At 69.9% G+C, this 57671-nt stretch carries 46 protein-coding genes and 10 pseudogenes (2 of these 56 running past the window's edge); 27 read left to right on the top strand and 29 right to left on the bottom strand.

Annotated features, from left to right (window positions below; all coding sequences use genetic code 11):
- Window positions 1–953 carry the final stretch of a hypothetical protein gene (locus OG509_RS37905; RefSeq protein ID WP_406187116.1) on the top strand. The gene continues 2110 nt to the left of window position 1, outside the view, so 953 of the gene's 3063 nt are visible here — the last part of the coding sequence; its start codon lies beyond the left edge, outside the window; it ends in the stop codon at window positions 951–953.
- A gap of 175 nt (window positions 954–1128) precedes the next feature.
- Window positions 1129–1938: an IS5 family transposase gene (locus OG509_RS37910; RefSeq protein WP_406187117.1), complete on the top strand. Its 810-nt coding sequence runs from the start codon at window positions 1129–1131 to the stop codon at window positions 1936–1938.
- An 11-nt stretch (window positions 1939–1949) separates the two neighbouring features.
- Here the strand turns inward: OG509_RS37910 and OG509_RS37915 are convergent.
- Both OG509_RS37915 and OG509_RS37920 read right to left on the bottom strand, forming a co-directional pair.
- Window positions 1950–2881: pseudogene (locus tag OG509_RS37915) on the bottom strand (transposase); the annotation flags it as partial.
- A 507-nt stretch (window positions 2882–3388) separates the two neighbouring features.
- Window positions 3389–3763: a hypothetical protein gene (locus OG509_RS37920; protein WP_406187118.1), complete on the bottom strand. Its 375-nt coding sequence runs from the start codon at window positions 3761–3763 to the stop codon at window positions 3389–3391.
- A 652-nt stretch (window positions 3764–4415) separates the two neighbouring features.
- On the opposite strand from OG509_RS37920, the gene OG509_RS37925 reads away from it, so the two are divergent.
- Window positions 4416–5150 carry an alpha/beta hydrolase gene (locus OG509_RS37925; protein WP_406187119.1) on the top strand — a complete coding sequence of 245 codons (735 nt, stop codon included), beginning with the start codon at window positions 4416–4418 and terminating at the stop codon, window positions 5148–5150.
- Window positions 5151–5387: 237 nt separating this feature from the next.
- Here OG509_RS37925 and OG509_RS37930 read toward each other — a convergent pair.
- Window positions 5388–5886: pseudogene (locus OG509_RS37930) on the bottom strand (SMI1/KNR4 family protein).
- A 963-nt stretch (window positions 5887–6849) separates the two neighbouring features.
- On the opposite strand from OG509_RS37930, the gene OG509_RS37935 reads away from it, so the two are divergent.
- Window positions 6850–7584, top strand: a complete 735-nt coding sequence (locus tag OG509_RS37935) for a DUF1775 domain-containing protein (protein ID WP_406187120.1) — start codon at window positions 6850–6852, stop codon at window positions 7582–7584.
- A 414-nt stretch (window positions 7585–7998) separates the two neighbouring features.
- Entirely contained in the window at window positions 7999–9909 is a 1911-nt protein-coding gene (locus tag OG509_RS37940) for a copper resistance CopC/CopD family protein (RefSeq protein ID WP_406187121.1), read from the top strand.
- A 440-nt stretch (window positions 9910–10349) separates the two neighbouring features.
- On the opposite strand, the gene OG509_RS37945 is transcribed toward OG509_RS37940, so the two are convergent.
- From OG509_RS37945 to OG509_RS37960, 4 genes and pseudogenes are all read right to left on the bottom strand, one after another.
- Window positions 10350–11780: a DUF2252 domain-containing protein gene (locus tag OG509_RS37945; RefSeq protein ID WP_406187122.1), complete on the bottom strand. Its 1431-nt coding sequence runs from the start codon at window positions 11778–11780 to the stop codon at window positions 10350–10352.
- 432 nt (window positions 11781–12212) lie between these two features.
- Window positions 12213–13496 carry a cation:proton antiporter gene (locus tag OG509_RS37950; RefSeq protein ID WP_406187123.1) on the bottom strand — a complete coding sequence of 428 codons (1284 nt, stop codon included), beginning with the start codon at window positions 13494–13496 and terminating at the stop codon, window positions 12213–12215.
- A 511-nt stretch (window positions 13497–14007) separates the two neighbouring features.
- Entirely contained in the window at window positions 14008–14379 is a 372-nt protein-coding gene (locus tag OG509_RS37955; RefSeq protein WP_406187863.1) for a hypothetical protein, read from the bottom strand.
- Between the two features lie 94 nt (window positions 14380–14473).
- Window positions 14474–14527: pseudogene (locus tag OG509_RS37960) on the bottom strand (hypothetical protein); the annotation flags it as partial.
- 9 nt (window positions 14528–14536) lie between these two features.
- On the opposite strand from OG509_RS37960, the gene OG509_RS37965 reads away from it, so the two are divergent.
- Window positions 14537–14668, top strand: a complete 132-nt coding sequence (locus OG509_RS37965; protein ID WP_406187865.1) for a hypothetical protein — start codon at window positions 14537–14539, stop codon at window positions 14666–14668.
- Window positions 14669–14743: 75 nt separating this feature from the next.
- Entirely contained in the window at window positions 14744–15379 is a 636-nt protein-coding gene (locus tag OG509_RS37970) for a VOC family protein (protein ID WP_243339124.1), read from the top strand.
- 235 nt (window positions 15380–15614) lie between these two features.
- Here OG509_RS37970 and OG509_RS37975 read toward each other — a convergent pair.
- Window positions 15615–16990, bottom strand: a pseudogene (locus tag OG509_RS37975) (S41 family peptidase).
- 129 nt (window positions 16991–17119) lie between these two features.
- On the opposite strand from OG509_RS37975, the gene OG509_RS37980 reads away from it, so the two are divergent.
- Window positions 17120–17293 (top strand): hypothetical protein, encoded by a 174-nt coding sequence (locus OG509_RS37980; protein ID WP_406187124.1) that lies wholly within the window; start codon window positions 17120–17122, stop codon window positions 17291–17293.
- 245 nt (window positions 17294–17538) lie between these two features.
- A complete protein-coding gene (locus OG509_RS37985) occupies window positions 17539–18789 on the top strand; it encodes a YhgE/Pip domain-containing protein (RefSeq protein ID WP_406187125.1) in 1251 nt (416 codons plus the stop codon).
- A 9-nt stretch (window positions 18790–18798) separates the two neighbouring features.
- Here OG509_RS37985 and OG509_RS37990 read toward each other — a convergent pair.
- Window positions 18799–19368: pseudogene (locus OG509_RS37990) on the bottom strand (FAD-dependent monooxygenase); the annotation flags it as partial.
- Window positions 19287–19922, bottom strand: a complete 636-nt coding sequence (locus tag OG509_RS37995) for a Tn3 family transposase (protein ID WP_406187126.1) — start codon at window positions 19920–19922, stop codon at window positions 19287–19289. The pseudogene OG509_RS37990 and the gene OG509_RS37995, both read right to left, overlap by 82 nt.
- A gap of 441 nt (window positions 19923–20363) precedes the next feature.
- On the opposite strand from OG509_RS37995, the gene OG509_RS38000 reads away from it, so the two are divergent.
- The 3 genes from OG509_RS38000 (at window position 20364) to OG509_RS38010 (ending at window position 23832) form a co-directional block, all read left to right on the top strand.
- Window positions 20364–21764, top strand: coding sequence for a hypothetical protein (locus OG509_RS38000; RefSeq protein WP_406187127.1), 1401 nt, complete (start codon window positions 20364–20366; stop codon window positions 21762–21764).
- Between the two features lie 735 nt (window positions 21765–22499).
- Complete coding sequence (locus OG509_RS38005) at window positions 22500–22949, top strand: papain-like cysteine protease family protein (RefSeq protein ID WP_406187128.1); 450 nt, start codon at window positions 22500–22502, stop codon at window positions 22947–22949.
- A 10-nt stretch (window positions 22950–22959) separates the two neighbouring features.
- Window positions 22960–23832 (top strand): hypothetical protein, encoded by an 873-nt coding sequence (locus OG509_RS38010; RefSeq protein WP_406187129.1) that lies wholly within the window; start codon window positions 22960–22962, stop codon window positions 23830–23832.
- 146 nt (window positions 23833–23978) lie between these two features.
- Here the strand turns inward: OG509_RS38010 and OG509_RS38015 are convergent, their stop codons facing one another.
- Entirely contained in the window at window positions 23979–24332 is a 354-nt protein-coding gene (locus OG509_RS38015; RefSeq protein WP_406187130.1) for a ribosomal protein L7/L12, read from the bottom strand.
- 72 nt (window positions 24333–24404) lie between these two features.
- Window positions 24405–24530 (bottom strand): annotated as a pseudogene (locus OG509_RS38020) (IS5/IS1182 family transposase); the annotation flags it as partial.
- A gap of 1138 nt (window positions 24531–25668) precedes the next feature.
- Between OG509_RS38020 and OG509_RS38025 the strand changes: the two are divergent.
- Window positions 25669–26313, top strand: coding sequence for a LysE family translocator (locus tag OG509_RS38025; RefSeq protein ID WP_406187131.1), 645 nt, complete (start codon window positions 25669–25671; stop codon window positions 26311–26313).
- A gap of 511 nt (window positions 26314–26824) precedes the next feature.
- Window positions 26825–26929: pseudogene (locus OG509_RS38030) on the top strand (helix-turn-helix domain-containing protein); the annotation flags it as partial.
- A 77-nt stretch (window positions 26930–27006) separates the two neighbouring features.
- Here the strand turns inward: OG509_RS38030 and OG509_RS38035 are convergent.
- The 5 genes and pseudogenes from OG509_RS38035 to OG509_RS38055 form a co-directional block, all read right to left on the bottom strand.
- Entirely contained in the window at window positions 27007–28071 is a 1065-nt protein-coding gene (locus OG509_RS38035) for an NAD-dependent epimerase/dehydratase family protein (protein WP_406187132.1), read from the bottom strand.
- A gap of 126 nt (window positions 28072–28197) precedes the next feature.
- A complete protein-coding gene (locus tag OG509_RS38040; protein ID WP_406187133.1) occupies window positions 28198–28608 on the bottom strand; it encodes a nuclear transport factor 2 family protein in 411 nt (136 codons plus the stop codon).
- A 5-nt stretch (window positions 28609–28613) separates the two neighbouring features.
- Entirely contained in the window at window positions 28614–29024 is a 411-nt protein-coding gene (locus OG509_RS38045; protein WP_406187134.1) for a pyridoxamine 5'-phosphate oxidase family protein, read from the bottom strand.
- Between the two features lie 36 nt (window positions 29025–29060).
- Window positions 29061–29318, bottom strand: a complete 258-nt coding sequence (locus OG509_RS38050; RefSeq protein ID WP_406187135.1) for a hypothetical protein — start codon at window positions 29316–29318, stop codon at window positions 29061–29063.
- Window positions 29285–30230 (bottom strand): annotated as a pseudogene (locus tag OG509_RS38055) (NAD-binding protein); the annotation flags it as partial. The pseudogene OG509_RS38055 and the gene OG509_RS38050, both read right to left, overlap by 34 nt.
- Window positions 30231–30376: 146 nt before the next feature.
- Between OG509_RS38055 and OG509_RS38060 the strand changes: the two are divergent.
- Window positions 30377–30823 (top strand): SAM-dependent methyltransferase, encoded by a 447-nt coding sequence (locus OG509_RS38060; protein ID WP_406187136.1) that lies wholly within the window; start codon window positions 30377–30379, stop codon window positions 30821–30823.
- Here OG509_RS38060 and OG509_RS38065 read toward each other — a convergent pair.
- From OG509_RS38065 to OG509_RS38085, 5 genes are all read right to left on the bottom strand, one after another.
- Complete coding sequence (locus OG509_RS38065; RefSeq protein WP_406187137.1) at window positions 30793–31290, bottom strand: hypothetical protein; 498 nt, start codon at window positions 31288–31290, stop codon at window positions 30793–30795. The genes OG509_RS38060 and OG509_RS38065 overlap by 31 nt on opposite strands.
- On the bottom strand, window positions 31287–32540 hold the full coding sequence (locus OG509_RS38070; protein WP_406187823.1) for a molybdopterin-dependent oxidoreductase: 1254 nt from the start codon (window positions 32538–32540) through the stop codon (window positions 31287–31289). The genes OG509_RS38065 and OG509_RS38070 overlap by 4 nt, the downstream gene beginning before the upstream one ends.
- Before the next feature lie 1314 nt (window positions 32541–33854).
- Entirely contained in the window at window positions 33855–34811 is a 957-nt protein-coding gene (locus tag OG509_RS38075; protein ID WP_406187138.1) for a tetratricopeptide repeat protein, read from the bottom strand.
- Window positions 34811–35869, bottom strand: a complete 1059-nt coding sequence (locus OG509_RS38080; protein ID WP_406187139.1) for a tetratricopeptide repeat protein — start codon at window positions 35867–35869, stop codon at window positions 34811–34813. Before OG509_RS38080 ends, OG509_RS38075 begins: the two co-directional genes overlap by 1 nt.
- Window positions 35866–37134 (bottom strand): AAA family ATPase, encoded by a 1269-nt coding sequence (locus tag OG509_RS38085; RefSeq protein WP_406187140.1) that lies wholly within the window; start codon window positions 37132–37134, stop codon window positions 35866–35868. Before OG509_RS38085 ends, OG509_RS38080 begins: the two co-directional genes overlap by 4 nt.
- Before the next feature lie 567 nt (window positions 37135–37701).
- On the opposite strand from OG509_RS38085, the pseudogene OG509_RS38090 reads away from it, so the two are divergent.
- Both OG509_RS38090 and OG509_RS38095 read left to right on the top strand, forming a co-directional pair.
- Window positions 37702–37767, top strand: a pseudogene (locus OG509_RS38090) (transcriptional regulator); the annotation flags it as partial.
- 31 nt (window positions 37768–37798) lie between these two features.
- Window positions 37799–38266: pseudogene (locus OG509_RS38095) on the top strand (cation transporter); the annotation flags it as partial.
- A gap of 474 nt (window positions 38267–38740) precedes the next feature.
- Here OG509_RS38095 and OG509_RS38100 read toward each other — a convergent pair.
- Together OG509_RS38100 and OG509_RS38105 are read right to left on the bottom strand one after the other, a co-directional pair.
- Window positions 38741–40006, bottom strand: a complete 1266-nt coding sequence (locus tag OG509_RS38100) for a hypothetical protein (RefSeq protein ID WP_406187141.1) — start codon at window positions 40004–40006, stop codon at window positions 38741–38743.
- Between the two features lie 210 nt (window positions 40007–40216).
- A complete protein-coding gene (locus OG509_RS38105) occupies window positions 40217–41125 on the bottom strand; it encodes a LysR family transcriptional regulator (RefSeq protein ID WP_053788610.1) in 909 nt (302 codons plus the stop codon).
- A gap of 260 nt (window positions 41126–41385) precedes the next feature.
- On the opposite strand from OG509_RS38105, the gene OG509_RS38110 reads away from it, so the two are divergent.
- From OG509_RS38110 to aspA, 5 genes are all read left to right on the top strand, one after another.
- Window positions 41386–42177 carry a gamma-glutamyl-gamma-aminobutyrate hydrolase family protein gene (locus tag OG509_RS38110; RefSeq protein WP_406187142.1) on the top strand — a complete coding sequence of 264 codons (792 nt, stop codon included), beginning with the start codon at window positions 41386–41388 and terminating at the stop codon, window positions 42175–42177.
- Between the two features lie 32 nt (window positions 42178–42209).
- The gene (locus OG509_RS38115; RefSeq protein ID WP_361752038.1) at window positions 42210–42938 is read left to right on the top strand and encodes a FadR/GntR family transcriptional regulator; all 729 of its coding nucleotides are present in this window, start codon (window positions 42210–42212) and stop codon (window positions 42936–42938) included.
- A complete protein-coding gene (locus OG509_RS38120) occupies window positions 42935–44374 on the top strand; it encodes an amino acid permease (protein WP_229343528.1) in 1440 nt (479 codons plus the stop codon). Before OG509_RS38115 ends, OG509_RS38120 begins: the two co-directional genes overlap by 4 nt.
- An 89-nt stretch (window positions 44375–44463) precedes the next feature.
- Complete coding sequence (locus tag OG509_RS38125) at window positions 44464–45480, top strand: asparaginase (protein ID WP_406187144.1); 1017 nt, start codon at window positions 44464–44466, stop codon at window positions 45478–45480.
- A gap of 56 nt (window positions 45481–45536) precedes the next feature.
- The gene (gene aspA, locus OG509_RS38130; RefSeq protein ID WP_406187145.1) at window positions 45537–46946 is read left to right on the top strand and encodes an aspartate ammonia-lyase; all 1410 of its coding nucleotides are present in this window, start codon (window positions 45537–45539) and stop codon (window positions 46944–46946) included.
- A 191-nt stretch (window positions 46947–47137) separates the two neighbouring features.
- Here aspA and xerC read toward each other — a convergent pair whose 3' ends face one another.
- The 3 genes from xerC to OG509_RS38145 all read right to left on the bottom strand — a co-directional run bounded on the left by xerC (window position 47138) and on the right by OG509_RS38145 (window position 49325).
- Window positions 47138–48115 (bottom strand): tyrosine recombinase XerC, encoded by a 978-nt coding sequence (gene xerC, locus OG509_RS38135; RefSeq protein WP_406187146.1) that lies wholly within the window; start codon window positions 48113–48115, stop codon window positions 47138–47140.
- Window positions 48116–48121: 6 nt separating this feature from the next.
- Complete coding sequence (locus OG509_RS38140) at window positions 48122–48343, bottom strand: hypothetical protein (RefSeq protein WP_406187147.1); 222 nt, start codon at window positions 48341–48343, stop codon at window positions 48122–48124.
- 157 nt (window positions 48344–48500) lie between these two features.
- Window positions 48501–49325: an MBL fold metallo-hydrolase gene (locus tag OG509_RS38145; RefSeq protein ID WP_406187149.1), complete on the bottom strand. Its 825-nt coding sequence runs from the start codon at window positions 49323–49325 to the stop codon at window positions 48501–48503.
- A 60-nt stretch (window positions 49326–49385) separates the two neighbouring features.
- On the opposite strand from OG509_RS38145, the gene OG509_RS38150 reads away from it, so the two are divergent.
- Window positions 49386–49781, top strand: coding sequence for a winged helix-turn-helix transcriptional regulator (locus OG509_RS38150; RefSeq protein WP_406187150.1), 396 nt, complete (start codon window positions 49386–49388; stop codon window positions 49779–49781).
- 388 nt (window positions 49782–50169) lie between these two features.
- Here OG509_RS38150 and OG509_RS38155 read toward each other — a convergent pair whose 3' ends face one another.
- On the bottom strand, window positions 50170–50742 hold the full coding sequence (locus OG509_RS38155; protein WP_406187151.1) for a TetR/AcrR family transcriptional regulator: 573 nt from the start codon (window positions 50740–50742) through the stop codon (window positions 50170–50172).
- 103 nt (window positions 50743–50845) lie between these two features.
- Between OG509_RS38155 and OG509_RS38160 the strand changes: the two genes are divergently transcribed.
- The 4 genes from OG509_RS38160 (at window position 50846) to OG509_RS38175 (ending at window position 55857) form a co-directional block, all read left to right on the top strand.
- A complete protein-coding gene (locus tag OG509_RS38160) occupies window positions 50846–51154 on the top strand; it encodes a hypothetical protein (protein ID WP_266661825.1) in 309 nt (102 codons plus the stop codon).
- An 85-nt stretch (window positions 51155–51239) separates the two neighbouring features.
- Window positions 51240–51962 (top strand): VOC family protein, encoded by a 723-nt coding sequence (locus OG509_RS38165; RefSeq protein WP_406187152.1) that lies wholly within the window; start codon window positions 51240–51242, stop codon window positions 51960–51962.
- A gap of 721 nt (window positions 51963–52683) precedes the next feature.
- Complete coding sequence (locus OG509_RS38170) at window positions 52684–54204, top strand: APC family permease (protein ID WP_406187153.1); 1521 nt, start codon at window positions 52684–52686, stop codon at window positions 54202–54204.
- A 15-nt stretch (window positions 54205–54219) separates the two neighbouring features.
- Complete coding sequence (locus OG509_RS38175) at window positions 54220–55857, top strand: flavin monoamine oxidase family protein (protein ID WP_406187154.1); 1638 nt, start codon at window positions 54220–54222, stop codon at window positions 55855–55857.
- 686 nt (window positions 55858–56543) lie between these two features.
- On the opposite strand, the gene OG509_RS38180 is transcribed toward OG509_RS38175, so the two are convergent.
- A protein-coding gene (locus OG509_RS38180) for a carboxylesterase/lipase family protein (protein WP_406187155.1) crosses the window boundary here: on the bottom strand, window positions 56544–57671 show its 3' portion. 510 nt of this gene lie beyond the right edge of the window; the window shows 1128 of its 1638 coding nt (coding positions 511–1638); its start codon lies off the right edge, out of view — the gene reads right to left on this strand; it ends in the stop codon at window positions 56544–56546.

Below are 57671 nucleotides of genomic sequence, written 5' to 3' on the forward strand. Positions count from 1 at the left end.
CGGCCATCTGCGGACTGTTCGGTGCGACGGTGAAGTCCGGCACCCGCACCTACCTCGCCTCGCTCGGATTCCACGTGCGCGGCGGGAACGTTCCCCAGGCGGTCCTGGACCACCTCAACGACAACCGCCGCCACTACAGCCAGGCCGTGTGGGCCAACGCCGACGAGCTGACGCTCAGCCGCATCCTCGCCAACTACTCCTATACCCCGGCGGGCTCGAACGCCGCGCCCGTCCTGCTCGGCACGCTGCTGGACCCCAAGCCGATCGCCGCCACCGGCAACTACCTCGGCTTCCGGTGGAACTTCAACAGCGAGCAGGAACGGGAGGCGTGGACCAAGTCCCGCCAACCGGCCGACAACACGTTCGGGGCGCAGGTCACCAACACGATCGCCATCGCCACCAAGGGCGTCTTCGCCGAGGCCGTGCTCGGCCGGGCCAACTCGGCCGAGAAGATCGACCTCACCCGCTTCTGGAACTGGAAGGACTCGCCCATCCAGATCACACCGGCCGACATCGCGCCGGTGTCCATGGGAGGGCGGGCGAAGGACCTCGATGTCACGGCGGCCGGCATGGGTGCCTCCCAGGCGAAGTTCACGCCGCTCCCGGCGATGCCCGACCCGGTCGGCCTGCAAACGGTGCAGGCCATCGCCACCGCGAACCTCTTCCGCGACATGAGCGGTCTCAACACCATGGGTCAGGTCCTCACCAAGGGCATCGAAGCCGCCGCCGGCAACGACAAGGCCGCCGGCGAACGCGCCCAGGAAGCCATGAAGACCGCCACCGAGCACCTGCAGAAGATGGCCCAGATCGCAGTCGACGCCGCCGCCAAGGCGGCACCCCTCGTGACCGGAGGCGTCGGCGGCGCCGGCAACCTCAGCGCCCTCGGCGGCATGCTGAACCAGGGCGGCAAGGCCGGCTCGGACACCAAGGCCGCTCCGGACGCCAAGCCCTAGCGTCTAACGGCTGGCCCGGGCCACCGCCCGGGCCAGCCCCGCCCCGCCTGAACAGCAACACCCATCACGTGGGTATGCCGGAGATCCACGGCTCACACGTCCTCTACCAGGTCAATCCCGAATGAGTCGAGCTGCGGGCCTTGCGCTCGGCGATCTTGGTCAGCAGGGTGGCCGGGTGCGTACCGATCTTGTTGCGGACCACCTGTGGAAGTGGGTGGCTCCGCTACTGCCACCCACTCCCGCGCGACGCCACCGCCATCCCGGGCGACCTCGCGTTCCGGACAGGGCGGCTCTCGCCGCCATCATGTACGTGCTGCGGACCGGCGTTGCCTGGCGCGACGTCCCCGCCGAGACCGTGGGCTGCTCCGGAGTCACGGCCTGGCGCCGGCTTCGGGACTGGACCGAGGCCGGAGTCTGGCCGCGCCTGCACGCCGCCCTGCTGACCGAACTGCGTCGCGCGGGCTCCCTGAACCTGGACGACTGCGCTGTGGACGGCTCGCATGTCCGGGCTCTCAAAGGGGGAGACCATGTCGGCCCCTCGCCGGTCGACCGCGCCCGCCCCGGCTCCAAGCACCATCTGATCGTCGACCACCATGGCACCCCGCCCGCCGTCACGCTCACCGGCGGCAACCGCCACGACGTCACCCAACTTCTCCCGTTGTTGGATGCCGTCCCGCCGATCCGGGGCCTGCGCGGCCGCCCCCGCCGCAAGCCCCGGCGCCTGTACGCCGACCGCGGTTACGACTTCGACAAGTACCGCCGTCTTCTGTGGAGGCGCGGCATCAAACCACTGATCGCCCGGCGCGGCGTCGCCCACGGTTCCGGGCTGGGCAAGGTCAGGTGGGTGGTAGAGCGCGCGTTCGCATGGCTTCACCAGTTCAAGCGACTCCGCACCCGCTACGAACAACGCGCCGACCGCCACCAGGGCCTGCTCGAACTCGCCTGCAGCATCATCTGCTTCCGACGGCTCCGAACGGCATTCTGAAACGATCAGTTAAGGCCGCGGGCGTCGGCGAACCTGTCGCGGTCGTCGCCCAGCTCGGCCAACACGCGGGCTCCGAGCTGAGGTCCCAGCCCGGGGAAGCTCAGGATGATCTCCGCGTCCTCGTGTTGGAGGAAGGCTTCTTCCACGGCCTGGGCGAGGTCGTTCACGGCGGTGCAGGCGGCTTCGAGCTGGACGAGCAGCGCGAGCATCTGCTGGCCCAGGGCCCTCTCTACGAGAGTCGGATGGTGGGCCCATTCGGCTCGGAAGATCTCCCGGAGTCGTTCGGTCTCGGCCTCGATTCCACGCTGGCGGCCGGCACGCCGGCACGCCGGAGCGCTGCGGCGATCTGGGGGCGGGGCAGGCGGGCGGCGTCGGTGGGGGTCGGAGCTACCTTGAGCAGGGCGAGGGCTTCGGGCCGGCAGAGGCCGTTCTTCCAGTGCGCGACGGCGGTCAGGGCCGCGGGGTAGTACTCGCGGAGCAGGGAGCGGAGCTGGTTGCCGACCTGCTGGCGGTTCCAAGTGGCGTCCTGTTGGGCTCGGGCGAGGACGGCGACGGCGCGTGCCTGGTCGGAGTCGTTGGGCAGAGGCCGGTGAGCATGCCGGTCCGTGCGGAGGATGTTCGCCAGGACCAGGGCGTCCCCGAGGTCGGACTTCTTCCGGGAGACGGAGTGGCGGTCCCGATAGCGGGCGGCGGCCAGCGGATTGATCGCGTAGACCTGCCGTGGACCTGCCCGGAGGAGCGCGACGAGTAGACCGCGGTTGGTCTCGATCGCGACCGGGATGGGTTCGTCCTGGATGTTCTCGTGCTCAGCAAGCAGCTCCAGCAGCACCTGGTAGCCGACTGCGTCGTCGGTGATTCGCCGCTTGGCCAGCAGTTGGCCGGCCTCGTCGACCAGTACGACGTCATGATGCTTCTCGGCCCAGTCGATTCCGCAGTAGATCAAGTGGTCCCTCCCCGGAAGGCTCGACGTTTGCGCTGGTCACGAGCGCATGCGGGCCACGCAGCGTTCTAATTCCAGGCCTCGGCCACGAGGGCCGGACCGCCACCTCACTAGCTGTTCGTGACACCAGCGCACCGCGCGGGCCTCGGTCTACTGCGGGAGCTCAACCGGCTCGGACAGATGAAGAGGTCACCGTGCGACGGGCTCGCACCACAAACTCCAACGAGTGAACGAGAGCTGAGTGGTGACGGCCGACCAGTTCAACGTGACCCGGTCTCCGGTAAGGCCTCCAGGACCCGAAACGGCATAGGTCTCCGCCCGAATCCGGACAGCCGTCACCACGCCATGTGCCGGAGCATCCTCACCTTCGGCACTGGAACAACACTCCGGCCAGCTGAGCGGACCGCTGCTGCTAGATACGAATTAGAAGCGGCACTCCAGAGCGCCGAACACAGCGGCGCGCCGGCACCGGAGCAGGTCCGTGTGCCGCCGGGCATGGGTGGGGCGGAGTCAGGGGCGGAGGTAGCTCCCGAGGTAGATGCGTGCTGCGGTCTCGCTCGTGCCCAGCGCGACGGCCACCTCCTCGATCGGTACATCGCCCGCGGCGAGCTCGTGCACCGCGTCCTGGCCCGACCGGGCGATGACGTACCGCAGATCGGCCAAGGCCTTCAACGCGACCAGCGGCTCGTCGACGGCCAAGCCGTCGAGCCGGCGGACGAGTTCGGTGAGCAGTTCGGCGAGTTCCGCAGGAAGTTGGACGGCCGCGTCCCGGATGACCGACAGGTGCGCGTCGTAGTCCGCGATCGGCCCGGACAGATCGACGTCCGCCTCGTCCAGCGGCTTGTCCTTCCGGAGCTCGGTCCAGTCGAGCGGATACTCGGCCATCCCCCGCCAGCCGCACGAGCAACTGCCCCGCAGGACCGCGGCCCGGGGCCGGCCGAACCGACCGTCGTAGATGTGCCACTCCCGCGACGACGGCACATACGAACCACTGCCCACGTCGAAATAGACCGGGCCCGGCTCACTGCCATCAGCCGGCAACACCCCCACCGAACCCTCGTGCGCCGCCCCCAACACCTTGAGCACCCTGTCCACGATGATCAAGCCCTCCCCGCAGCAAGCGATCGGGCCGGCCAGCCGGCCGGTCCACGACGCCCAGGGTGCCCCGACCGGACCGTCCACGCAGCCGGATCCACCGAAAGCGGCACGGGCGAAGTCCCCCGCCGTCAGCGCGAGGCGGTAGCCGTGCGTTGTGCCGCCGGGAGGAGGTGGCCACCGCCCGCGCGGAACTCCGAACCTGCGTCTGCGTTGGGAGGCGTCAGCGGTGCGTCGTGTTCGATGTTCGTGAGAAACGACAGCAAAACCCGTTTGGCGGACGAGACGACCACTGCTACGTTTCCTGAGGCCGTGCGAGATATCGAGGAGGTGGTACCCGTGAACGCAGTATCGACATGGGTGCTCCCCTCCGGGGTCACGGTCGGGCGATAGGCAGGTCGTCCGGGAGCGCCGTTCCAGTGCACTCCCGAAAGGCACGACCATGCATTTCACTTCCGAGCAGCGCCTCGACGAAGGCGTCCTCGAACGCGAATTCACCCTCGGTGAGATCCCCGGGATCCTGTGGACACCCGCATCCGCATCCGCGCCAGTACCGCTGATCCTGCTCGGCCACCCTCCCCTCGGGCTGCGCAAGATGTACCCCCGACTGGTGGCCCGGGCCCGGCACTCCGCGGCGGAGGGCTTCGCCACGGCCACCATCGAGCTCCCCGGGAGCGGCGACAGGCCCCGTTGGCCCGCCGTCGAGCAGGCCCGCGCCGACCTGCGCCGGGCGATGGAGGCCGGCGAGCCGGTCAGCGACGAGATCGTCGACGCCCTCGTCCTCCCGCTGGTCGACAAGGCGGTCCCGGAATGGCAGGCCGCCCTGGACGCCCTCCTCTCGCTGCCCGAGCTCGGCGGCCCGGTCGGGTACTCGGGGGGAGTGATCTCCATCGGCATCCGGCTGGCGGTGGTCGAGCCTCGTATCTCGGCCGCCGTTCTGTTCTCCGGGAGTTTCGTGCCCCGCGCCCTGTTCGAGGAGGCCCGGCAGGTCACCATTCCACTGCACGTCCTGCTGCAGTGGGACGACGAAGGGAACGACCGGCAGGCGGCCCTGGACCTGTTCGACGCCTTCGGCTCCAAGGAGAAGTCCCTGCACGCCCATCTCGGCGGGCACACCGGCGTCCCGCAGTACGCGGGGGACGCGGCGGCCCAGTTCCTCACCCGACATCTGAAGTGAGGCCGGGCCGCAGACGGTAGCTGATGTCGGCCGGCATCCCGCTCATCGAGGACAGGTCCCGGCCGTCCGTAGCTCTCTACGCAGCGGGCCCCTGCTGAACTCTCGGCAGGGGCCCGTCCCGGCTGAAATCATGAACCGTTCGATTCCTGCAGAGTGTCGAGTGGTGCCCAAAACTCGTGCACAGGTGTTGTCGGTTCAGGGGTTCTGGCTCACATTCCGTGTAGCTGTTACGGAGAGTTAGATCATCGGGGACATGCGATGGCGGTTTGGATGTGCACGAAGACGAGGTGAGGTGAGTTCCAGGGCCCGGTTGTCGCGTCCGGCGCTCATGTGGTTGAGCCAGCGTTCGTACCAGTCGACGAAGTCGGTGGCGGATGAGACGTTGGGGCCCCAAAACCCATCGCTGTCACCGACGAGGAAGCGGCCGGTGAGGGACCGGTCACCGCAATGACACATACGTCGGTGCAGCCCATCTCGATGAAGCGAAGGAAGAGGTCGCGTCCGTGGCCCCGGGTCCTGCGCTGTCGAAGCCGCGGGGTGCCCCCGGTTCTCCGTGCGGATTCATGACCATCAGGGAACACCGCTCCAGCGGCATGAGGCCGTAGAACGGCGCCGCGCTTGAGCCGCCGATGTGCGTAAGGAACTTGTGGTGCTCTTCCCCGAAGGAGTGGCTGCGCAGCGGTTGGAACGGGATCGCGGCCAGCTTGCGACGCAGTCGGGGTATGCGGGGATCCATGGTGCATCCGCAGGAGGGCGAAGCTGGCCCGGCCGGACCTCTGGCGCTTGAGCATCTTGATCCGGTTGACGTGTCCTTTGACCGGACGTACGAGGGCATTCGGGCGGGTCTCCTTCCCTTCCGGCTCGCCGGCCGATGGCTGCCCGGCCCAATGCCCACCACCACTGCGCTGGGCCCGATCTGGAAAGCTGCTCGTCAATTGATAGTTGGGGCCTGACGGCGGCGCGGGCCGTGGAAGATGGGCCCGACATGACCGGAGCCCAGGCAAGGATGCGCTCGTGTCCGCAGCCCGAGTGGCGGAGCGGACGGTGGCTGCGGGTTGCCGTGTTCACGCTGCTGAGCTCGGCGTTGGCCGTCGTAAGCCATCAACTGGCATCGGGGGACCCGATCGCCTGGCACCGGGTGGCGCGCGGGGTGGCGATCGCTTTCGTCCTGTCGTGGCTCGTGGCTCGGACATCCCGGCCTTGGTGGCTCGTGGTCACGGCCACCGGAGTCGCTCAACTCGTCCTGCACCGCAATCTGTCCGTGCACCAGCCGGCATGTCTCGGACCCGCCGAAGGTCACGGCGCGGTACCCCACATCGCGCGCGCCGCACACCAGAGCATGTGGGCGATGGCGGCAGCCCATTGTGTGGCCGCATGTGTCATGGCTCTCCTCATGTACCGCGCCGACCGGGCGCTCAGCCGTCTGCCGCAGACGATGAGCCGATGGGCCCAGAGGGCGGTGGCAGCCGCAGCCGCGGCCTTCGGCGCCCTCTGCCGGCCGGGGCTCAAGCCGCACTCACACACCGGGCCCGTGCGGCACGACGGACTTGCCCCAAGTCCGTCGGCGGCGGCGATGCTCTGCCACGCAGTGGTACGTCGGGGGCCTCCTGCCGGGTGTGCAGGAGACGTTCCCCTTGATCCCGGCGGGCAGCGCCCCTGCGGGATGAAGCCCGCCCCCGTACCGAGAGGCTCCTCCACCATGACCGGAACACACACCCGTCCTCGTCTTCGCACCCTGGCACTCGCGGGCCTCGGTGCCCTGGTGGCCGTCGGCGTGAGCGCCGGGCCGGCCGCCGCACACGCCGAGGTCACGGCCTCCGACCCGCGCGCCCTCGCCGAGAACGTCACCCTCTCCTTCACCTCCGAGGCGGAGTCGGACAGCGCGGGCATCGCGGAGCTGCGGGTCGTACTCCCGAAGGGCATCACCCCGGACGCCGTGACGCTGAAGGATGCCCCCAAGGAGTGGAAGCTCACGGCCACCCCCGACGGATACTCCGTCGGTGGCACTGCTCTGGCCACCGGTGTCGACGCCGCGTATAGCATCACGGTGCGCCAGCTGCCCGACGAGAAGTCGCTGGCCTTCAAGACCCTCGAAACCTACGGCGACGGAAAGATCTCCCGCTGGATCGAGGTCCCCACCGACGGGCAGAAGGTCGACAACCCGGCCCCCGTGCTCGAACTGAAGGCAGCGGCACCCGGGGCCAAGCCGATTGCCCCGAGTCCCTCGCAGACGCCGAGCGCCGTCCCGTCCGTGCAGTCGTCGGCGGCGGCTCCTTCTACGCCCGCCGCTGCCGCGAGCGCGGAGACGGCGAACGGCAAGGAGGCGGGCAGCAATACCGGAGCGGTGCTCGGCGTGGTGGCGGCCGTCGTGGCGCTGGCCGCCGCCGGCACCTTCTGGTGGCTGCGCCGCAGCCGCAGCCGCAGTCAGGCCTGACCGAAGTGGCAGGGGCGGGGCCTGGCCTGCATGGTGCACCCGCCCCTGCCGCCTGGTACGGCCCGGGAACCCGTGCGGCGACAGGAGGCAGGGGCGGGTGGCAGGCCGGAGGTCCGTGCCGGGGTGCCGGGCCGTACCAGGCGTACCGGGATGGGGAGTCCGGAACGGCGGGCGCAATGTACAAGGAGAACGCCCGATCCGAGACGCACGTACCCAGCTTTAGCGGAAGTTGCTTAACCGGCTCGGGTCTCCGTCCGGCAGCACTATGGTCCACATCTCGGCATCAGTCCCAGCCCTGCCGGAGTCAGCCGTGTCGCCTCCCGTGAGTCACACCGTCCGACTGCCGCTCCGCACGATCGAGTCCCGGGTGGCGACGGCCCCCGCTCACGACCGCCACCCCGGAGACCGCCCGTCATGCACACAGGATCACCTCCTGCCAGGAAGCTGCCGACCGTCCTGGTACTGGTCGGCGCCGTACTCGCCCTGATACTCGGCGGGGCCGGGCCCGCCCTCGCGCACACCGCTCTCAGCGGTTCCGATCCCGCGGACGGAACCGTCCTCGACGCACCGCCCCGCCAGGTCACGCTCACGTTCACCGAGTCGGTCAACTTTCCCGACGAAGCGCTCCGGGTGCTGTCCCCGGCCAACGAACGCGTGAACCCCGGCCCGGCGCGGCATGCCGACGGCAAGGGGAACACGGCCCGGGTGGAACTGTCCGACAAGCTGCCCCAAGGCACCTACACGGTGGCCTGGCGGGTCGTCTCCGCCGACAGCCACCCGATCTCCGGCGCGTTCACCTTCTCCGTCGGCAAGCCCTCCGAGACTGCCGCCGCGGTAGCGACCGGTTCACCGGACGACACGGCAGTCGGCCGCCTCTACGGCTTCTTCCGCTACGTCGCCTACAGCGGACTCGCCCTCCTCGTGGGCGCGGCCGCGTTCATCCTCCTGTGCTGGTCCGCGGCGGCTGCGCTCCGCCCGGTACGACGGCTGCTGGTTGCCGGGTGGGCAACCCTGGCAGCATCCACCGTGGTCCTCTTCCTCCTGCGCGGCCCGTACGAGACGGCGGACCCGCTGATGTCGGCGTTCGACCTGGCCCAGTTGGGCCGAACCGCCACCGGGAGGCCCGGGACCGCACTGATCGTACGGCTCGTGCTGCTGCTCGCGGCCGCCGCTGTGATGCGGTGGCGTCCGCCTGTGCGACTCGCCGACCAGGACGACGAATCGCAACCGCCGGACCTCGATCTCCGTAGCCGCCTGACCGGGGCAGGGTTCGCCTTGGGCCTGGCGTTCACCTGGACCGCCGCCGAACATGCCTCCGCCGGGCTCCAGGTGCCGCTCGCCGTTCCGGTCGCGGCGCTCCATCTCCTGGCCATGGGGGTCTGGTTGGGCGGCATGGTCACGCTGGTGATCGCCCTGCGAGCCCCAGGGGCCGACGGCCGCGGCGTCCCCGCGCCCGCGGTGGGCCGCTTCTCGGCGCTGGCGTTCACCGCGGTCGCCGTTCTGGTCGGCACCGGGGTGTACCAGTCCTGGCGGCAGGTCGGCTCATGGGAGGCGCTGACCACCACGTCGTACGGCAGGACCCTCATCGTGAAGGTCGCCGTCGTGGTCCTCGTGCTGTACGTGGCGTCGTACTCACGCCGCTGGACCGCCCGCCTCTGCCACGAACCGCCGTCGGCCGCCGAGGCATCGAGGACGCCCGACCACGATCAGGTACGAGTGGCAGAGATGGTGGGGGCGCCCGGTTCCCCGGGGGTGACGGGCTTCAGCAGCGGGTCCGACGCCCCCGCCGCAGGCCAGTCGGACGATGCCGCCGGGTCTCCGCCCGTCGACGGGGCCGACCGGTACCGGCGCAGCCTGCGCCGCACCGTTATGGCCGAAGCAGCACTCGGCGTGGTGGTCCTGGCGATCACCACCCTGCTCACCGGCACCCAACCCAGCCGCGCCGCGGCCGCCGAGTCGGCCTCGGTCGGCGTCGGGCAGGAGCCGCGGGTGAAGGTGGTCACGCTTCCGTTCGACATGGGGACGGCCAACCACCGCGGCAAGATCCAGATCACGCTGGCCCCAGGACGCGTAGGCGAGAACACGGTCGAGGCCGTCGTCTACACCGACGACGGCGGCATCGCCACCGTCCCCGAGCTCCGCCTCGCCCTCACCCAGCCCGACCTGGCGATCGGCCCGCTCGATGCCAAGCTGAAGAACCAGAAGGGTTACTGGGCCGCATACGACCTGCGGCTGCCCATGCCCGGCGAGTGGACCATCGATCTCACGGTGCGCACCTCCGACATCGACCAGATCACCGTGCACGGGACCGTGCGCATCACGTAGCCACCACGATGGCAGCGGCCCGTACGTCCGGATCCGCCGCCGTGCCGGCGCTGGGACGGCGGTGCCCATCACCCGGACGGCCCACCGTCGCACGCGGCGCCCGGGGACGGTGTTCCAGCATCGCAGTGACTGTTCCCCGCGCCATGACGGCGCTTCATATGACGGCCGAGGGAGACCATGGGTTGGAAAGGCACGGGGGAGAGCGGCACCGCCGAGCGAGAAGCCCCCACGGAATCCGCTGGACGCGGATCCGGTCACGGTGGCCGCGCCGGGTCAGGTGCCCACGCTCCGCCGGCGGATCCGGTGGTTCTCCCGCTCAAGGCGAGGAGCGCGGAGGGTTTGGTCCGGACGAAACCCATCTCATCGCCCGCGGGCGTACCACGAACATGGTGGAGCGGAAGGCTCGGCTGGTTCCGGGCGCCGACAAGGCCGTGCGACGGTCAGGCTGTGGGGAGTTCCTGCGCCGGTAGCCGGCCTGCGCGTATAGCGTCGACCAGGGCTTGATGGTCGCGTTCGTTCTGGTCGGCGTAGGCCTCGGCGAAGGTGACGAGCGCCCGGTCGAAGACGTCGCTGCGGCCCAGGTACGCGGCGATCGCGATCCGGTCGCCCGACCGCGCGTGCGCGCGGGCGAGGGTGATGCCGCACACGTCGCCGAAGGCCGCCAGCTGTCGGGGCGACATCGTCTCCGGCATGGCGATGCCCTTCCAGTCGCGTAGCTGACGGACGTAGAAGTCACGCTGCTTGCCGTCGATCCCGTCCACCCGGTGCCAGCCGAGGAAGATGTCGCTCGCTGCCTGCATCAACCGCTGTCCGGAGACCACGCGCTCGCCCTGGTTGCGGTACCGGCTCGCGCCGACGTGCTCGGCAAGCACGGAAGTGTCTGCTTCCTTGGCCTGGAGAAAGAGCGGGTCGCGGCCGTCGCGGCCGAGGAGCAGGAAGATCCAGCAGCGGGTGCCGACGCTGCCGACGCCGACCACTTTGCGGGCGACGTCCGCCAGCCGGTAGTCCTCCAGGAGGGCCCGCCGGTCGGTGCTCAGAGTACGGCCGTAGTGTTCGAGCAGGCTGCGGAACTGCCGCACGAGCGCGCTGCGCTCGCGGTCCGGCATGAGGTCTGCGATCGGCACCAGCAACGGGGGGTCCGCCGCGATCCTGGGCTGGCCATCGACCAGCTCCGTGAGTTTGTCGAAGACCTGCAGACTGTCGCGCGAGCGGGCCTTGGCTATGTTGCTGGCCAGCTGCTTCTGTCCGCGCTTGCGGAGCTGCTGTGTGGCGAGGGCCTCGAGGCGGTCTGCGTCGAGGCTCGCGTACCAGACGGCGAGGTTGCCCGTGTCGGCAAAGCCGGTCATCGCCTCGCGGTACGCACGGACGGCGGTGCTCACGATCTGTGCGCGCTCGGCGTCGTCGAAGCCGTTCGCCCGGGCGGCGATGACGAGACTCGTGGACAGTCGTTTGACGTCCCATTCCCAGGGGCCGGGCAGTGTTTCGTCGAAGTCGTTGATGTCGAACATCAGCCGCCGCTCCGGAGAGGCCAGCAGCCGGAAGTTCAGCAGGTGCGCGTCCCCGCAGAGCTGGGCGGTGATTCCCGAGCCGGGACTGCCGGCCAGGTCGGACGCCATGATCGCGGCGGCTCCCCGGTAGAATCGGAAGGGGGACTCCGACATCCTGCTGTAGCGGATCGGGACCAGCTCGGATACCCGCGCCGCGGACTGCGCCTCAAGGATCGCCAGTGGGTCCGGTCGGTCCGGAGGCGGCCGGTAGACGGCATGCGACGACCTTGGCGAGCGGCTCCGGGCCTCTTTGCCCTGGGCCGCGCGCTCCTGGGGCGTGCTGTGGGGCACCGCGCGCATCGCGGTGGCCGCGCTTTCGGACATCAATGCACTCCTGCCTGACGCTGCGGTCCTCACGATGGGAACGGCGCCCTGCTCTGGGCGCCGTGTCCAGTGGCGCCGTGGGTCGCCTGCGTCAGCCTCGGGCGTCGATCTCGGCCTCGGCGACTGCGATGGCGACCAGCACGTCCTGCAACTGCTCGGCGGTCAGACCACCGGTGTCTCCTTCCTCCAACCCTAGAACCCCTCCCGATCCGGCGCACGGGGTAGCCGTGGTCAGCATGTGAGGCAGCGCTCAGGGAGGCCGAGCCTCGGCCTCCCTGAGACGGCTGTTGGTCTCCTTGACGCGGGTCCAACCGTCCCCACCTCGGTTCTCGTATGGCTACGACCAACGGGCATGTGTAGCACTGGGTGACGTTGGGGGCTGCGGTGGCCGCGAGGACCGGCCGTGCAGCGGATCGCGGTATCGGTCTCCCTTCAGCGCGGCGCGTCCTCGCGGGCGAGTGCGTTCTCGCGCAGGTTCGGTTCCAAGCGGAGTGTCCTGGTGAACCATTCGCCGTAGCGGTTTCCCAGGAAGGGAGCTGAAGCCCCGTGCAGGATGATGCTCAGGCCCACGGTCACACCGATGACCTCGCTCAGCAAGGTCCCCCCGGGCAGGTGCTCCTCCAGGGCGAGCAAGCCGAACACCAAGGAAGCGAGCCCACGCGGACCGAACCAACCGATGTAGGCCACGGAGGCGGCGCGCAGCCCGGTGCCGGCCAGCGCGAGAGTGACGGGCAGCATCCGCAGGATGGTCAGGCTGATCAGCGCGTAGACGATCGTCCGCCACGTCAGGTGCTGGAGCGTTGGTCCCAGGATGACCGCGCCGAAGACGAGGAAACTCAGTGAGGCGAGCAGGAGGCCGAGTCGTTCAGTGAATCTCGTGCTCTGAGCTGGATGCCCATCCTGGGTACGGATGCCTTGGTCGGGGGGCGTCCGGCGCAGGTGGATGCCGAACGCGAGGCCGGCGACCCAAGCGCCGATGAAGCCGCTGCCTTCGGTCGTGACACACAGCGCGTAGGCGATCACTGGAACGGCGAACACCAGGAACTGGCGCCAGTCGGGGCGGCTCCATCCATGGGAGAGCGACCAGCGCAGCAGGCTTGCCCCGGTCCAGCCGGCGGCGAGTCCGATCGCGCCGCTCAGCAGCAGCGCGCGCAGGAACGTCTCGGCGATGCTCGGATGGCCGTGGCCCTCACCGGCGGCAGCCAGTGCCAGGACGAAGAAGGGAAGCGCCAGACCGTCGTTCAGACCGGATTCGACGGACAGGCCGCCGCGGACCAGGGCCGGCACCTGCTTGTTGGAGACGGCCTGCTGGCCGAGCGCGGCGTCCGTCGGTGCCAGGATGATGCCGGCCAAGGCCAGCTCCCACAGACTCAGACCGGGCAATAGCGGCCAGGCCGCCAACCATCCCAGAGCCATTGTGGCCGGCAGGCCCACCGTAAGCAGCCGCAGCGGCAGGAACTCCTCCCGGCGCAGGTCCCGGGCCCTGATCTTTGCCGCGTCCGCGAACAGCAGGAGCACCAGTGCGCTCTCCAGCAGCGCCCGCGTGCTCTCGGGATCCTTCGCACGGTCCAGCAGGTCCAGGCCCAGCGGGCCGATCGCCAGCCCGAACAGCATGAACACCAACGGTCCCGAGAGCACCGTGGTCGACAGGCGCCGCGAGAGCGCCCCGTAGCCGAGGACCACACCCCCAGCGATCACGATGGCCCATTCGCTCATCCGTACTCCTCACCCTGGGCATCCGTCGTCGTCGGGGCGGCTGCGCCACAGGCAATGTGCCAGGTGCCCCGGGCACGCCATATCACCTCACGCAGGGACACGAGGCCTGACCCTACGGCGTTGCCGGCCAAACGCCCGGAGACCGGCCGCCGGCGCATGTCATGGGATCGACGCATCTCGCAATCCGCAGGGCTTTCGGCATGAGCGGCCACCGCACGGCGAGCCGCCACACGGTCGGCGGGAGCAGACGCGGACGCGGACAGCACGGCCGGATCGTCGCACGCGAACGGATCTTTCATGAAGCGATGCGACCACACCGGCGACGGGACGGCAGCCTGCCGTGCTCCACTCGCCACTACAGCGAACGGCGAGGCTGAATCACGCCGAGCGGCCTCTCGGCCCCGGCTGACCTGTCCGGCCTCGAAATACCAGAAGCTGGGAGGTCCCGAGCGGGGGGTGTCTTGATCCATCCGACGACACGCGATTCACGCAGTGATGGCTCCTGCCGTGATCAGGGCCGCAACCCCCGGTAGGCCGGCCTCTCTTCAAGGGCGGGGCCGATGTGCTGGAGGAGCGGGCGCAGTACGTCTCCATTGCTCCGCGGTTGGCCTTTCGATTCCATGAGCGTGGGGCTGATCACGTGCCTGGCCGCGTGCCACATTGCGGCTTGCAGGATTTCCGGTCGGCATTGCGTCGCAGCGACTCCCGCCTTCTCCTCGGCGATCGCGGTGACGCCGAGCCCGCGGATGACACCGGCGAGCATGACCGCGTCGTCCGCCTCCAGCTGCACGTCGCAGCAGCGCACCTCGATGGTCGGGTAGCGCTCGGAGAGCCGGGCCTGCCAGTACAGCTGCCCCCGATCGGGGATCAGCCCGCATTCCACCAGCCCATCGGCCCGCGCCTTGTAGTCCGCGCCCCCCCCCCGCGAAATGCGGTGGTGGGCCGCTGACCGGCCAGCGGCCGAAGATGATCGCGCGCCAGCCGGCGAAGCCGGTGTCCCGCCCGTCCCACAGGGGCCCGTTCGCGGACATCGAAATCCTGTGGCAGCAGCGCTCGCCCCCCAGCGGCTGATCGAGCGGGTCGTGGGCCTCGACGAGGCGGCAGCGCTGCTGCCTGGCCTCGACCGGGCGTCCCCCGCCGGGATGACGATGATCGATCCGCTCCACGGCTGAATCCACGGCGGACGCGGCCTGGGGCGTCGGGCGTGGCGTCGGGATTTGTACGGGTTGTCGGGTGATGATGGCGCAGTGCGACTTGATCACGTGTCCTATGCGGTGGCCCGCGACAGCTTCGTCTCGACCGTCCAGTGGATCGGATCGGCCCTCGGCGCCGGGTTCGTCGACGGAGGCGTGCACCCGCGATTCGGCACCCGCAATTTCATTCTCCCGCTGAGCGGCGGCACCTACGTCGAGGTCGTCACCACACTCGACCACCCCGCCGCCGACCGCGCACCCTTCGGCCAGGCGGTCGCGCGCCGCGCCGCCGAGGGCGGCGGCTGGCTCGGTTGGGTGGTCTCCGTCGACGACATCGCCCCGGTCGAGGCCCGCCTCGGCCGCACCTCGGCCGAGGGCCACCGTGTCCGCCCCGACGGGTTCGACCTGAGGTGGAAGCAGATCGGCCTGCTGGAACTGCTGGAGGACCCGCAACTGCCCTACTTCCTTCAGTGGTCGGTCCCCATCGAGGAGCGCCCGAGCGCCGACCCGCGCACCTCCACCACCATCCACGGGGTCTCCATCGCCGGCGACGCCGCCTCCATCGCCGAATTCCTCGGCGAACCGGCCGACCACCCCCTCGACCAGATCGACGTCACCTGGGTCGAGGATGAGGAACCGGGCCTGGTCTCAGTAGAGTTCGCCACCGCCCACGGCCCGGTCACGATCTGACCAGGCCTCCCCGGCCCGCCTGCTGACAGACCTGGCGAACATGCCGACGCCCACTGGCCGGGCCGCGAACTCCCCCGAGGGCTGGTTGCTTCCCGGCGGTCGTCACCGGCCAGCACCTCTCCGCGGGCGTCCTTGGCCGCGTACCGGCCGACCTCCGCCCGTCACCGCCACCCAGTGGCAACGACGCGCCTGGCCGCCTTGCGGCCCTGACGCTCACCGTCGCGCCGCTCCTGAGTCAGCTTGTGGTGCCGCCGTAGTTCCGCAGGACGTTCAGAGCCCTCTCGAAGGCCGAGTCCTTCTTCTTGCCGAACTCCTCCTCGGTGAAGACCGGCTCAGTGAGGTGCGGCGCAATGCCCGTGCCGTCGAAGGTCCTGCCCGAGCGGGTCAGGAACTCCTCGTTCGGCAGCCAGGCCGACATGCCGTTGGGGAGCTTGCGCAGCATGACGTCCGAGAAGACGCCCTGTGTGGGCTGCCCGATCCGGACCGTCTTGCCGGGCCGCTCCATGAGGGCCTGGGTGAAGCTCTCCCCAGCACTGACGGTCGAGCCGCCGGTCAGCACGGCGACCGGCCCGGTGTAACGGGGGCCCTGGACGGGCTTGACATACGCGGGCTGAGGGCGAGTGTGCCTGGTGGGGTCGGCGGGGTTGTTGCGGGCGCGCTTGGAGTAGGCGACGTAGGGGGTGTCGGTGAGGCGCTCGGCGATGTGGATTCCCAGGGCGTCGGAGCCGCCGCCGTTGATCCGCAGGTCGATGATCAGGCCCTTGAGACGTTGGGTGCGCTCCTGGCCGAGCACCGTATCCAGCGCCCGGTCGAGCTCGGCCAGTTGGGCCGCGTAGGGGGCGCCGTCGCCCGCGTACCCGCCGAACCCGGAGATCCGCAAATAGCCCTGCCCGCCGGGGAGGTCGGCGTAGGTGATCCGCCCGTTGGCGAAGTCCTGGAGGTTCCGGGCGTCCTTGAGGTCGTGCGCCACGATGAACTTCTTGACCTTGGTGTCCAACTTCTCACCGGGCGGGACGGTGCCGGGGCGAACCTGTGCGAAGACGCGGTCGCCGTCCTGAACGGCAACATGGGCGTCGTAGAGAGGCTTGACCATCTCGCTGAAGACGGCGAAGAGCCGTCCTTGGTCATCTTCGCGTGCACCTGGGGCCGGTATTGGTCGCGTAGAGCGTGCCAGTCGACGCCCTTGGCGGAAAAGAAGGGGTAGTTCTCCTCGAAGGACTGCCAGAAGACGTCAAAGGCAGCAAGCGGACCCTTGGGGGCCGGACGAGTGCAGGCGTCGGGCAACTCCGCGATCCGGATCAGGTTCCGGTCGCCGACGGAGCCGTCCACTCGCATGGACGCGCGGTCGCGGCCTCCTGGGGTGCGCACGGTGAGGACAGTGCCGTCGGGCGCGGTGTAGGTGCCGGAGCCCGTCCGCTGTGCGGAGTTGCCCTTGAGGCAGCTGACGGCGGTGGTCTGGTACTCCTGGAAGGCTCCGTTCCGGATGGATAGCACTGTGCCGTACCCGTCCATGCGCCAGATTCCGTCGGTGGTCGGCTGTTGGGCGGTGGCGGCCGGCGCGGCTCCGCCGACGAGGGCCAGTGCGACGGCGGTGGCCGTGACAATACGCACGATCTTGCCTTCTCTGTAGGCGACTGCTCGGGACAAGCCCCACGGTCGCCGACACGGCGTTCCCCAGGCCATCCGGCTGCCCGGTTGTTCGGGGGTGGGGCCAGCCCCCACTACCGGCAGTACCCGGGAGTGGTCGGCCGCAGGATCCGGACCGCGCCGAAGGTGGTGGCGTCGCTCCAGGAGCAGACCGTCTGGTCGCCGTCAGGGCCGGGGGAGAGGCCGCAGCTGCTGGGCGTCCATACCCAGCAGTTCGCCCGCGGGGACGAGCAGTGCTGCGCCCTGGCCGGCTTCCTCGCTGGCTGAGCACGGCACCCGGGATGTTGGCCTAGTGCATCGGAGGGAGGCGGGCGGGGCGGGGCACGGGCACCGGGGGTGGGGGAGGGCATGCTGAGGTGTCGTCGGCCAAGGGCGTTCGCCCGGTCGGCCACTCGACCGCTGCCGCCGACTGCCGACTGCCGACTGCCGACTGCCGACCGCCGACTGCCGACCGCCTGCCACTGACCGCCGACCGTCGTTCGATCCCGCCCACCGGGAAGCAACGGAGACCCATGTCCGCGCCCGCCGCCCCCGAAGCCACCGCCGCGACCCTGCTGCGCCGCCCCCAGATCTGGGTGGTCCCCACCATCCTCACTGCACTCCTCGCCCTGCTGCTGTCCCTGCTCTACATGGGCGGCATCGTCAATCCCAACGGGCACCTCCGGGATCTGCCGATCGCTCTCGTCGACGACGACACCGGAGGGCAGGACCTCGGCGGGCGGATCACCGCCGCCATCGCCTCCGACACCGCGGGCGGAAAAGCCGACTGGCGCGTGATGACCCGCGCCCAGGCCGAGGACCAACTCGACTCGGGGAAGGTCTACGGCGCACTGGTGGTCCCGGCCGGCTTCTCGGAAGCCGTCGCCGCGCTGACCACGTCCGCGGCCACCCGCCGGCCGACCATGATCGTGCTCACCAATCCCGGCAAGGGCAGCCTCGGGTCCTCCCTGGCGAGCCAGATCAGCACCAAGGCGGCCCACAGCGCGTCGCAGTCCGTCGGCCGCCAGCTCACGCAGGCCGCCGGCGCACAGGCGAGCCCTACGACGAAGGTGCTGCTCGCCGACCCGGTCGACGTGGTCACCCAGGTCGGGCACCCCCTCGGCGCCCACAGCGGTTTCGGCCTGTCGGCCTTCTACTACACCCTGCTGCTGGTCCTGGCCGGGTTCATGGGTGGCAACGTCATCAGCAACGGCGTCGACACCGCCCTCGGCTACGCCGACAACGAGATCGGCCCGTGGCACACCCGGCGACGGACCGTACCGATCAACCGCACGCAGACGCTGCTGCTGAAGATGGTGATGACCGCGGGCATCACGCTGGTCAGCTCCGCACTGGTGATGCTGGCCTGCATCACGATCCTGGGGATGGACGCCTCCCATCTACCGCTGCTGTGGATCTACTCCTACTGCGCGGCCCTCGCGGTCGGCCTGGGAGTCCAGGCCATCAACGCCGCCTTCGGCGGGATCGGCCAGCTGGTGTCCATGTTCGTGTTCATCGTGCTCGGCCTGCCGTCGTCGGGCGCGACCGTCCCCCTCGACGCGGTCCCCGCGTTCTACAGGTTCCTGTCCTACTTCGAACCGATGCGCCAGCTCAGCGACGGCGTACGCGCGATCCTCTACTTCGACGCCCGTGGCGACGCCGGCCTCACGCGCTCGTGGATCATGATCGGGATCGGCATCGTCCTGGCACTGCTGTTCGGCTTCGCCATGACGACGTACTACGACCGCAAGGGCCTCAAGCGCCTCACACCCCAGCCCGTATGAGCTTGAGTTTCATCCACGCAGGTCGAAGGGTTCGCACCAGTCCAGCGACGGAGGGTCCCAGGCGTGGTGACGCAGGATCATACGTGCGGCAATCCGGGATGGTGTCAGCCGCATCGCCGTGTTCCGAAGGGTGACGGCCAGTGGGTGGGACAGTTGCTGGCCCATTCTCCCGGCCTGCCGGGCGGCCCGTGCGTCGGCCTGGCTGCGCGGTCGGCGCTGGGCGTCGTAGCGGGCGAGCGCGGCCTCGACGGTGGACTCGGCACCGAGGGCTGCGGCGAGGGTGACCGCGTCCTCCAGTGCCTGGCAGGCGCCCTGCCCGAGGTTGGGGGTCATCGCGTGGGCCGCGTCGCCGAGCAGGATGATCCGACCGACTGCGTATGAGGGGAGGGGAGTGCGGAGTTCGTTCACGTCGTGATGCAGCACGGCCTCCGCCCGAGTCGCGTTGAGCAAGGCGGGGATCGGGTCGTGCCAGGTGTGGAATCGTCGGCGCAGTTCGGTCAGTGGGTCGGGTTCGGCGAACCGCGTTCCCGCGGGGAGGCTGAGGACAGCGTGCCATGCAGCCTTCCCGTCGAGGAAGGCATCACGCAGCCGACCTCCCGGAACGCGGTGCAGGTGGAGTTCTTGTGTGCCCCGGAGCGCAGCCGCTTGAGCAGCGTCGAGGAGGAGATGAGGCCCTCGCGTACGGACACGGCCACCCGCATCGGGCGCCGGTACTGAGTCTCGATCAGATCCCAGTCGGTGACGTTTTTGCTCGCCTCCCCGAACAGTGAGTCGATGTGGACGTACTTGCTCTGCTTGGACGGGCGGTAGAAGGTCAGACCCTTCCAGTTTCTGATCCTGGGCAGCAGATCGATGCCCAGCAGGTGCGCCAAGGCGAAAACGGGCACGCTCTGGCCCTGGGTGTTGGCGTGCTCGGTGGGCGGCTTGACCTCGGAGGTGTTCTTGAGGAGGCCCTCGATGATGTGGACGGCCTCCCACACCCGCACGGTATGAAGTGCGTGAACAGCGTGAACAGCGCGATGTAGGTGTCCGAGACGTGGTGGTAGGCGATCCCGCCCGGACCGCGGGGCGAAGGAACCTGGGATACCGAGGCGTCCGCGGTGAACCGCTTCCGCAGCTTCATCGGAACGCACGGCTCAGACGGCGTGACTCTCACCCTGTGGGCCGAGACGGACGGTATCCGGCAACACCTGCGCACCTGGACGAAGGACCACGGCGAGGTCCGCGTCGACGGAGAAAGGGGGTTTACCCGGCGCCCGAGCCCAAGGAACAGGCGGCGGACATGCGGCGAGCCGGCCGGTCTTGAAGCGGTCGGCGCTCGCGGGCTGGAGGCCGGACTCGTCCAGGCGGAGGGGTCTTCCCACGGCTTTGGCAAGCCCAAGCCCAAGCCCACCCGGGCCTGGCGAGTTGCGCGGGCCGGCTGTCCGACGCCGGCCTGACCCGGGACAGCGGTCCTTCGGGGTCTTCCCGGCTCAGCCGACTCCGGCGACTCACGCGGCTCCCCCGGTGCGCGGGCGTCCGGTGGCCATCCGTATGATCTTCGCTTTCTCCCCAGAGAAGGTCGAAGAATAGCGATGCCACCCCGTAAATCCCCCGGCAAGTACGCCGGTTGGGTCGCCACTGCAGTCGCGGCGGTCCTTCTGGTTCCGGCGATCGGTTCACCCGCTCAGGCGGCTCCCGGAGACCCGGCGACCGCGTCCTCCTTCAACCTCAAGTCCGGACCCGACCTGAGCGGCCAGGTGGCCGATCTGAAAGCGGCCTTGCCCACGCAGGGCGTCCAGGACCTGCTCGACCAGGGCAATCGGGTCGCGAAGACGGGCCCGTCCTGCACCACGGACCCGTTCGGCTCGGGCGACGACGGCAAGGTGCTCGCTCCCGCCAGCAAGCTCTGCTGGGATCCCGGCGACTCCGCCACCGAGGAATGGATCCCCCAGGGCATGACCGGTGTCTCGGACGCCCAGACCGACGAGCTGTGGGGCTCGCGCAAGCCACTGGTCACCGCCTGGTACGACAAAGCCGGCGGCAAGGGCGTGCGGCTGTCTTTCCTCGACCCGCAGACCGCGATACCGGGTGACCCCGACGGCCGGCGGTACCGTCACGTCCTGCTGGTGGAGCCGTACTACAACAGCTACGGCCACGTCTCCTACAAGGCGGTCGACATCCACGCGGGCGGCATCGCCTGGTACAAGTACTACCTCTACGTCGCGGACACCCTGAACGGCCTGCGGGTCTTCGACATGCGTTCCATCCTGGACCTGAACCCGGACCAGAACGCATCGGTGGACGACACCACGCTGGACGGCCTGAAGAGCAACGTCCGCGACGAGACCCAGATCGGCCGGCAGAACAACGTCTACTACAGCTACACGTACCGGTACGTGATGCCGCAGGTGGCCTCGTACAAGTTCGCCAGCGCCCAGGGCAATTCCTCTGCGGCGACCTGCGTGGCCACCGGAGCGCCGAAGGCGTCCTACATCTCCGTCGACCGCAGCAACTCCGCCGCTCCGGCTCTGATCATGGGCGAGTACTGCGACTCCGACGACACGCACCCCGAGAAGGGCCGGGTCGGCGCACTGCCGATCGAGGACGCCACCGGCCTCCTGAAGTCGACCAACGGCGTGGTCGGCGCGACGGGCGCGTTCTACCTGCCCCGCGATCTCACCCAGGGCGCGGCACGCTACGACGGCATGTACTACTTCAACCGCAGCTGGACCACCCACAGCGGCAGCCTGCGCCGGGCGACCGTCTCCGGCGGCCGTCTGGTGGACTACGGCGCCAACATCACCAACGCCGTCGGTCCCGAGGACCTGTCCTTCGAGCACGGGCAGGGCGTGCCGGGCGGCGGTACGCAATACCTGTGGTCGCTGACCGAACACCGCATGGACACCACGGACCCGACCTGCACGGACCCCGGCTCCCCCTGTGGCCGGGTGATCTACGCGCACCGTGTGACCGACATCCTGGCTCGGCCTTAACCCACCGCCGCGGCCGCCGACACGTGGGCGGCCCGGCGTCGGCCGGCGAGGGCCGGCCCGTCCTTTCGCGGTGGTGGCGGCGGCCTTCACCACGAAAGGACGGGCCCGGAACACCTCTCCCGTACGCCGGGCCGCCGTCGCCCCCGGGGGGCATCTTGCCGCGACTGGGTCGGGCCATCCGTGCACGGGCCGCCCCATGCGCCGGCGCCGGTGCCAGTCGCGCCGTTGGGCGGCGGGCAGCCGGGCCGAACTCGGTGGGGATTCACCCGTGAGGGGCCCTTGGTTCCGGTGCCGAGCCCGAGCTGTGACGGAACAACAGCTGTCCGTCGGCATGGTCTTCGATGGCGAATTGGTGGTGGGGGTGTGGAGGGGGCAGCGGTTTCGTTTGAGGCATCCAGTCGTCGGTTAGGCCGTGTTCGGCGGCGCCCGGCTTCACATCCGTGTACCACGGGATAACGCCCGCCTCAAACGGAACAGCCGTTAGTTGCATGATTGCATGACAAGTAATCAGTAGGGGTTGAATTAATGTGTAGGCCCTATGCCTTCGGAACGCTGCGCTGTCATATTCGCATCAGATCGCCCCGCTCATCTCGTTGCACCCATCAGGGGGAAGGCAGGAACATGGGCAAATTCAGGTATGGAACCACGGCGTCGGCCATCGTGCTGGCTGCCTTGGGATCGCTCGCGGCCGCGGGCGGCACGGCTCACGCGGAAGCGGGCCAGGACACCATCACAATGCTGAAGCAGGAAAAGACCCAGTGGTGCTGGGTCGCCTCCGGGCTGACCATCGCCAAGTTCCAGGGTTTAGGCTCCACACAGACGGATTTCTGCAACAGGGCCCAGCCCTACTACGGCTGCAACAACCAACCCGCCACGCTCGACGACATGGCCAGGGGCTGGAGCAGCCTGGGCATGGCCCACACCGGCTCGGGCCTGAACAGCGCGGCCACGTTCAATCAGGTGTACACCGACGTCAAGGCGGCCCGGCCGATCGGCGCCCGCATCGGGTGGACGTCCGGTGGCGGCCACATGAACGTGGTCTACGGCTTCGACACGTCGAACAACACGATCGCCGTGGCCGACCCGTGGCCGGACACCACCACGTACACGTGGTGGAACTACAACGACTACGTGAGCAACAGCTCGTCCAAGTGGACCCACTCCCGCATCGGTATCTCCCGCTAAGGCAGGCGACATGCGCGACACCGAAATGTCCAGCAAGCGGATGGGCTCTCGCTTCTCCCGCCTGTCCATCGTCATCGCACTGAGTGCATCCGCACTGCTGTCCGTCGTCGGTCCGGCCCATGCGGCCCCGGCCAAGGACCCTCTCCCGGCCGACATCCCCGACTATCAAGCCGCCCTCGACGCGGTGAAGTCCACCGACGTGCGCAATGCCGTCTGCCGTTTCCTGAGCACTCCGGTGCCCACCGGCGGCGCCGGCGGGCCGGTGCAGACGATCCCCGAAACGGCCGAGCCGTGCCAGGGCCTCCCGGTCTTCACGATCAAGGACCCGCTGGCACGGAACGAGATCACCCCCGGGTTCGTCCAGGGCACCGCCAAGCCACTGCCCACCGAGGCGGTCAAGCTGACACAGCTGGTCTCCTCGCTCAGCACCACGGTCAACGGCCGCAACGTAACCGTGATGCTCGCCCCCACTCAGGGCGGCGGCTGGCACCTGGCAGCCATCCGCGACGGCGACATCGACGCCACATACGCCGGCAAGGCCACTCTGGGCACGCTGGTGTTCACCGAGCCACAGATCCGCGGCTGGTACCAGCTCAAGCTCACCACCGTCGAACCCCTCAACGACGAGGCCCGGCAAGGTCTTGGCGGCCAGGCATCGGTGTCGCTCAGCGACTACCAGAAACTGGTCAAGGCCCGCTACGCCGACAAGCTGCCCGGCTCGGAGTACGACACCAACGGCTACTCCAGCGGCTACAGCTCCCAGCGCAAGGCGGACGACGCCTCGCCCTCCACCCTGCTCCTCGCCGGCGGTTCAAGCGCGGCACTCGCCCTCGCGGGCGGGGCCGCCGTGCTCCGCCGGCGCCGGCGCGCAGGCACCTGCTGAGCCCGACCCGTACGCGCTCTCGCCCCGTCCCGGCAGCCAGCCGGGACGGTTCGGGGGGATTGGCGGGTGGTGTTTACGGCCCGTCTGGTATGCCGAGCGGCGCGGTGAGCCGCGACTGCCAGCTCTCAGACCGAACTGGGCCCACCTCAGATCGCCGCGGGTGGGCAACTCGCCCAGCAGATCTCAAGGGGCCATGGCTCCGTGTACCGCGCCGAGTTGAGGGGGAAGGCTCCCCGCCTGATGGTGCGGCCGCAGCAATCGCAGAGCAGCGTGGTGTGGGCGCCTGCGTCCTCAAGGATCCGAGCCGCCTCGTCAGCGGCTTCGAGCCAGCCGGGTGCCTTGATCTCTACGGGTGCGCTGGCGAGCAGAAGTTTGCTGTTCCAGAGGCTGAGGCCGGTGACCGTCCGTATCGCACGGACTGCCTCCACTTTTCGGTCTCCTGCTTCTGCCAGCAGCACACGGAATCCTGGCTCTTCCACACACCCTCCCCGGCCATCCACGAGCTGTCCGGTAAGTGAACCATCACCGTAACTGCTGAATGTCGTGGGCGGGTGGACGATAGGCCCAGCAGGCTATCGCCGGACCCGGATCAGGATGGCGGCGAGGTGGAGAGCGGCTTGGTAGGTCATGGCGAGTTTGTTCGTTCGCATGGCCAGACCTCGCCACTGCTTGAACCGGTTGATGCATCGTTCAACGGAGTACTTCCACGCGATGGCCTCAAGAGCGCGACGGTGGTCGGCTCACCGCCGTCCTCGGATCGGATCGGCCCGCCTCAGCGGCTCGATCCGGTCCCACATCGCATCAGTGATCACTAGTCAGACAGTAATATCTGATCAACCGACCAACCCGCCAAAGAGGCACGCTCTAGCTGCGTGACGTGGTGTCACGGCGTTAGGCCGGAAGGACGCGCGCCGGCCCGCTCGGCGAGCTTGTTGTTAGGGCGGCTCAGGGTGGCGAGGGGCAGAGCCGCCTCACCTCATTCGGCGGACAGGTGTATCGCCTTTGCTCCTCACCTGCCGGAGCGCACCGTCGGCGCACGCGCGGGCGCGCACGATCATGCACACGCTCCCCAGACCCGGGCGCGGTAGATCAGCTTGCAACTGCTACGCCTTCGCTGCCCCAGCGGCGCAGTTGGCGCCCGACCCGCGCGAAGAAGACCACAGGCAGGCCATCCAGCGTGCCGTCCACGCCCCTCGGGATTCCGGAGCCACCTTACCTGGCGCCGCCACGACACTTGTTGCGGCGCCAGCTCAGCCGCATCGACTGCCCTGACCTGCGCGGACAGAAACCGCGTGCTCGCATGGCCTCAGAGAACCCTTCTGTCAGGAGTGCCGCGCGCGGCTCAGGGTGGCCCAGCAGATGCCGGCACACCCGGAGCCTGACTTGAGTAGAGCCCTGTGACCGATTCCACGAGCGCTGCGTGCCTGCCTGGGGGACGCTTTGGGCGCCCAGCCCCAAGCGGCGGTGAGGAGGCCGTCCCCGACCCGAGTGGCTCTCACCCTGCCTTCGAGCCGATGCCCGCCCGGGCCGCCGAATCCATCCCCGGTTCCGGCGTCCTGGCGTGTGGCCTCGCAGCGAAGCAGAGGTTCGACGGTTCTCCAGACATCTTGAGATGTCTCGACGGAGGTGCGTCTTGGAGACCGCCTTTCAATCTTGGTCGGCTTCAACTGCGAGCTCAGCACCGGATGTCGTCGGCGGGCCAGGAACGGGGCCGGGGGTGGGTGCATGAGGACAGCGAGCAGCAAGGCCGTACTCTGCAGACGGCAAGACCAGGCGCTGCTGATGCGGCATAGCCGTTCGTATCAGGTGCCCGACGAATGACCAGGAGGTTGACCGGTGATCACTCTGACCGCAGTCGCAGGGGTGGCCCTGGTCGAACTGGGCATGGCCCTGACTCCGGGACCGAACATGATTCACCTCGCCTCTCGGGCCATCACCCAAGGTCGCAGGGCGGGCCTGGTCAGCCTCAGTGGGACCGCCGTGGGATTCGTGTGCTATCTGCTGGCGGCGGCTGCGGGCCTGTCGGCGTTGTTCGCTGCCGTGCCGATGGCGTTCATGGTGGTCAGGCTTGCTGGGGCCGCCTATCTGGCCTACCTCGCATGGGGCATGCTCAAGCCCGGCGGCCGCTCGCCATTCGCCCCGGCCCAAGACCTGCCTCCGGTCTCTGACGCCCGCCTGTTCTCGATGGGGCTGCTGACGAACTTGCTCAACCCCAAGATCGCTCTTATGTATGCCGCCCTCCTGCCCCAGTTCTTGGACCCACAGGGAGGCCCGGCCTGGGGGCAACTGCTCCAGCTCGGTGGGGTGCAGATCATCGTGGGGATCTCGGTGAACGCTCTGATCATGTTGGGCGCAGCGCGGGTGTCGGGGTTTCTGACTGCCCGTCCTCGTGCCATGGCTGCCCAGCGGTTCACGGCAGGTGGCCTGCTCGGCGTCTTCGCGCTGCGCACCGCGCTGTCCCGTACCCCTGTCTCCGCCTGAACCAGGCCCGCGTCACTGTGACGCCAGACTCGGGCCCCGTCACGCGCTCCCCGGGGCTGTCTTGTTGGTGGACGGGTGTCTCATGAGACACATCAAAGTCTGGAGAACGACGGCCACCGCGCGATCCTCTTCACCCCCGCAGGCCACGGCGGTCGGCTGCTCCTGCAGAGCCGGTGCGGCTCCCTGGTGCATGACCGGATCCCCACCTGGTCGCCGCCGCCAAGCAGCTGCCCGAGGGTCTGGTCTTCGAAGGCGAACTCGTCGTCTGGGACACCGCAGCCGCCCCCTGTCCTTTGAAGCCCTTCGACGCCGGGCCGCCGCCCGCGGCCGCACCGCTGGCGCCGAAGCCCCCGATGTTCTTCATCGCCTTCCACGTCCTCCAGGTCGACGGCTGGAAGGCCCAACGAGGTCTGAGGCGCGCCGTTCCCCGCCCTGGCCTCGGCACGCTGCCGGAGAGGAGCTGATCGGCACCTGGCGCGACGCCCGGGAGCGGAACGAGTTCGCCAGGCTCTTCTCCCGGGAACGGCTCATGCGCGAGGTCTGAGGCTGGGACTTCGGCGACCTGTCCACGGTGACGGTGCACGTCCCCAGGCTCCGGGCCAAGATCGAGAAGGATCGCCGCTTCGAACTGACTCTCCCCGTAGCTGTGTAGGCCGTGCGGATCCGGCCGAAGCGGTCGGCCGGATCCCGGGATCAGCCGGTCACGCCCGCAGACTCGCGCTGGCCGGCCCGCGCGAACTCGGTCATGCCGTCGACGAAGCCGACCGTCGGACGCCAGCCCAGCTCCTTGCGCAGGCGGGCGGAGTCGGCGGTGATGTGCCGTACGTCGCCGAGGCGGAACTCGCCCGTCACCACCGGGGCGGGTCCGCCGTGCGCCGTGGCCAGCGCGGTGGCCATCTCGCCGACCGTGTGGGGCTCCCCGCTGCCGGTGTTGTACACGGCGAGTGCGCCCGCCCGACGGGCACCGACCGCCTCCAGTGCCACCGCATTGGCCGCGGCCACGTCCGTGACGTGGACGAAGTCCCTTCGCTGCGCGCCGTCCTCGTAGACCCGGGGTGCCTCGCCCCGGGCGAGCGAGGAGCGGAAGAAGGAGGCGACCCCGGCGTACGGGGTGTCGCGCGGCATGCCGGGCCCGTACACGTTGTGGTAGCGCAGCGACACCGCCCGACCCTCCACGCACCGGGCCCAGCTCGCCGCGAGGTGCTCCTGGGCCAGCTTCGTCGTCGCGTACACGTTCCGCGGATCCGTCGGCGCGTCCTCGCTGACCAGGCCCGGCGCGAGTTCGGCTCCGCAGTCGGGGCAGCGTGGTTCGAACCGGCCCGCCGTCAGGTCCTCGGTCCGACGTGGCCCGGGGCGTACCGTCCCGTGCCGTTCGCACGTGTACCGGCCCTCCCCGTAGACCACCATCGACCCGGCGAGCGCGAGTTCCCGTACCCCGGCGGCCGCCATTTCCGCCAGCAGCACCGCCGTCCCGAGGTCGTTGCAGCCTACGTAGCCGGGGGCGTCGGCGAAGTCCTTGCCGAGGCCGACCATGGCCGCTTGGTGGCACACCGCGTCCACTCCGCGCAGCGCGGCCCGGACCGCCTCGGCGTCCCGTACGTCGGCGCGCACGAACTCGGCGTCGGGCAGGGGCGGCGTGCCGGGGTGGGCGGCGGGCAGCAGGGCGTCGAGGACGACGGGCTCGTGCCCGCGGGCCGTGAGGGCGGTGACGATGTGGGAGCCGATGAATCCGGCCCCTCCGGTGACGAGTACGCGCATGCTCCGGACGCTACGCAGTGCGGAGCTTGCGGAGGGTCTCCCACGCGTGCACGTAAGACTTCCGTCATACGGGAGCGGCGGGAACTGCGACGGGGGCGTGACGGCCGGGTCGCTCCAAGCGGGACGTCAGTGGTGACCGAGGTGGTCGTGGTCCTTCCAGATGCCGTTGCCCGGCATGTCGAGGCGGGCGGTGAGCGGGCGGCGCCACGGGGGAGTGGTGGTGGGCTCGCCCCAGTAGTCGGTGACCCGGGCGGCCCGGCCGTCGCGGAGCTCGGCGATGGTGACGTTGCGGTAGAGGCGGCCGTCGCCGTAGTCGCAGGTCCATTCCACGACGATCACGTCTTCGTCGAGGCGTAGCCGTCGTCCCACTTCGAGCGTGAGCTCGGGGAAGTTCCCCTCGACCTCACCGATGAGCTTGCTGCCGCGGACGACCTCGCCCATCTGGGGCCATTGCCGCTCGACCTCCGGGGCGAGCGGCACTCCGAGGATGTAGGCGAGGCGCGTGTGGCCGTTCGATTCCGGTGTCGGCTCGTTCATGGCCATCAGTCCTTCCTGTCTGGTGGTCGGCGGACCGGATGCGGCGCGTGTCGTGGTGCGCCGGAGCCGTCGACCACGCTGCCGATGTGGAAGCGGACCCGGCGGCCGGTGCCGCCCTCATCGTCGTCGGAGCCACCATGAGACCACTCCACCACCGCGGTGCCGGACAGGTGCACGGTGCGCCCCGTGGCGAAATCGGCGAACAGCAGGGCTGCGGCGCTGTCGGCGGCCAGATTGCCGAGGCTGTTGAACATGTTGTTGCCCGGATGGTCAGGCCACCAGAGGCGGTCGCCCTCGATACGGACGAAACCGGGCGGCCCACCGCGGTGCGAGGCGTCCCTGCCGCGCTCCGGATGGGCGGTGCCCAGGAAGAAGGTGTCGGCCGCACGGATGAGGCGGGCCTGATCGGACGCCAAGGAGGTGGCGTACCGCACCGGGTGGCCGTTCCCGTCCTAGACGGCACCGGCTCCGGGTAGGAGGTGACGCTGCTGGATGTACTGGGGACAGCTGCCGTACGCCTGATCGACTTGGAGTGTGAGGCCGTCCTCGTCCGCGGTGGTGAGCGTTCCGTTGACCCGGAAGCGACGGCGGGTGGCGAAGCCGATGGCCAGCAGGCCGACCGGTTGACCGGGCGGGAGCCCGTGGAACGGGTCGTCGGCGGCGGGTGCCGTGTGTCGGCGTGCAGGGGGTGATCGCCGGTCGTCGCCCACGATGCCAGCGCGAGTGCGGCCACAGCGGCGACCATTCCGGCCATCGACCAGCGCAGCCGACGGGGGAACAAGGAAGCCACGGGGAGGGCTCCCGTGCCCAGCCTGGGCCTGGCTTGGGACGCGTCCGTGTGGGCGACGGTCTCCAGGGCCCACGATGCCCCGTCCTGTCGCCGTGGCCACGGCCCCGTCGTCGGGCAGCAGTTGCGGGCCGCGGTCCCCGCTGGACTCGGCGCCCTCCGCGCCGGCCGGGTCACTCGTCGTCGCGGAGAGGAGGGCGAGGGTGCACAGTCCCGGATCGGCCACCTCGCCCCTTCCCGGAGGCGTACGCTCCACCGCTCGCAGCAGGAGGCCGTCGGCCTGGACCACCTTGCTGGTACCGGCGACGGCGCTGGCCGCCAGAGCGGGGGCCGTGGTGTCGGCGTCCGAGAGCACGGTCGTCGAGGAGTCCAGATCCCGCAGGTCGATCCCGGGCTCAGCCACCATCGCGGCTTGGTCGAGGAGTTCTTCCAGGTGCTGGCCGAGCTTCCGGTTGTACAGCCGGATCACGAGCCGCAGCCTCGGGTTGAGCCGACGCGCGACCAGAGCCGCCCGGACGTTGGTGTCGTCGTCCTCGTACACCAGGGCCAGAGCGGCGGCCCCGGCCACCCCCGCCGAGGCCAGCACCTCCTCGTCGGGCTCCGCCGCCTCCAGGACGCACGGCTCCCGCGCAGCCGGCCGCTCCCCGGCAGGGTTCCGCAGCCGCGTGAGCGGGACCCTGCCCAGCAGGCCGCGTCCCGGTGCGCCGGGTGCACGGCCCACGCTCGGCTGGGCATCACGGCCGGCAGGCGCAACGAGCGTCACCCGTTCCTTGTAGACCTCCTGCAGCTCGGAGGCCGGACGACGGGCCAGCCCGTCGTCTCCGCACACGACCACAGCGTGCTCTGTCCCTGTGCGATGCGGAAGGCTGGTCCTTACCCCTGGATCTGGAAAGGTGGTGTGCCCGGGCGGACGCGGCCGACCGGACCGTGCTGCGGCGGTGCACCGGCCGGGTGCTGGACATCGGGTGCGGCGCCGGCCGTATGGTCGAGGCACTTGCGGGGCGTGGCCACTACGTCCTCGGTATCGACGTCTGTCCTGTCGCAGTGATCACGACCGCCTGCCGGGGCGGTTCTGCGGTGAGCAGATCGGTCTTCGACCCGCTCCCCGACGAGGGTCGGTGGGGAACGGCGCTGCTGATCGACGGCAACATCGGGATCGGTGGCGAGCCCCGACGGCTGCTGCACCGGATCCGGGAGGTCGTGGCTCCGGAGGGTCTCCTCCTGGTGGAGACCGCTTCCGGTGAGGTGGACGCGCGGCGCCGCGTCCGGATCCACCCCGGCCACCGGCCGGTCAGCACCGTCTTCCCCTGGGCCGTGGTCGGGGCCACTGCCCTCCGCCGTCACGCCATGGCCTCCGGGTGGACCGAGGCCGAACGGTGGACCAGCGGGCGGGGACGTCACTTCGTCGCGCTGCGCGCCTGCCGCTGAGCGCGGCTCCGGCCCCATGTCCGTACGATCAGGACCATGGCCGAGGCGGCGAACAGCGCGGCGGTGATCAGCAGCCACCGGGCCAGGAAGCCGTCCGCCGGGAGGGCGGTCGCGGCGGTGTAGTGCCCGACCTGTTCCAGGATCAGCGGCCACCAGACCAGCAGCAGGACACCGGAGACGAACCCGGGAACGCGGACGTAGTTGACGCTCACCGGTGGCGTGGACCGGCCGTCGTCCGGGCCCCGGGTGAACAGGGCCTGTGCCGCCCGATCGGTGAGCGAGTACAGGGGGAGCAGTACGAGGTCGTGGAGGAGGGCCGCGCCGACGAACCACATGGCCACGCCGACGGTGTCGCCCTCGAACAGGCGCAGTCCGGCGTAGAGGGCGAGGGCGAAGGAGACCAGGACGAGGAGCAGGTGCAGGGGGGAGGCGCCGTAACGACGCCGGAATGCCGTCGGGGCGCTCATGCGGGCTCTCCGAAGGTCAGGCGGGTGACCCACTTCGTGTTGTGGACCCCCGGAGCTCCCGCGACGATGGCCCGCGCCGGGTAGCCGTGGTCGGCGGAGAGGACGGCCCCGTTGACGCGGACGGCCAGGAGGGATCGGCTGTCGCGGACCTGGTGGTCGCTGAGCACGGCAGACCTGAACGAGCCGCCACGCTGCACCGATTCGACGAGGACCTCGGGCGTGTTCACGCCGAGCCCGACGAGGGCGGCCAGATCGGTGAGCCGGACTCCGCCCCACCGCTGGTCGGTGGTGGACCAGCCCTCCACACAGGCGATGGGCAGGGCCGACTCGTGCTGCGTCATGGCCAGGAGCTGCCCGTACGTCAGGTCGACCTGACGCCCCGGGCCGCGTACGGTCAGCCGCCAGGCCGGCCCGACGTCGCTGGGCCGGATGCCGACCGACGCGGCGGTCTTGTTGATCTGGAACCCGTTCGGGCCCGAACCCGGATCTCGGCCGTGCGGAGCCAGGAGCGCGGTGTTCCGCCACCATCCGCCGATGCTCTGCCCCGCCGTGACCACCAGCAGGGCCACCGACCCGAGCCCCACCATGGCCAGGGCGCCCCGGCGGGAGATGGTCGGCGCCGCGGGGCGGGGCGAGACCAGCCCGCCCGCTTCCTCGCTACCCGCCGCAGGCTCCCCGAGTCGTGGTCGTACGGCCCGTAGTGCCCTGGGCAGCCGGAAGGCCACATGGACGACGAACGCGCCGACGAACACCCAGGCCCCGTAGAAGTGCAGGGTGTAGAAGGAGCCGGGGAAGATGTAGTGGAGCTGGACGTTGAGGATGCCGGTGACGAACTCGAAGCCGGCTCCGCCGACCAGCAGGAGCAGGGACAGCCGCTCCAGAGCGTGGCTGATCGAGCGGATAGGTGGCCACTCGAACAGCTTGGGAATGACCGACCACAGCTTCGCCAGCAGGACGGGCACGAGCACGATTCCCAGCGTCACGTGGATGCCCTGGGTGAGCCGGTAGAGCCAGTACGGGGAAGTCGGCCACGAGAAAAGGTAGAAGCCGAGCCATCCCTTGTTCGGCGTCTGGTCGTTGACTGCCGCGAGATCGGGGTTGTACGCCGCGTACGACAGCAGGCCCGTCACGAAGAGCACCGAGATCCCGAACAGCAGGACCAGCCCGAACACCGAGGTCAGCCACGGACTGCGGAGTGGACTGCGCCAGAACTCCGGACGAGTCGGCCCCGGGGGCGGGCCCGCTTCCAGGGCCGTGCTCCCGGCCTCTCGCAGCCGCGTCAGCGGACCGGACCGGACCTTCGGTGGGGCCGGCTTCCGGGCGCCGGGAGCCCGACCGGGCGGAGGCCCGGCTGCAGGAGGGGCGTCAGGCTTCTCCGACTCCTTGCCCGTTGGCGGTGGCACGTTGTCCGGCTGGCCCTGCCCGATGCCACTCGTGCCCATCGGGTACCTCCGTCGACGGCCGATTTCTGCTGTTTCTTTCCATTTCGCCAGCTAGAAGAACATGCCGCACCGATGCCGAACCTGCTCCGGCGACACGCCAAGTGGGGGGAATCCCTGCCGAGCTCTCACGGGGCGAGGCCTACGTCGAGGCTCTTGTGGCCCATCCATTCGGCGACGTCGGTGATGGGGATGCCGTGAGGGCGTCGTACGGGGTGCGGGCGTCGAGGTTGTATGCAGGTTCTTCGTCTCCTGGTGGTACAGCAGTTGGACCCATGCTGACCAGGGGAAACGGCGGTTTGTGGGTCCCTTGGAGGGGGCTGGTCCGAGAACGGTCCGGATCTTGGTCCGGACGGTCCTGGGGTGCCCAGCGTGTCCCCGGCGCTCGCCGGACGAAGATGCGAGACGGTCTGCCCCACAAGACGCCCGGGATCCTCGCCCCCTTCTCTGACATCCATCAGGCTGCCGAGGACCCGATCACGTCCGCATTGAGGGTGAGCGGACGACCCGGGCCCGAGGCTGTGTTCGTCTTACCGCCAGGGTGCCTGGGCGCGCTGTGCCTGCCGGTGTGCGGAGGCGGCGTCTGTGCGTGCCATGAACAGGAGGTGGGGGAGCCGCCAGGCTGCTCGGGTATTCCACCAGCAGTGGGCGTCGGGAGAGAACGCGGGCTTGGGGACGTTGCCGATGACTTCTTGGTGGACGGCTGGAGAGTCATGCCACTCGGTGTCGCCCATGCGCGGTCGCCATCGCACCGGCCGGCGCCGGTACGGCTCGAGAACGGTGAGTCAGTCGCGCTGCAGATCCACCGGGCCTGCGACAGGGGTCTGCGTCGTCTGATGGGGCCGCAGCCGACCATCCCCTCACCGCAGCAACTCACGCTCACCCTGGCGGGCCGAAGGCTGATCCTCGAGCAAGACGACGGCACCGTGATCGCCCGCGCCGATGCGACGGCATCAGGCCGAGGTGCCGGGCACCGCCGGTGCGGGTGGTCCGAGGTCGATCAGTCGGCGGAGGTTGCGGGCGCGGCGGGCCTGAGGAGCAGCCGGTGCCACGCCCGTTCCGGGATCCGGCGGGCGTCGCCGGTGGAGTGGGCGGTGTCGCCGAAGGCGTCCACGGGGTTGCCTCCTACTGCTTCGGCGCGCGCTGCTGGAGGGCGGTGCGGCCGGCCACGGACATGACGAGCGCGAAGAAGACCAGCGGAATCGCGAGGGCGGAGAACAGGGCGCTGCGCCACAGCACCAGCGCCAAGGCCGCGTGGACGATGAGCAGCGCGATGGGGAGCGCCATCCCGAGGACCGGCCGGCAGCCGCGCGCCACCAGGAGGAGGGGGCGGCGCAGGTGGGGCGGGACCCGCCGGGCCTGCCACAGCAGCCAGCCTCCCCAGCCGCCGACGAGCACGGCCGCGCACACCAGGCAGGTGACGAGGGCGTCAGTGCCGGCGGCGCCCGCACGCAGGTGGGCAGAGCCCAACGCCACCGCGACGGTTCCGGCGAAGGCCACCCAGCGGGAGCCCATGAGCGTTCCCCAGGCCATGTTCTCCAGGTTGTGGCGGGCGTGGCGGTCTTCCAGGTCGAGGGCGGCGGCCTGGACGAAGCCCTCGGCGGCCCGGGTCCACGAGCCGGGACGGAGCCAGCGGCGGCGCAGATGGAGCAGCGAGAGGTTGTTGTGGGCCGTGCTGTTGTTCGGGTTGAGGCGCAGTGCCGTCTCGTAGGACTGCTGGGCGACGCGGTGGTTGCCGGTGTGGTGGGCGGTCAGGCCGACGAGGACGTGCGCGTCGCTCTCCTCGGGGGCGAGGGCGACGGCCCTGCGGGCCGACTCGTATGCGGCCCGCTTGCGTTTCCTGCGGGCGCCGCGGTCGAGGACCATGCCGAGGGTGTAGTGGCTCGCCCAGTGCTGCGGGGCGTGTTCGACGGTGGTTAGCGCCTGCTGTTCGTCGCCGAGGCTGTGCCGGCAGCGGGCGAGCAGCACGAGTGCGTTGGCGTCGTCGGGGTCGCCGGCGAGGTGTTGGGCGGCGAGTGCGGCGGCCTGCTCGTGGCGCCCCAGGTCGAAGAGGGCGTCGGCCTGTTGCAGGGCCCGGCTCATCAGACCTTGTCCCGGTCGTGGGTGATGCTGAGCAGGTTCGGTACGAGTGCCAGCCAGAACAGGACCTGAGGGACGGTGCGCTCGCTCCACGGAAGAGCGACGAGCAACAGGGCGCACAGGGTGGCCCAGGTGGCCTGGCCGAGCACGACCCTGGGCCAGAACGAGCGGCGCACGAGCGCGAACACGGCGAGCTGTGCCCCGGTCCGCAGCCGCCGGTAGCGGCGCCAGGCGCCGAAGCCCCATACCGCGGCCATCAGGGTGAGCGCCCACAGCCGGGTGCCGAGATGGACGGGCAGCTCCTTCGCCTCGCCCCCGGCGGGGAAGACGTCGACGGTGACGGCGGCCATGACCAGACAGAGCAGGGCGAGCCATCGGGTGCCGCGGAGCAGCCGGTAGACGGCCCTGTCGAGGTCCTTGCGGAGCGCGTCGGAGTGCGGTGCGGCCGCGAGCCCACCCGCGTACAGTTCGGCGGCCCGGGCGGCGGAGGTGCCGGCCTTGGCGGCCTCGCGCTCGGTGGACACGGTGACGGCGAGGGTGTGCGTGGGGTCGACGCGGAGGATCTGCCGGATGGCCTCGTCGGCCAGCTCTGTCCGCTCGTGGAACGTGGCGACCTTGTGCATGGTCGCCCACGTGTAGGTCTCCTCCGGTCCCTCCCGCACCGCGACCTCGGCGTGCTCGAGCGCCTCCTCCGGGCGGTCCGGGGCCAGTTCCAACAGCAGCTCGGCGAGCTGCCGTCGGGGGCCCCAGGCATACGGATCGATGCGGATCGCCAAGCGCTGCGCCGCCTCGGCCTCTTCGAGCCGGCCCAGGTGGCGCAGGGCGTAGCCGCGGACGAAGTGCGCGTCGAGGAAGCCCGGTTCGAGCCGCAGGGACTCCAGCGCGGCGGCGAAGGCCTCGGAGTACAGGCCCAGGGTCAGCTGGCACTGGCCGAGCAGGCTCCACGCCTGGTGGTCGTCGGGGTCCTCGGCGAGGTGGCGGCCGACCGCTTCGCGCGCCTCCTCCGGGCGCATCATCTCGTAGAGCATCCGGGCCCGTTGGACCTGTGGGTGTGTCGTCACAGCTTGCGCTTCTTCTTCAGGTAGGTGACCAGGTCGTCGTAGATGCCGCCGTCGTTGGCGAACATGGCGACGTTGCGGGCGGAGGCGAACCAGGATTCGCTGGACGGCTTGATCTGCTTGGCCGCGTTCAGGAGGTCCCTGGTGCCGATCATGCGGACGGTGCCGGAACGGGCGGAGTCCAGGAGCGCGTACTCGGCCGCGCTCTCGCAGAGATGGGCGAGGTCGGCACCCGAGAAGTCCTCGGTGACCCTGACGATCTTGCCGAGATCGACGGACTCGATGGGGCGCTCGCGCAGGTGGTAGCGGAGGATCGACTCCCGGGCCGGGGCGTCGGGCGGCAGCACGAGCAGGGTGCGGTCCAGGCGGCCGGGGCGGCGCAGGGCGAGGTCCACGTCCCAAGGGACGTTGGTCGCGGCGAGCACGAAGACGCCTTCGTTCCGTGCGGCGTTGATGCCGTCGAGCTCGGTGAGGAGCTGGTTGACGACGTTGCGCAGACCGCTGTGGTGCATGCGCGAGCGCTTGGCGCCGAGCGCGTCCAGCTCGTCGAGGAAGACCACGCAGGGCGCCTGGCGGCGGGCGGCCTCGAAGATGTCGTGGACGTTCTTCTCCGAGGTGCCGATGTACATGTCGAGGATGTCGGAGAGCGAGACCGACATGAAGCCGGCACCGAGTTCGCCGGCGACGGCCCGCGCGATGAACGTCTTGCCGCAGCCGGGCGGGCCGTAGAGGAGCAGGCCGCCCCGGAGCGACTTGCCGTACAGCTTGCGGAGTTCGGGGTTGCGCATCGGGGCGAGGAAGGCGGCTTCGAGCCGGTCCTTGACCTGCTGCATGCCGCCGACGTCGGCGAGGCGTACGTCGCCGGGGGCGTCGATGTCCCAGGCGGACGCGTCGGCCGGGTCGCCGCTGCCGTCCGCGGTCAGGGGGGCCTCGGTGGCGTCGCCCGCGTCGGCGGGGTCAGTGGGATCGGTGGGGTCGGCGGCGAAGCGGGGGCCGACGACCCCGGCGACTTCCTGCTCGGCGGCGGCCCAGTCGAAGGCGGGGGGTCGCGTGCCGACCGTGGGCAGTTGCATGGCGCGGACCATCAGGTCCCGTACGGCATCGTCGCCGGGCGCGTGCTGCAGCGCGACCGCGGCTTGCGTGACGGCCTCGTCGTGCCTCCCCTCCGCGAGGAGCAGTTCGGTGAAGTGCAGCCGCAGGGGTACGTCTTCGGGAGCGGCGGCGACAGCGGCCCGCAGGCTACGGATGAGAGGTGACTCGTCGGACATGGGGTCAGCCTAGAAAGCGGTCTGCGGCTCTCCTTCACCGGGTGCGGTCAAGATCGACAGGCGTGGGGAGCGCGTTGGTCCGGCGGCGGCAGGCGGCGACGCATGCGCCGCCGCCTGCCGTCGCCAGCGCCGCGTAGCCGATACTCGCGTCGACAGCGCCAAGAGCCACATGGGGTACCACCGCGCCTCGCCTCAGGCGCCGCTTCTCGCGGGCCTAGAAGAAGCCGAGCCTCTTCGGGGAGTAGCTGACCAGCATGTTCTTCGTCTGCTGGCGGTACAGACGCCGCACCACGGCTGACCAGCCAAAATGGTGGACGCTGGGCCAAGTTGCCGCCTCCTGGCCCGCGAATGGTCCGGATCTTGGGGGGCGATACGAGCAGCGCCAGCGTGGTCAGCAGCACGCCGTACGCGCACGTGCCGCGCATGGGTGACGACGTACTCGGGCGGCCCCACAGGAGAAGTGGCTAGCTGCCGAATCGGCCGGCGGCGGGCACGACGGGAATCGGGATCTCGAAGCGGACCGTCCCGTAGGTGCTGACAATCGCCTCCGACATCGAGGTGCTGGCGCGGTTCGGCCACGCCCTGGACGACTTGCGCACCGCCGTGGTCGCCGTCGAGGCCGACCGTGCGTGAGTGGACGCCGAGGAGAAGGGTTGCTGTTGAGATGGCTGCGGAGATATACATCGGCCCGGCCCCGGCCCGCCGTGCCGCCCTCGCGAAGCGGATACGGCTGCTGGTCGCGGCCACCATCACCTACAACGTTGTCGAGGCGATCGTCGCCATCACCGCTGGGGCTATCGCCCCCTCCACTGCGCTGATGGGATTCGGCCTGGACTCGGTCATCGAGGTCTCCTCGGCCGCCGCGGTCGCCTGGCAGTTCTCCGGCCGCGACCACGCTGTCCGCGAGGCACGGGAGAAGACCCTCCTACGGATCATCGCCTTCTCGTTCTTCGCGCTCGCCACGTTCGTCGCCGTCGACGCCGTCCTGCCGCTCTCTGGCACCGGAGAGGCCGAGCGGTCCATCCCCGGCATCGTGCTCGCCGCTCTGTCCCTGGCCGTGATGCCGTTTCTGTCGGCCGCCCAGCGCGAGGCCGGGCACGAACTCGGCTCCGCCTCGGCGGTTGCCGACTCGGACGCTTCCAGGGTGCGACCACAGGCGACCACCGCGCTCCCGAGGCCGCCGCGACCAGTGCCTTTCCCTTGTTAGCGCTCGATGAGCGGCTTGGAACCGCCGGGCTGGGTGCCGGGGAGCGTGCGCCCACTGCACCCGCGTCGCTGCCCTGCACAAGGGTTCACGATGTCCGGTCGTAGGCACCGGCTGAGGATGGCGGCTTCGGATCGCAGCGGCCGGAGTCCGGAGCTCGGGGCGCAGCAGGCCAGGTGCGTTTGGTCCCGAGGCCGTCGACGAGCACCGTCTCGGGTCGTCTCGCCGGTACAGCGGCCAGGTCCGGCTCCGCCTACCCCGCGCAGCGGTACTCGCAGCGGGCCGGCGGCACCAGCTCAAGGCCTCGGGCCGTCGCCTCGGTCTACGGACGGCCGTGGCGCTCAACGGGCTGCCCGGGCGGTGAGGCTGCGGAGCGGGTGCCCTGTCTTCGCCACACATGCTTCAGGTTGCGGGTGTGGCCGTCGTCTGTTCGTCGGTCAGGCGGGCCCTCCAGTCGCTGACGTAGTCGTCGGGCATGGACACCAGGCGGGCGATTTCCCCGTCGCTGCGCCCATCGGACCAGGCCAGGATCCGTGTCATGGTGCGGTTCCGTGCCGCGCGGAAGTCCTTGAGCATGTTCTCGAGGCGTTCGACTTCCTCGGCTTCGCGGACGAGCTGCTGGTCGACGGCGGAGCGTTCCTCGGCGCGCAACCGGCGCAGATGGGCGTCCAGGCCCGTCAGGACCAGACCCTCCTCGTGCGCGGAGTTCTGGAACCCTTCGGCCAAGGCCGCCAGCACGCAGTCGGGGACGTCGGCGAGGGTGGCCCCGGGGGGCTTGGCCGCCTCCCAGGTGCCCCGACCCGCCTCTGTCGTCTCCAGCCAGACGCGGGCGTCTGTCGGAACACGGTCGCCGCACGCCTGCGCGCGGTAGGCGTACAGGGCGGCACGGTGGCCGTAGAAAGTGAAACCGTCCTCGATCTGCCGGTCTGCGGCGCGGCACATCCGCCCCGGTACACCGCCATAGCCGCTCTCGGGACTGTAGTCGGCGTAGGCATCGAGTTCCGCGTCCGTGGCCAGGCCCCAGGAGGGATCGCACAGACCGGGGTTCATGGCGAGGAACGCGCCGACCTCGACACGCCAGGCAGGGATCGGTGTCGTGCGCAGCCTGGGCCAGCGGAGATCGCCGGAGGGGTCGAAGGTGTGTGTCGCGGCCTGCTCGATGTCGTCCCAGGCGGTGGCGGCCTCGGCCGACCACTCCAGTTCGTCGTCCGGTCCGATGCGGTGGATGGAGTCCACGAGCCGCTGCACGGCGGGGAGTATGCGCAGGGCGAGCGCGTGCAGTTCCTCAGCGGTGAAGAAGCGCCAGGAGCAGCCGCGCTGTTCGTCATGGGTCAGGTGGCCGAGCAGCTGCACCATGCTTCCGGAGGCCGGGACCGCCCCGTCGCCGAGTGCCCTGCGGGGGAGGCCGGGGAGCTGGCTGCCGAGGTCTTCGGAGGGGGCCCGCCAGTCGATGTCGCCGAACCATACGGCGCCGTCGCGTGCGTCCACTGCCAGCCACTGGCGGTAGCCCGCACCCGGGCCGTAGCGCTGCTCCTGCTGCTCGGCGTGCTCGTCGTGCCATACGTACTCGCCCGGAGGCGGGTCCAGCTCCACGGCCATGAAGCCGTCCTCGGGGCGGTAGCCGGTGAGGACGCGGGCCGTTCGCGGCGCACTGTCGGCGGCGGTCATGAGGGGTTTCCTCTCGCTGGAACGTCAACCGCCGCAAACGTAGGGCGCCCGCCACGCAATAGTTTAACTTTCAGCCACCGCGTCCGGTAGTCGGACAAGCCGGGAGGCCTGGCGTCACCACCCGGTCTACGCGCGTGCGGCCGCCGTCAACTTGGCGCATTTCACGTGGGTTCACGCTCCGTTCGCCTCCGGTAGACGCCCGCCGCAGCCTCATGCGAGCGCGGCCAGCGCTTGCGCGGCGAGCATCTGCTCCAGGTCCAGGACGGCGCGCGGGGCGTGCCGGGTGTCGATGCGGACGGCGTAGATGAAGCGCGTCAACTGCGGCTCGGCCAGGGGGCGGGCCACGACCTGGGTGTTGGCGCGGGGCAGGGCGAGTTGCGGCATGACGGCCACGCACAGGCCTGCGGCCACGAAGCCGAGCACGGTGTTGAAGTCGTCCCCCTCGTATTGCAGGCGGGCCTGGAAGCCAGGCGTCTTGGCCATCTGGGAAAGCAGTTCCAGGCGCAGTGCCGCCTCCGGAGCCGCGATCCAGGTCTCGGACGCGAGGCTGGCCAGGTCGATGACCTCCCTGTCGGCCAGGCGGTGGTGTGCCGGGACCACGGCCACCACCGGATCCCGTGCGACCAGCGTCCGGCGCAGCATCCGGGGTGGCGGGACGGGGATGAAGTCGTAGTCGTAGCTGAGGGCCAGGTCCATGTCCCCCCGCTTGAGCCGGTTGTAGCAGGCCTCGGGTTCCAGTTGGCTGAGGCTGACCTGCACGTGGGGGTAGGCCGCGTGGAGTTGGGCCAGCGCTTGCGGAACGATGCTGGTGGCGGCCGAGGCGAAGGCGCCGAGGCGGATCCGTCCGGCCGTACCCGCGCGCATGGCGTCGAGTTCCACCGATGCCGTCGCCAACGCGTTGCGGACGCCCTGCTCGGCGTCGAGAAGGACTTCGCCGGCCGGTGTGGCGCGTACGGGCCGGCGCTCCAGCACTCTCAGGCCCGCGCGGCGTTCGAGTTCGGCGATCTGCTGGGAGACCGCGGGCGCGCTGTAGCCGAGCTCGCGTGCGGCGGCGTTGAAGGAGCCGTGCCGCACGACGGCTTCGAGGGTGGCGAGCAGGCGGGGGTCGAGTCCGTGCACGGAGTTAAGGCTCACTTATCTGTCGCGAAGATGTGTTTTCTTGTGATTGCGGATGAACGCCAGCAGGATTCTGCTCGCGGCAAGAAAAACGCAAGCCCGCGTTGCCGGGGCGTGACCGCCGCTCCCCTTGCCGTCGCGGTGCCCCTCCGCCAGTGCCCCGTCCGTCTTCTGCCGCAGCCCGCCGCGGCCGGGGACGTCTGCCGGGGCGGGTGTGGATCCGGCCGTCGACGATCACCTCGCATGCCCTGAAAGGAAGTGGTATGCCCCAGCCACCACTCATCGGACTCACCACCTACCTGGCCGACGCCCAGTGGGGCGAGTGGGACCTGCCCGCCGCGGTGCTGCCCGCGGCCTACGTCGGCTGTCTCCGGGCGGCGGGCGGCCGCGCCGTTCTGCTGCCGCCGGACGCGCCGGAGGCCGCGGCCGATGTGGTCGAGCGTCTGGACGCGGTCGTCCTGACGGGCGGTGAGGACCTGGATCCCGCCCTGTACGGTGCGCTGCCCCACCCGCGCACGGGGCCGCCGGTCCGCGAGCGCGACCGGTGGGAACACGCTGTGCTGGTCGCCTGCCTCGCCCGCGACATACCCGTGCTCGGAGTATGCCGGGGAATGCAGCTGATGAACGTGCACGCGGGCGGCACCCTCATCCAGCACCTGCCCGACAGCGTAGGCCACGACGGCCACAACCCCTACCGGGGCCACTTCTGCGCCCACGCCGTCACCACCGTGCCCGGGACCCGGATCGGCGCCCTCCTACCGGGGACCCGCGAGGTCGCCACGCATCATCATCAGGCGGTGGATCGCCTGGGCGCCGGGTTCATCGTGGCCGCCCGTGCGGCGGACGGCACCGTCGAGGCGATCGAGAGCTCCCGGCACCGCTTCGCCGTGGGCGTCCAGTGGCACCCGGAGATGGGTGTCGATGCGCCGGTCGTGCACGCCTTGGTGGCGGCTGCGAGTTCCGCCGCGAGCGCCGAGCCCGCTCGGGTGGCCGGCCGGAAGGTGCGCCCGGTACGAAGCCCGCCAGGCCCGACTTTCCCGACACAGGTGTCTTGACACCCTCCTGGCGCAGCCCGCAAGATCGCAGGGTGAACCTGTCAGACAGCCAGACAGGTGGCGTACCGCGGCGCGTAAGCGCGATGGAAGCGGTCTTCGGCCACCTGCGCAGCGCCATCGAGCGCGGTCAGTACGCCGTGGGCGACAAGCTCCCCTCCGAAGCCGAGTTGTGCCGGACCCTCGAGGTCAGCCGGCCCGTGTTGCGGGAGGCGCTCCGAGCTCTCCAGGCCATGGGCCTGACCGTCTCCAGGAGCGGCAAGGGCACGTTCGTCCTGGCGAACACGGTCGAGGACCCCACCTTCGGCGACTACGCCGCAAGCGACCTGCTCGAGGTGCGCCGGCACGTCGAGATTCCGGTCGCCGGGTACGCCGCGCTGCGCCGCACCCCGGAGGACCTGGACCATCTGGGCCACCTGCTCGACCGGATGGAGCAGGAGACCGACACCACCGCGTGGGTGGCGATGGACACCGTCTTCCACCTGGCGGTGGCCGAGGCATCCCGCAACCCCGTCTTCCGCCGCGTCATCGAGGAGATCCGCGACGCGCTGGCGCGTCAGTCGACCTTCCTCAACGAACTCGGCGGCCGGCGCGAGCAGTCCAACTGCGAGCACCGGGCCATCCTCGAAGCGCTGGTCGACGGTTCCGAGCACGACGCGGTGGAGGCCATGTCCCACCACCTGCTGCGGGTCGAGACGACCCTCACCGACATCGTGCGCCCCCAGCGCACGGACACTTCCACGGAAGGCAGACCCGAGGCGTGAGCGAGCAGTTCCTCAAAGACGAGAAGCGCCCCACGGCCCGTCATGTCGACGCCGGGGACACCGGCTACAGCAAGTCCTTGAAACCCCGGCACGTCAACATGATCGCCATCGGGGGTGCGATCGGCACCGGGCTGTTCCTCGGCGCGGGCGGACGCCTCGCCGAGGCCGGGCCCTCCCTGTTCGTCGCCTACGCCGTCTGCGGCGTGTTCGCGTTCCTCGTCGTGCGCGCGCTCGGCGAGCTCGTCCTGTACCGGCCGTCCTCCGGCGCCTTCGTGTCGTACGCCCGGGAGTTCCTCGGGGAGAAGGGCGCGTACACCGCAGGCTGGATGTACTTCCTCAACTGGGCGACCACCGGCATCGCCGACATCACGGCCGTCGCCACGTACACCCACTACTGGCACCTGTTCTCCGATGTCCCCCAGTGGGTGATCGCCCTCATAGCCCTGGCCGTGGTCCTCACCGTGAACCTCATCTCGGTGCGGATCTTCGGCGAACTGGAGTTCTGGTTCGCCATCGTCAAGGTCGGCGCGCTGGTGGTCTTCATGGGGATCGGGATCTTCCTCCTGGTCACCCGGCATCCCGTCGACGGCGCCGTCCCCGGCTCTGCTCTGATCACCGGCAACGGCGGGATCTTCCCCAACGGCCTGCTGCCCATGCTGCTGATCATCCAGGGCGTCGTCTTCGCCTACGCCTCTGTCGAGCTGGTCGGCGTCACGGCCGGTGAGACCGAGAACCCCGAGGAGATCATGCCGAAGGCGATCAACTCGATCATGTGGCGTGTGGGCCTCTTCTACGTCGGCTCGGTCGTCCTGCTGTCGATGCTGATGCCGTGGAGCAGCTACAGCGCCGGCCAGAGCCCGTTCGTGACCGTGCTCTCCCACATCGGTGTGCCGGCGGCCGGCGGCGTGATGAACCTGGTCGTCCTCACCGCCGCCATGTCCTCGCTCAACTCCGGCCTCTACTCCACGGGCCGCATCCTGCGCTCGATGGCCGTCAACGGCTCCGCCCCGCGCTTCACCGCCCGGCTCAGCCGCACCCAGGTGCCCTACGGCGGCATCCTGCTCACCAGCGGCATGTGCGTCCTCGGCGTCGGGCTCAACTTCGTGGTTCCGGCGGATGCGTTCGAGATCGTGCTCAACCTCGCGGCCATCGGCATCCTCGCCACCTGGGGCATGATCATGGTCTGCCACCTCTTCTTCTGGCGGAAGACCCGTGACGGCGAACTGACCCGTCCCTCCTACCGCCTGCCCGGGTCCCCGTGGACCGAACTCGTGACACTGGCCTTCCTCGCCTCCGTCCTGGTCCTCATGTACGCCGACGGAGGAGCGGCGCGCACCACCGTGCTGTGCGTGCCACTGATCGCCGCGGCGCTGGTCGCCGGCTGGTACGCCGTCCGCGGCCGCGTGGCGCGCGCCGCCGCGAAGAGCGAGGGCTGAGCCGGGCGGCGGGCGCGGCCCGTCCCCCCGGGCCGGGCCTGCCGCCGGCCACCCCGGTCAGCAGCAACCCACCACCAAACGAGGCAGTGATGCGCAGCAGTCTCCTCGCGGACGCGCCCGCGATGCGCGAGCCCCAGCACGCACCCGTCGCCCACGTCACCCGGGGCGGCGTGATCGAGGGAGTCCACTACGGATCCGTCGTCGTCCTCGGCGGTAATGGCGACGTCCGGTTGAGCATCGGAGACATCGAGGCCGCCTGCTACCCGCGCTCAGCCCTCAAGCCGGTCCAGGCCCTCGCCATGGTGCGGGCCGGGCTGCCGCTCGACGGCGCCCTGCTCTCCCTCTCGATGGGCAGCCACTCCGGCGAGGAACACCACCTCGCAGGTACCCGGCTGATCCTCGAACTGGCCGGCCTCACCGAGGACGACCTGCGCAACGTCCCCGACGTGCCGTACGCCCCGGCGGTCCGGGATGCCTGGGTGCGCGAGGGCCGCGGGCCTTCCCGGCTCGCCCAGAACTGCTCCGGCAAGCACGCGGCGATGCTGTACCTGTGCAAGCTGGCCGGCTGGCCCCTGGAGAGCTACCTCGACCCGGGCCACCCGCTTCAGAGGGCGATCGCCGAGGTCGTCGAGGAACTCACCGGCCAGCACATCGCGAACGTCACCGTCGACGGCTGCGGAGCCCCGCTGTTCGCAGTGTCCCTGCACGGCCTGGCCCGCGCCGCCGCCCGCATCGCCACGGCCGGTCCGGACACCGCCGGGCGCCGGGTGGCGGACGCGCTGCGCGTCCACCCGGAGATGGCCTCCGGCACAGGGCGAGACACGGCCCAGCTGATGCGCGCGGTGCCCGGGCTGCTGGCCAAGGACGGCTTCGAGGGCGTCCAGGTGGCCGCGCTGCCCGACGGCCGGGCCGTCGCAGTGAAGATCGCCGACGGGGCGGACCGGGCGCGCATCCCGGTGACGGCCGCAGCCCTCGCCCGGGCGGGAGTCGAGCCGCGGCTGCTCGCCGGGTTCGAGGGCGAGCCGATGACCGGCGGCGGTCGGCCCGTCGGCGGCATCCAGCCGGTGGCGGCGCTGAACCCGCCCGGCATCCCCGCCACCGCCTGACTCCATCCCCTTTCACCACCTTGACCCACCCACCTCAGGAAGAGGGCCGCACACCCATGACCGCCGCCACCCGCAGCGAACACGACCTGCTCGGAGACCGCGAAGTCCCCGCCGACGCCTACTGGGGCGTCCACACCCTGCGCGCCACCGAGAACTTCCCCATCACCGGGACGCCCATCTCCGCCTACCCACACCTGATCGACGCCCTCGCCGCCGTCAAGGAGGCCGCAGCCCTCGCCAACGATGAACTCGGCCTGCTGGAGCCCGCGAAGGCAGCCGTGATCGTCGCCGCCTGCCAGGAGATACGCGGCGGCGAGCTCCACGACCAGTTCGTCGTCGATGTCATCCAGGGCGGCGCCGGCACTTCGACCAACATGAACGCCAACGAGGTCATCGCCAACCGGGCGCTGGAGCTGCTGGGCCACGCCAGGGGCGAGTACCGGCACCTGCACCCCAACGAGGACGTCAACCTCGGCCAGTCCACCAACGACGTCTACCCGACCGCCGTGCGGATCGCGACCGCCTCGGCGGTGCGCGGCCTGCTCGAAGCCATGGCCGTCCTCCAGGACACGTTCGCCCGCAAGGCCGTCGAGTTCCGCGACGTTCTGAAGATGGGCCGCACCCAGTTGCAGGACGCCGTGCCGATGACCCTCGGGCAGGAGTTCTCCGCCTTCGCCGTCATGCTCGACGAGGACCGCAGCCGGCTCGCGGAGGCCCTCGGACTCATCCACGAGATCAACCTCGGCGCCACCGCCATCGGCACCGGCCTCAACGCCCCTGCCGGGTACGCCGAGTCGGCCCGCCGCCACCTCGCCGACATCACCGGGCTGCCCCTGGTCACCGCGGCCGACCTGGTCGAAGCCACCCAGGACTGCGGCGCCTTCGTCCAGATGTCCGGCGTCCTCAAGCGCATCGCCGTCAAGCTGTCCAAGACCTGCAACGATCTGCGCCTGCTGTCCTCCGGGCCGCGCGCCGGACTCGGCGAGATCAACCTGCCGCCGGTGCAGGCGGGCTCGAGCATCATGCCCGGCAAGGTCAACCCGGTGATCCCGGAGGTCGTCAACCAGGTCGCCTTCGAGGTGATCGGCAACGACATCACCATCACCATGGCCGCCGAAGCCGGACAGCTCCAGCTCAACGCCTTCGAGCCGGTCATCCTGCACTCGCTGTCGAAGTCCGTCATCCACCTGCGCGCGGCCTGCCTCACCCTCGCCGAGCGCTGCGTGGCCGGCATCACCGCCAACACCGAGAAGCTGCGGGCCACCGTTGAGAACTCCATCGGCCTGGTGACCGCCCTGAACCCGCACATCGGATACACCGCCGCCACCGACATCGCCAAAGAGGCCCTTGCCACCGGCCGGGGCGTGGCCGAGCTCGTCTTGGAGCGAGGTCTGCTGCCGGCCGAGCGGCTCACCGCCCTGCTGCGGCCCGAGGTGATCGCGGGAGCGAGAGCGGCCGGGGCCTGACGCGGGGCTGCGCCGCGGCTCACCGGCCGCGCACCTGGACCGTCCCGCGCCGCGGACGGCACGCTGTTGCACTGTTTCGCCATGCCGAGTGCCCACCTGTGGCGACCTATTGGAGCCGGTGGGGGTCAAGGGGTCGCAGGTTCAAATCCTGTCGTCCCGACCATGCTTCATGCAGGTCGGAGGCCGTTCTCTCATCCATGAGAGGGCGGCCTTTTCCATGCCCGGAGTCCTCGTGGTCGCAGTGTGGTCGCACGCCCGGTTCGGGGCTTGTCCGCCATGGTGCTGAACGCGGGCGGGGCGGGGGAGCGGAGCCGGTGGAGGGCTTCGTGGAGGCGCTGGATGTGGTCGCGTGGTGGTTGCAGCCACGCCGGCCGGTCCGTCCGGCGGCCGGTCTTCTCGGCTCCGGTGAGCGGGACGCCGGCGGTGATGGTGATGGTGGCGGCGAGGTGTCGCAGGTCGTGGACGGTGATGCGGGGAACGCCGGCTTCGTCGGACGGTTTCCGGAGCCGGTCGAGTACGCCCTGAGGGCGGAGTGGTCGGCCGTCGGGTCTGCAGAACACGAGTCCGGCGAACGGATCGCCTGGATCGCTGCGGGAGTGGGTTGTTGACTGGGCCCGGTGTTGGAGGGCGGTGGCGACGTGGGGTGAGATGGCGACCCAGCCGAGGCTCGAGCGGGTCTTAGGTGTGGTGATGACGAGGTGGTTGTTGTCGATCGCCGAGAGGGTGCAGCGGACGTAGAGAACCCGTTCGGGCAGGTGGACGTCGTCCCAGTGCAGACCGAGGGCCTCTCCCTTGCGCATGCCGGTGCCGATGAGGAACTCGAACAGGTCGGCCATGTCTGGGTCTGCCTGATGGCAGTGCCGGAGGAAGCGGACGGCCTCGTCCGCGGTCCAGATCCGCCGCTCTCGCGACGGTGGACGGTGAAGAGCCGAGGCGCTGGCTGGGTTGTGGGCGAGGCGGTGTTGGCGGAAGGCGGCGCCGAGGGCGCTGGAGAGTGTGACAAGGCACCGGTAGAGGGTGGTCTGGCCGCGGCCGGCGGCGAGCTCGCTGGTGACGAACGCGGCGATGTGCCGGTGCCCGAGCTCATCCAGCTTCAGGGTCCCGAAGGCCGGGACGAGATCGTTGTGGACGTAGTCCCGGTAACGGGCGATGGTGGTCGGCTTGAGCACGAGGGCCTAGGCGGCGAGCCAGACGGTCAGGTAGTCGGCGACGCTCTGGTTCGGGTCGGCGTTGAACCCGCCGGCCTCGCCCTCCAGGAACCTCCGCAGCGCCCCCTCGGCCGCGTCGTGACTGCCGCGCGGCCGCGATCGGCGGTGGTACGCAGCCCGTCGTTGGTCCGGGAACGGTCCGGAGCTTGGTCCGCCGGGCAGCAGCAGGGCGCCGTCGTGACCGACCATGGAGAAAGAGAGCCCACCCAGAACCAGACGTACTCACCGCGTGCCCTGCCGTGCTGCCTCTCACCAGGGTTGAATCCGGTTTCAGGGACAAGTCGCAACCGGAAGCGCCGACGGCGACCGCGGCACCGCCGAGTGCGTTCGATCGGACGGGCTGCGGTCAATGGGTGTGGCCGTGTGCGCCTGCGGCCGGCGTCCTCCAGTCGATGCCGTGTCGACGGGCCGCCGCGAGAGCTGTGGGCACGCCTTCCGCGTAGGGCTCGCCGTGGCCGGGGAGCAGCGTAGTGGCTGTGATTCCGGCCAGAGCGGTCAGGCTGTCCAATGCCTGTTCGGGGTCGTCGTTGAGGGTGCCGGGCATGATTCCCAGGCCACGTCGGCCGGTGACGACGTCGAGGGTCACCAGGGCGTCTCCCGTGATCAGGACGTCTCGGTCGGCGAGCAGCAGACAGCTGCTGCCCGGGCTGTGGCCGGGAGTGTGGATCGCCCGAGGCGATCCCGGTACGTCGAGACGCTGCCCATCGGTGTAGCACTCGGCGTGCAGGATCGGCGGGACGGTAAACAGGCCCGCGCGTGCCCAGTTTACGTTGAGTGCAAGGACGTGAGGCTTCCACAGGTTTCGCCGAATGCGGCGGGGTGGGGTGTGGAGCCGGGCGCCTTTGGCCAGCGCCTCGTCGTCCGGGTGTATGTGTACCGGCCGGCCGGTGGCGTCGGAGAGCCGGCGGATGATGCCCAGGTGATCGGCGTGTCCGTGGGTGAGCACGATGGCCCGAACGGCGTCCAGACCTTGCCCCCGCTTCGTCAGCCAGTCCATCAGCGCGGGCCAGTGGCTGGGCATGCCGCCGTCCACGACGGTCAGGGCGCCCTCCTGCTCGATGACGTACCAGTTGACGTGACCGTCTCCGAAACGGAACACCCCACGGGCCACCTCGATACCGGCCTGACGAAGTCTCTGCATCTGGAAGCACCTTTCCCCATTGGCTTCCACTATGGAAGTAACGGGAGGCTAGCAGTTCACTTCCAACATGGAAGCCGCTAGGCTGAGGGCATGCGCTCTACCCTCGCCCTCGATAACTGTCCCGCAGCCCGAGCACTGGACGTGGTCGGCGAACGATGGGCGCTCCTGGTGGTGCGTGAAGCCCTCGCCGGAGCCCGCCGGTTCGACGAATTCCGCGATCGGTTGCGGATGAGCGAGAACACGCTCGCCCGACGGCTGACGGAGCTGACTGCCTCCGGCGTCCTCAGGCGCACGCAGTACAGCCTCAAACCCGCCCGCTTCGAGTACCTCCTCACTGAACAGGGATGCGCCTTGGTGCCGGTGCTCGCAGCCTTGGCCGCCTGGGGAAACGAGTGGACCGATCCCGATCCCGATCTGCCGAAGCCGCCCGCGCGACCGAGCTGGCTCGACGAAGACGCCGCAGGCGCCGCCGGGCGGAGGGCGTGATCGCCTCGCAAGCGTCCGACGGCATCAGTTGTGACAGCCGTGACCCGGTCGTAACCCACCCGTCACCCTGCGTCCGAAGTGGCAGCGCGTGCCGACGTCGCCGGCAGGATGCACGACGACGGCGAAGCCGATGAGTTGACACGAAGGAGACGGTCAGCACTGAGTCGGCTGTTCCTGCCCGAGACCTGCGCGCCCGGGTCAGCGAAGGTGGACCAGGGCAAGGTCGTCCGCCGCCCTGCGGCATTTCCGACGACATCGGGTGTGTAGAGAAATGGCAGCTCGTACCCGATATCGCGTCACAACAACACCCAACCCGCACGACCCTGTTCATGCCATGACAGAAGCGTGATCGTTGCAGCGTGCCACGTTGTCGTGCTCTGCCGCCAGGTCAGCCCGGGCTCGCGAGGGTGGAGAGGAGGGCCGCGGCGGCTCTGTCGAAAGGCGCGATGCTGCCCGCAGCGCGACACAGGATGTGGGCGCCTTCGAGTGTGACGATCATGAGGGTGGCCAGATCGGCGGCCTGGGATGAGCTCATTCCGGCCTGGGTAAGTTTTCCGGTGAGCTCGCCGACCCAGCCGGTGAACCCTTCGGCCGCGACAGTGCGCAGGCTGCTCTGGTCGGCAATGGCCGCACCGCCGTCGACGGTGACCGCCGCGATCGCGCAGCCGCCGCCCCCGGCGGACGCCTGCACCACGGGGCGGACGTTGCCGAGGAACGCCTCCACGACTTCGCGGGGCGTGCGGGCCGGCAGTGCGTGCAGGTGGCCGCGGACGTCCTCCGCGTTGCGGCGAGCGGCTTCGAGCGCGAGTTGGTGTTTGCCCCCCGGGAAGTGGTGATAGATCGCCCCGCGCGCGGCACCGCTCTCGGTCAGGACGTCGGTGAAGGACATCGCGGCCAGGCCGCGGCGTTGCAGCAGTCCGATCGCAGCGCTGATCATGCGGGACTTCGTGTCTGCGGCCATCGCACCCCCTTGACTAGTACGGCCATCCTACTCCATGCTCACCTCACTAGGACGCACGTACTAGTAGCGTGGGCTGGACAGGCCCCGACACCGGAGGTCCCTGATGGGCAAGACGTTTCTCTACACCGAGATCCAGGCGGCAGTGCCGTTCGAGCAGTTCGACTGGCACCAGGTCAACGCGGCACTGAAAACCGCGCCGGGGCTGATCCGCAAGACGTGGCTGTCCGGTATCGGAACCCACACCGTCGGTGGTTTCTACGAGTTCGACAGCGCCGAGAACGCCCTGGCCTTCGCTCAGGGCCCCTTCGCCGAAGAAGCCCGCCGGGCCGGAGCCCCGGCAACGACACGACTGTTCGACGGTGACATCGTCAAAGACGCCAGCATCGACCTGAACTCGCCCTACTACACCTGACACCAACAAGTCGCCGCTGAGTCAGCTCTGGACGCCGCCTCGCTCCACTGTCGGGGCGGGGCGGCCTCAACGGAAAGTCATCTCGATGAACGTCACGCGGCACCCCGAGAACAGCGTGAGCTGGATCGACCTCGGCACCCCCGACATGGAGACGACGGCGGCGTTCTACACCGCGCTGTTCGGTTGGACCGTCGCCCGACCGGACCCCAACGGCTACAGGCTCTGCACGCTGCGCGGACACCTCGTCGCCGCCCTGGGGCCGGCCGAGGACGCCGGCGCCCCCTACTGGACGATCAACGTCACCGTGTCGGACATCCAAGCCACCGTCACCCGCTTCGCGGACCTGGGCGCCCAGATCGTCGTGCCACCCACACGGGTGGGGACGCTCGGCCATGCCGCCGTCACCCTCGACCCCGTCGGCGCACCACTGTCACTCTGGCAGCCCGGCACCCATACCGGCATGCAGCTGACCCACGAACCGGGCACCTTCGCCGGCATCAGCCTGCTCACCGACCACCCCGCGCATGCTGCCGCCTTCTACCGACCGGCCTTGCACTGGAACGTCAACCCCCAGCACACCGAGTTCGGGTTGCCGGACAACTCCATCGCCGCCACCAGCCCGCCGCCAGGGAAACCAACGGCACAACGATCACTCTGGCTGGTCAGTTTCGCCAGCAACAGACCCGATACCGACGCCAAGCAGGCCCTGCAGCTCGGCGCAACCGAAGTTCGCCAGGACGCCAACGGAGACGTGGTCCTACGCGATCCCACCGGCGCTCTGTTCGCCATCACCCAGCACACCCGATAGTGCCACTCCGCCCGAACGCATCGCCCCAGGCAATCGCGCGGGAGTGTCAGTTTCTTTCCGGACAGCCCCCTCCCCGCCCAGCCGTCTGAGACGGCTGGGCGGGCCGAGGGCCAGGTGGCTTACCTTGGGGACCAGTTGGGGACCAGCGCCCACCGCGGCGGGCGCACGGCAGGTCTGGGGGTCAAGGGGTCGCAGGTTCAAATCCTGTCGTCCCGACCATGCTTTACGCAGCTCGGAGGCCGTTCTCTCACACACGAGAGGACGGCCTTTTTTCCATGCCCGGACTGCTGGTGGTCGCAGTGTGGTCGCACGCCCGCTTCGGGGTTGGTTGGCGGTGGGGTAGAGGCCGGTCGGGGCGGGGGAGTGGAGCCGGTTGAGGGCTTCGCGGAGGTGCTGGATGCGGTCGAGTGGTGGTGCACGGGTCACGCAGCAATGCCCCGAACGAGACGGGGCAAGCGGTGTGCGAATGGCCCCCGAATCTCGATCCGTGCTCATCGTGGCCGCTTCCGGTGAACCGCAATCCCGCCCTGATCGCTTGTGCGCCGGACGCCACCGGGACCCTTGTTCCCTGCACATCACCGGACGGTTACGGGCGCTGATCTCGCTCCGTCCCGGCCCGACAACTCGTCGCCCCTGCAAGGGGATTATCGGACTGCATGCCGATTGTGGCGTACGTCACGCGGGGAGAGAGTGAGCGCCCTCACGACAGGAACGAGGAGCCATGAGCACGGATACCAGCACTGGCGGCGGCGCACCACAGGTCCAGCGGCTCAAAGCCAATTCGGTGGGCCTGGTGGGCGTCGTTTTCATGGCCGTCGCCACCGCCGCCCCGATCACCGCGATGACCGGGAACCTCCCCATCGCCGTCGGCTTCGGCAACGGCACCGGCGCCCCCGCCGGGTACCTCTTCGCGACCGCCGTCCTCACCGTCTTCGCCGTCGGCTACGTGGCCATGGCCAAGCGGATCACCGCGGCCGGTGCCTTCTACGGGTACATCTCGCACGGCCTCGGCCGGATCGCCGGCATGGCTTCCGGCATGCTCGCGGTCCTCGCGTACATCGTCTTCGAGGCCTCGATCGTCGGCGTCTTCTCCTACTTCACCAAAACCACTGTCCACGACCAGCTCGGCATCGATCTGCCCTGGATCGTGTACGCGGCCGCCATGCTCATCGTCACCGCCGCCCTCGCGCACTTCGACATCAACCTCACCGCCAAGGCGCTGGGCGTCATGCTCGTCGCCGAGATCGCCGTCCTCTTCGCCGTCGCCACCGCCGTACTGATCGCGGGCGGCGGCCCGGACGGGATCCCGTTCGAACCCGTCAACCCGAAGAACGCCTTCACCGGAACCTCCGCCGGTCTCGGTCTCTTCTTCGCCTTCTGGTCCTGGGTCGGATTCGAATCCACCGCCATGTACGGGGAGGAGTCGCGCGACCCGAAGCGGGTCATCCCCAAGGCGACCCTGATCTCCGTCGTCGGCGTCGGCCTCTTCTACATCTACGTCTCCTGGATGACCATCGCCGGCAACGGGCTCGCCAAGTCCGTGGAGCTCTCGGCCTCCGCGAGTCCGCTCGACCTGTTCTTCGCGCCCACGCAGAGCTTCATCGGCTCCTGGGCCGTGGACGCCTTCCAGTGGCTGCTCCTCACCGGCTCCTTCGCCTGCGGCATGGCCTTCCACCAGTGTGCCGCCCGCTACCTCTACGCCATCGGCCGCGAGGGCTTCCTGCACCCCGGCCTCGGCCGTACGCACGCCAAGCACGGTTCCCCGTACGTCTCCTCCCTGGTGCAGACGGCCATCGCCACCGGCCTGGTCGCGCTGTTCTGGCTGACCGGGCAGGACCCGTACATCCACCTGTACACGCTGCTCGCGATCCTCGGCACGATGGCGATCCTCATCGTGCAGACCCTGTGCTCCTTCGCGGTGATCGGCTACTTCCGCAAGAACCACCCCGAGGACCGGCACTGGTTCCGCACCTTCACGGCCCCGCTTGTCGGCGGCGTGGCCATGGCCGCCGTGGTCGCCCTGCTGCTGCTCAACATGAAGACGGCGGCCGGGCTGGCCGCCGACTCGTTCTTCTTCACGCTGATCCCCTGGATCGTCGGCGTGGTGTTCTTCGGTGGCCTGGGACTGGGCCTGTGGCTCAAGTTCAGGGCCCCCGAGCGCTACGAGATCATCGGCCGGGTCGTCCTGGAGGACGCCGCCGAACGCACCGACGAACCCGCCCCCTCCGCCACGACCGTCTGAGAAGGAGCCACCGCCATGGCACGTACGCCCCTGATGCACGCGCTCCGTCGGCTCGCCGCCGAACACGCCGCCGCCCGCCGGCTCGGCTTGCCCGTCGCCGAGGTCCGCGGCTCCACCCGCCGCCAGCTCATAGGACGGGCCGCCGCCCTCGGGCTCGGCACCGCCTTCGCCTCGGCGGCGGGGGCTTCCGCGAGCGCCCACGCCGTGGAAGCCCTCCCCGAGAAGAAGCCTGTCGCCCCCGCCCGGGTGGCCGTCGTAGGCGCCGGCATCTCGGGGCTGACCGCCGCCCTCACCCTCAAGGACGCGGGCGTCGACGGCACGCTCTACGAAGCCAACCCGAGCCGTGTCGGCGGCCGGATGTGGAGCCAGCGCTCCCTCTGGGCCTACGGCCAGACCTCCGAGATCGGCGGCGAGCTGATCGACACCAGCCACAAGAAGATCCTGGAGCTGTGCCGCCGCTTCAGCCTGCCGACCGAGGACTTCCTCGGCGGCGGACCGAACGGAGCCGAGGAAGTCCTGTGGTTCAACGGCACCTACTACTCGCGCACTCAGGCCGACGTTGACTTCAACGCCGTTTACCAGGCACTGCACCGCGACCTCCAGGACGCCGGCGAGGTCTCCTGGAACTCGACGACCCCTGCGGGCACCGCCCTCGACAACATGACCCTGTACGAGTGGATCGAGACCCGAATCCCCGGCGGTCACGGCTCGCAGCTCGGCCGCTTCATCGACGTGGCGTACAACGTCGAGTACGGGGCCGACACCGATCAGCAGTCCGCCCTCGCGCTCGTCCTGCTGATGGGCTACCAGCCGAATCCCGGCAACTTCAACGTCTGGGGCCTGTCCAACGAGCGCTACCACATCGTCGGCGGCAACGACCAGCTGCCGAACGCCATCGCCAAGGCCCTGCCCGCCGGATCGCTCGTAATGGGACGTGAACTGGTCGCCGTCCGCGTCGCGGCCGACGGCACCCAGACGCTGACCTTCAACGACGCCGGCGCCACCCGGACGGTCGTAGCCGACCACACGATCCTGTGCCTGCCGCTGCCGATCCTCCAGCGGATCGACATCACAGGTGCCGGCTTCGACCCACTGATGAAGAACTTGCTGCGAGATGCCCGCATGGGCTATTGCACCAAGCTCAACATGCAGTTCACCAGCCGCCCCTGGCGCGGCACCGGCCCCTGGCCCGGGGTTTCCTCCGGGGACTGCTTCACCGACCTCGACGTCCAGCAGACCTGGGACACCACGAAGGTCCAGCCGGGCAACGGAGGCATCCTGCTCCAGTACGGCGGTGGGACCCTGGCCGGCTCGCTCACTCCGGGGAGCCCCTTCGCCACCGACTCCGACCCCTACGTACGCACCCTCGCGGGCCGGATGCTCACCGGGATCGACCGCTTCTTCCCCGGCACCAAGGCGGCCTGGACCGGGCGGGCGCAGCTGTCGGCCTGGCATCGCAATCCGTACTCGCTCGGCGCGTACTCGTACTGGCCGACGGGCTACCTGCACAAGTACGCGAAGTACGAGGGTACCGCGCAGGGCCGGATCCACATCGGCGGCGAGCACTGCAGCTACGACTTCCAAGGGTTCATGGAAGGCGGGGCCACCGAGGGGGAGCGGGCGGCGAAGGAGGTGATCACCGCCCTGAGCTGACCTCGACCGACCCTGCCGGGTACCGCGCCGGTGCTCCACGCCCGGACGTCGGCGCGGACGGCTCAGCCGGCCGCGGGGGCCGCTCCAGCCGGTCGGAGACGCTCTCGCCAGTGCTGCGGCGTCCAGCGGGGAGCACTCGATCCGTACACGGCTTCTGAGGCCCGGGCGAGCACCTCGATCCGGCGGTAGCTCGCGGCGGGGACCAGGCCCTCAGGCAGCTGTCGGCGGCTGCGACCAGATCGGGAGACCGGTCCTGGACCAGGGTCACGCCGGGTCTGCAGGTGCAGCCGACCACAGGGTCCGGCAGGGGTGGAGAGAATCGCACGGCGGCCGTGAAGGCGGGACGCCCCGAGGGCGCACCTGGTCAGGGAGGGCAGCTTTCAGAATGCACGTGTTCGGCTCGGATGTGCCGTTCACCCAAGGCCGGGTTCCGGCGAGCTCGCCCCCTGCGTGGATCCTGAACTCGTGATTCGCGGGAGGGACCGCCGCGGGCCCGCATCCATGCATGTCGCAGCTGATCGGCGGCGGCACGACGCTGGGAACCGACAGGGCACAGGCCCGCGGCGAACTGGGCGCGACGCGGCCCGAGGCGTCCGAATCCGCCGAACTGACCCGGGCGGCCCGGTGGCTGACGGGACCGATCGACTTCTGCGCCGGGGCCGTCCTGCCCCTGTACGCGCAGAGGCTCACTGAGGCAGGCGGTCCCAGAACGAGCAGTGGTGTGCGGAATACGCATCGACGGGGTGGATTCCGCCTGCTCCGGGAGCCAACGACTGCACCGACCGCGCGAGAGGTGACGAAGGGCGGAGGAGAGGCCAGAGCGGTGCGTCGGAGGCGTTCGGGTTGCCGGTGTGCGCGAAGTTCGTCCAGTAGTCGACCATCCGGTCCGACAGGGCGCGCTGGGCGTCGGTCAGCGGTCGCTCGGTGGGGAGGGAGGAGAACAGGAACGGCATCTCGAAGCCGTGCGCCGCACCGTAGGGGAAGCCCGGGTTCGCCGGTAGACCGGTGAGGACAGGAGCATCCGGATCGCTGAATTCGTAGCCGTAGAGGGGTAGGCCAGGGGCATCAGCGGCGATGGCTCGCCCGGCCGCCAGTGTGGTGCATGCGAGGGATCGATCGGTCAGCACCGTGGCCCAGGCCAGTGCGGGCGTGGGGTGGTGTGCTGCCGGATACTGCGCCTCGACGGCCGGGGCAGCGAGCCCGAAGGCATCCACCAGACGGGCGCGGTAGTCGCTTTCGGTGCGGATCGGGAACGCGGCGAGCGTCAGGCCGACGAACATCCGCATCTCATCGTGGTTGGTGCCCAGGATGACCGGCACGCGGTGGAAGCGTCCCGATGCCAATGCCTGGGCCGGTGCCACGGGCAGCAGCGTGTTGCCGAAGGCGGGCCGGTTGAAGGACTGCATCAGCTGCGCGGTGGCGAGGCGATCCGTGCTCTGCCCGCGCAGGCATGCCAGCACCTCGGCTCCGCCGTCCGCTGGGCAGCCCAGTTGCCGGGCGGCTTCTGCACCGGCCGTCTGGACATCGCGCTGTGAGGCGAACGGCTCGTACGCCGGTGTCCCGGGTCCGAGGGCGCCGCGCGGGAAGGACATGAGGCAGGAACCGCTCTGGAGTACGGCCCGCTGGAAGAGTCCGACGGCCGTCGGCGAGGTGAGGTGTGCACAGATGCTGAGGGCGCCTGCGGACTCACCGAACAGCGTGACACTGCGCGGATCACCGCCGAAGCGCTCCGCGTTCGCCCGCACCCAGCGCAGGGCGGCCTGCTGGTCCGCCAGGCCGAACGGTGGGGCGGAGCCCAGCCCGGGGTGGCCGAA

This window comes from Streptomyces sp. NBC_01006, from assembly GCF_045162725.1.
Taxonomy (GTDB): Bacteria; Actinomycetota; Actinomycetes; order Streptomycetales; family Streptomycetaceae; genus Streptomyces.

What these genes read in the sequence shown, in the direction of transcription:
- OG509_RS37940 (WP_406187121.1), top strand. Translation starts at nt 7,999, where the DNA reads ATGCACACAGGATCACCTCCTGCCAGGAAGCTGCCGACCGTCCTGGTA.
- OG509_RS37950 (WP_406187123.1), bottom strand. Translation starts at nt 13,496, where the DNA reads ATGAGCGAATGGGCCATCGTGATCGCTGGGGGTGTGGTCCTCGGCTAC.
- OG509_RS38065 (WP_406187137.1), bottom strand. Translation starts at nt 31,290, where the DNA reads ATGAGCGCCCCGACGGCATTCCGGCGTCGTTACGGCGCCTCCCCCCTG.
- OG509_RS38005 (WP_406187128.1), top strand. Translation starts at nt 22,500, where the DNA reads ATGCTGAAGCAGGAAAAGACCCAGTGGTGCTGGGTCGCCTCCGGGCTG.
- OG509_RS38160 (WP_266661825.1), top strand. Translation starts at nt 50,846, where the DNA reads ATGGGCAAGACGTTTCTCTACACCGAGATCCAGGCGGCAGTGCCGTTC.
- OG509_RS38125 (WP_406187144.1), top strand. Translation starts at nt 44,464, where the DNA reads ATGCGCAGCAGTCTCCTCGCGGACGCGCCCGCGATGCGCGAGCCCCAG.
- OG509_RS37945 (WP_406187122.1), bottom strand. Translation starts at nt 11,780, where the DNA reads ATGTCCGAAAGCGCGGCCACCGCGATGCGCGCGGTGCCCCACAGCACG.
- OG509_RS38175 (WP_406187154.1), top strand. Translation starts at nt 54,220, where the DNA reads ATGGCACGTACGCCCCTGATGCACGCGCTCCGTCGGCTCGCCGCCGAA.
- OG509_RS38060 (WP_406187136.1), top strand. Translation starts at nt 30,377, where the DNA reads ATGGTCGAGGCACTTGCGGGGCGTGGCCACTACGTCCTCGGTATCGAC.
- OG509_RS38150 (WP_406187150.1), top strand. Translation starts at nt 49,386, where the DNA reads ATGCGCTCTACCCTCGCCCTCGATAACTGTCCCGCAGCCCGAGCACTG.
- OG509_RS38085 (WP_406187140.1), bottom strand. Translation starts at nt 37,134, where the DNA reads ATGTCCGACGAGTCACCTCTCATCCGTAGCCTGCGGGCCGCTGTCGCC.
- OG509_RS38155 (WP_406187151.1), bottom strand. Translation starts at nt 50,742, where the DNA reads ATGGCCGCAGACACGAAGTCCCGCATGATCAGCGCTGCGATCGGACTG.
- OG509_RS37985 (WP_406187125.1), top strand. Translation starts at nt 17,539, where the DNA reads ATGTCCGCGCCCGCCGCCCCCGAAGCCACCGCCGCGACCCTGCTGCGC.
- OG509_RS38075 (WP_406187138.1), bottom strand. Translation starts at nt 34,811, where the DNA reads ATGAGCCGGGCCCTGCAACAGGCCGACGCCCTCTTCGACCTGGGGCGC.
- OG509_RS38035 (WP_406187132.1), bottom strand. Translation starts at nt 28,071, where the DNA reads ATGCGCGTACTCGTCACCGGAGGGGCCGGATTCATCGGCTCCCACATC.
- OG509_RS38040 (WP_406187133.1), bottom strand. Translation starts at nt 28,608, where the DNA reads ATGAACGAGCCGACACCGGAATCGAACGGCCACACGCGCCTCGCCTAC.
- OG509_RS37925 (WP_406187119.1), top strand. Translation starts at nt 4,416, where the DNA reads ATGCATTTCACTTCCGAGCAGCGCCTCGACGAAGGCGTCCTCGAACGC.
- aspA (WP_406187145.1), top strand. Translation starts at nt 45,537, where the DNA reads ATGACCGCCGCCACCCGCAGCGAACACGACCTGCTCGGAGACCGCGAA.
- OG509_RS38110 (WP_406187142.1), top strand. Translation starts at nt 41,386, where the DNA reads ATGCCCCAGCCACCACTCATCGGACTCACCACCTACCTGGCCGACGCC.
- OG509_RS38000 (WP_406187127.1), top strand. Translation starts at nt 20,364, where the DNA reads ATGCCACCCCGTAAATCCCCCGGCAAGTACGCCGGTTGGGTCGCCACT.
- OG509_RS38165 (WP_406187152.1), top strand. Translation starts at nt 51,240, where the DNA reads ATGAACGTCACGCGGCACCCCGAGAACAGCGTGAGCTGGATCGACCTC.
- OG509_RS37935 (WP_406187120.1), top strand. Translation starts at nt 6,850, where the DNA reads ATGACCGGAACACACACCCGTCCTCGTCTTCGCACCCTGGCACTCGCG.
- OG509_RS38170 (WP_406187153.1), top strand. Translation starts at nt 52,684, where the DNA reads ATGAGCACGGATACCAGCACTGGCGGCGGCGCACCACAGGTCCAGCGG.
- OG509_RS38010 (WP_406187129.1), top strand. Translation starts at nt 22,960, where the DNA reads ATGCGCGACACCGAAATGTCCAGCAAGCGGATGGGCTCTCGCTTCTCC.
- OG509_RS38140 (WP_406187147.1), bottom strand. Translation starts at nt 48,343, where the DNA reads ATGGTCGGTCACGACGGCGCCCTGCTGCTGCCCGGCGGACCAAGCTCC.
- OG509_RS38100 (WP_406187141.1), bottom strand. Translation starts at nt 40,006, where the DNA reads ATGACCGCCGCCGACAGTGCGCCGCGAACGGCCCGCGTCCTCACCGGC.
- OG509_RS37920 (WP_406187118.1), bottom strand. Translation starts at nt 3,763, where the DNA reads ATGGCCGAGTATCCGCTCGACTGGACCGAGCTCCGGAAGGACAAGCCG.